We start from the raw sequence: 57,671 nt of genomic DNA, 5'->3' as shown, positions 1-57,671 counted from the left end.
GAGGTAGTCGGGGCATTCGCGTCCCTCGTGTTCAAGGAGCTGCTTCCTGATTTCTTCGCTGATGACGGACTGCAGGCGTGCCACCATGTCGGGGTACGGATGCGGGCCGACGGTGGAACCTATCACGTAGTAGGTGTCCGAGGGATGACAGCACCAGTCGCGGATGGCTTCGTTGGTGGCGTCCTTCAACGTCATATTGCCACTGGTGACGGGAACGACGGTGGCGCCGAGCATCTTCATCTTCTCCACATTGACGCGCTGGCGCTCTACGTCGGTCTTACCCATGTAGACGATGCATTCCATGTTCATCAAGGCGCAGACGGTGGCTGTGGCCACACCGTGCTGTCCGGCTCCGGTTTCGGCGATGATGCGGCGCTTGCCCATGCGGCGTGCCAGCAACACCTGCCCGATGCTGTTGTTGATTTTGTGGGCACCGGTGTGGTTCAGGTCTTCACGCTTGAGGTAAATCCGGCAACCGTACTTCTCGGACAAGCGGTGTGCCAAGTAGAGTGGGGAAGGGCGTCCCACGTAGTCGCGCAGCAACTGGTCGTATTCACGCTTGAAGTCCTCACTTTGCAGCACCTTGAGGTAGGTGTTCTGCAACTCTTCTACACATTTGTGGAGGATTTCGGGAACGTATGCCCCGCCGAACTCTCCGTAATAACCTTCTTTGTCAACTAAGAAATTCATCATGTTATTTACTATTTGACGATTTACTATTTACTATTTCAGAAATCAAAACGCATTATTGCTTAAACGAAAAAAGCCCCGTCGCTTGGTGCGACAGGGCTCTTTTTGTTTTTTACTATATATTACATATATACATACGAGCGCTGCTCCCTTACGACTGTCGGAGTTGTAACGGGTGCCACCACCAATATGTATTTACTAACATTGTTTTCATTGACTTTTTTTGTTTTATCGAGGGCAAAGACAGTGCAAACCGAATGTATAATAAAATGAACTTGTTCATTTTTTATGCTGAGGTGCAGCCTGTCTTCGTTTTCGCGACAAATATAAGCACTTTGTTTTAACTGCCAAAATAAATATGACTTTTTTTCTGGATAAGAACATTTTTCTTGAAATATTGTTCTTATAAGTGTAGTAAAAACGAATATTCATTCAAAAAAAGAAAGGAACAAACTATGAATAGAAAACATTTAGTTGCCATAGGCGTAGTTATTGCTGTACTGTTGTTATTATACTGGCTCTTTGTGGCCGAAGATATGAATGCCTGGCTGAATGTAAACTGATTTTTCGGGATTTTCGTGTGGAGTTATTCGGATAAAGATGTATCTTCGCAAAAAAACATAGACTCATGAAAGGATTAAGTTATTCATTTTTGCGTGCTATATGTGCGCTGGTTATCGGTTTGGTGCTGGTGATGTTTCCCGACCAGGCCGGTGATTACTTGGTGATTACGATAGGCGTCATCTTTCTGGTGCCTTCGCTTGTCAGCATCATAGGCTACTTTGCACAGAGCACGGAGATGCGCCGCCGCTTCCCTATCGAGGGGGTGGGCAGCCTGCTGTTTGGCTTGTGGCTGATTATCATGCCCGGTTTCTTTGCCGATTTGCTGACATTTGTATTGGGATTTATCCTGGTGATGGGAGGAGTGCAACAGATTGCCCCGCTTTCCGCTGCCCGTCGCTGGATGCCGGTGCCGTATGGCTTTTATGCGGTGCCTGTATTGATTCTGATTGCCGGACTGGTGGCGCTGTTTAATCCTACGGGAGTACGTTCCACGGCATTTATCATTATCGGTATCAGCAGTCTGGTCTATGCGGCTTCGGAACTGCTGAACTGGTTCAAGTTTACGCGTCGCCGTCCCAAAGCACCGGGTACAAAGGACTCCTCTTCAAGAGAAATCAATAACATTGAAGATGCTGAAATCGTAGAATAAAAAACAGACCATGCGTTGGTTGTAAACAGATGGTCTGTTTGCCCTGAACGCATGGTCTGTTTGCATTGAATAGATGGCCTGTTTCAATCAAGCGGACCATCTGTTCTTTTTATTCTTGCAGCCACTTGTTTATCAGTGAAATGGCTTCTTGCTTTTGAACGTCGGGCAGTGTGCCGATGCGTGCCCGATGGCTTCCGCCGGGCTCTACGAATACATGGATGTTCTTCTTCCCTTTCAGCCAGGTCACTCCGGCAGCCGTCCACGGGTCGTTCTGTCCGTAGATGAATATCATTTTCGGGTCATTCTCTTTCAGGAACTTCGTGATTTTCTTGCTTAGGGTCTTGTCGAAGGGCATGTCTTTCAGCTCTTCGGGGAGCATGAGGCGGTGCAGGTAATCCTTGCTCGATTGGATGGAAAGATACTTCTTGAAAGGCTTCGTATCGTAGCCGTAATAGCCCAGCTCGCGGGCGGCCTGCACGAAGAATGAGGCTGTGGGACTGTCGGCAATGAAGTAGTCGGGATTACTGATGTCGAGCAGATGGGCAAATATCTCATCGTCCGAGGCCGTGGTGGCAGGGATGCTGCTGACGGGAGTTCCCCACTGCCAAAGGGCAAAAGAATACTCCAGCACGCAATAGTCGTATATCTCTTCAACGGGCGCACGGAACTTGAGTCCTTTTTCATTGCAATATTTCTCAAAGCGGGGGAGCAGTGCGGCTTTCCGTTTCAACACTTCCAACTGGAAGTCCTCAATCCGTTTGCGGTCCTCCGGAGTAGACACTTTCCTGAGGAAAGGCTCGTGGCGTCCGTCTTCCGCCCCGTAGCAGAGCGGAGCTACATAAGGCACGGAAATATCCACGTCGTCCGGATAGAACGTGCGGTAGAGCAGGGTAGTCTGTCCGCCCTTGCTGATGCCGGTCGCAATCCATTTGCCGGGATAGATGCTTTTAAAGGCGTTGCGGACGGCGTGCAGGTCGTCGGCAGAATTCTCGGCGGTGAGGTATTGCCAGTCTTTAGGCTCAGGGGTGGATTCCAGGAAATAACGGTATTCCACAAAAATCATGTTGGCATCGAGCAACTCGGAAAGTTCCTCGCGATACTTGGGATTGAGGGCATAGGCGGCTCCATAGCCTTCGGTTACAATCACCGTGGGACGGTCGAAGCCGACGTGGGAGACAATCACACGCTGGCGGAAACTGCCCTTTTCGGGACGACGGTGGTCCAACGGCTGGGTAAAATAGGTTACATACTTCTCGGAGAACCGGGTGGACTCCAACGGACGGGTTTCCGTAATGGCGGAAATCCGACCCAGTTTTTGCTGCAGATCGGTTTGTGCCGGGGCAGCAGCCGAAACGAACAGCAAGGCAAACAGCAGGAACGCTGCATAGCAGTTACGTAAATTCTTCATGATGACAGGATTGTTTTATCTGACGGGCAAAGATAGGTTATTTCCCGCTTACCGCCAACAGTTGGCATGGACGAAAAAAGAGAGAGAACTGCCTCGCGGCACCTCTCCCCCCTGCAAACTTAAAACAACCAACAAAAGAATGAGATAGGGATTAAGGATTCATCCTTCATCCTTCATTTTTCATCTTATAAACAGTAACTCGCGATATTTGGGCAACGTCCACATCTGATTGTCGACGATGAGTTCCAGCTTGTCGATGTGGTAACGGATTTCCTCCATCATCGGTACGATGTTGTCGTGGTAGGCGATGGCTTTTTCACGTTCACTCTCAATTTTGTTGGCCACTTTGCGCGCCTCAATCATGGCATCCACATGCTCCTTGATGAAGGCGGTACGGTCGGCAATCTCTTCGATGAGTTCCAGATTCTTGGCAGACAGTTTTGCAGCCTTCTCTGCGGGGAACAGGTCTTTCATCTTGTAGACGTTGTCCACCAAATCGGTCTGATATTGGGTGGCTACGGGGATGATGTGGTTCATGGCCAAATCTCCGAGCACGCGGGCTTCAATCTGTATTTTCTTGGTATACATTTCCCATTTCACCTCGTTGCGGGCTTCCAGTTCCTTCTTCGTCATAACACCGATGGACTCGAACATCCGGATGCTCTCCGGTTTCAGGTAGTTGTCGAAAATGACGGGAACACTTGTCTCGCAGTCCAGACCGCGGCGGGCTGCTTCGGCTTTCCATTCGTCGCTGTAACCGTTGCCGTCAAAGTGGATGGGTTTGCAGACTTTGATGTACCGGCGGATGACTTCGAGGATGGCGGAGATTTTCGGCTCACCCTTTTCAATCAGTTCGTTCACATCTTTCTTGAATTCCACCAACTGCTCGGCAAGGGCGGAGTTCAGCGCAATCATGGCACTGGCGCAGTTGGCCTCGGAACCCACGGCGCGGAACTCGAAGCGGTTGCCGGTGAAGGCGAACGGGCTGGTGCGGTTGCGGTCGGTATTGTCTATCATCAGTTCCGGAATCTGCGGGATGTCCAGCTTCATGCCTTGCTTGCCGCTGAGGCTGACGAGGTCGTCCTTAGTGCTCTCTTCGATGTGTTCCAGCACCTGGCTCAACTGCTTGCCCAGGAAGGAAGAGATGATGGCCGGAGGCGCTTCGTTGGCACCCAGCCGGTGGGCGTTCGTCGCACTGGAGATGGAGGCTTTCAGCAATCCGTTGTGACGGTATACGGCCATCAGCGTATTCACTACGAAGGTGATGAAACGCAGGTTCTCTTCGGGCAGTTTGCCGGGTGCGTGGAGCAGGATACCGGTATCCGTACCCAGCGACCAGTTATTATGCTTGCCGCTACCGTTGACACCCTTGAAGGGCTTTTCGTGCAGCAGTACGCGGAAACCGTGGTTACGTGCCACTTTACGCATCAAGGCCATGATGAGCATGTTGTGGTCTACCGCCAGGTTGCATTCCTCGAAGACGGGAGCCAGCTCGAACTGGTTGGGAGCCACTTCGTTGTGACGGGTCTTGACGGGGATGCCGAGTTTCAGCGCTTCGATTTCCAGTTCCTTCATGAAAGCGGCCACACGGCTGGGGATGGCCCCGAAGTAATGGTCTTCCAACTGCTGGTTTTTGGCGCTGTCATGGCCCATCAGCGTGCGTCCGGTCATCAGCAGGTCGGGACGTGCGGCGTACAACCCTTCGTCAACCAGAAAATATTCCTGCTCCCAGCCCAGATAGGCAACCACTTTCTTTACTTCCGGATTGAAATAGTGGCATACGTCGACGGCAGCCTTGTCTACGGCACGCAGGGCTTTCAGCAACGGTGCCTTGTAGTCCAGAGACTCACCGGTATAGGCGATGAAAATAGTCGGGATGCAGAGCGTGTCGTCTACGATGAATGCCGGGGAGGAGGGGTCCCATGCCGAGTAGCCACGTGCCTCGAACGTATTGCGGATACCGCCGTTCGGGAAACTGGATGCGTCCGGTTCCTGCTGCACGAGCAGTTTGCCGGTGAATTCCTCCATTACCCCGCCTTTGCCGTCGTGTTCCACAAAAGCATCGTGCTTTTCGGCAGTACCTTCGGTCAGCGGATGAAACCAGTGCGTATAGTGGGTCGCCCCCATTTCAACCGCCCATTTCTTCATACCTGCGGCAACCTCGTCGGCTATGCTGCGGTCCAGCGGAGCTCCGTTGTCAATCACATCCGTCAGTTTGGCATACACCTTGCTCGGCAGATAGCGGAACATCTTCTCCTTGTTGAATACATACTTGGCAAAATACTCTGACGGACGTTCCGCCGGGACTGCCACTGCAACGGGTTTCTTCTTGAACGCCGTCTCTACTACTCTGAATCTCAATTTTGACATAATACCTTAGAGTTGTAATTGTTGGTTTAATAAAATATAAAATCATTATGCACCGTAGGCAGACTCGCCGTGTTCGTAAATGTCGAGTCCTTCTTCCTCCACACGTTTGGAAACGCGGAGGCCGTGGATTTTGTCGAGTCCTTTGAAGATGATGAATCCCATGCCTGCTGCCCATGCGCCTACTACGAGTGCACCGAATACCTGCGCTCCGAGAAAGCTCCAGCCTGCACCGTAAAACAGTCCCTCACTGGTGGAAAACAGTCCGGTGAGGATGGTTCCCGTGAAACCGCAGACGCCGTGTACGGAACTGGCCCCTACGGGGTCGTCAATTTTCAGTGTCCGGTCGATGAATTCCACCGAATAAATCATCAGGATGCCGCAGATGGTGCCGATGATTACCGCCCCGAAGGGAGAAACCATGTCACAACCGGCCGTGATGCCTACCAATCCGGCCAGAATGCCATTCAGTGTCAGAGACAAGGAGGGTTTGCCATATTTCATCCAGCTTACCGCCAATGCAAAGAAACCGCCTGCGCAGGCTGCCAGATTGGTGGTGAGGAATACATGCGAGATGGCCCTTGCATCGTCCGTAGTGGCTGCTGCCAACTGTGAACCGGGGTTGAAGCCGAACCATCCGAACCAAAGGATGAATACACCCAGTGCCGCAATCGTGAGGTTATGTCCCGGAATGGCTCTTGACTTGCCGTCTTTGCCGTATTTCCCGATGCGCGGGCCGAGGATGGCCGCACCTACCAGGGCAATCCAGCCGCCTACGGAGTGGACGATGGTGGAACCTGCGAAGTCATGGAAAGTTGTTCCGAATGTTTCCATCATGAAGGAACCTGCCTCACCGTTCATCAGCCAGCCGCCGCCCCAAGTCCAGTGACCGGAAACGGGATAAATCAGCACACTGATGAAGATGGTGTAAACCAGGTACATGGAGAATTTGGTACGTTCTGCCATAGCGCCGGACACGATGGTGGCAGCCGTTGCGCAGAATACAGTCTGGAATACCAGGAAACCTTCCGTGGGAAGCCCGCCTCCGTCGTAGAACGAGAGGTCGAAGAAATGGGGCATTCCTATGAATCCGCCTGCACCGAACATCAGTCCGAAACCGATGAACCAGTAGAGCAGGCTGCCAAACATGAAGTCAACGAAGTTCTTCATCAGGATATTGGCCGTATTTTTTACTCTGGTGAAACCGGCTTCGACCAGTGCAAAGCCCGGCTGCATGAAGAATACCAGCATGGCGGCAAGCAGCATCCATACGGTGTTCAGTCCGTTGGTCAGTTCACTTAAAATAAGTTTATCCATAATTTCTTGTTGCTTTTAGTTGTATTGTATTTTCTTGGTTGTGGTTTGTAGCTGCCCGTTATCTTTCTTGTTCGGCATTGTAGAGTGCGATGTCGCCTCTCTCTGCAGTACGTATGCGTATGGCATCCTCAATGGGGATGACGAAGATACGTCCGTCGCCGATTTCACCGGTTTGTGCAGATTTGATGATGGCTTGTACGGTCTTTTCCGCATTCTTGTCGCGCACCACGATGGAGATAAGGATGCGCTCGATGGAACTGGTGTCGTACATGACACCACGGTAGATACGGGCTTGCCTGGATTTCCCGATGCCCCGTACATCATAATAGGAGAACCATTCGATGTCCGCTTCGAGCAGCGCGTCCTTCACGTCCTCGAACTTGGTCTTTCGGATAATAGCTTCAATCTTTTTCATACCTTAAATAATTTACGATTAGACAATTTACGATTTACCGTTCGGTGTGTGTAAATCATAGGTTTTTCATCTTAGAAACTTAGTCCGACTACGAAATAGGCACCTTCAGACCTTGGATTCCAGGTTGCTTTGGCAAACAACGGGAGGGAGAAGGAATCGGTGATTTTGATGTCTTTTGATACTCCCAGGCTGACGTCGCATACGGCAAATCCGTTGGCTCCATAGAAGTCCGTGGCCCAAGGGGTAGCGCCTATCTCGGCCGTCCAGTCCAGACCGCCCAGTGTGAAGGGGGCTGCCACGGAGATGTAGGATGAATAAGCACGGTCACCGTCTTTGTCAACACCGTCGTCGCCTGCAAAGTTGGTATACCAGTTTATGGCTACGGGGCCGAAATCATAGCCGATTTGCGCTTCGAACAGATGTGAGTTGGCAGCATTGTGTGCACCGTACTGGAAGTATTTGGCTGTCACCCCATCTCCGGTCACATTGTACCAGTAGTCCGTCACCGATACGCTGAAGCCTCCGGTTGAATATCCCAGTATGAGGTCGAACTCTTTCGTGTCCGAACTCTCGATGCCTACGGAGCCCCAAGCTCCCAGAGAGAAACCTTTGTAGGCGATGGATGCGCTCGGCTGGAGGCTTACCCCTCCCAAATCCTGGCCACGCCACACGTAACCGCTTACGAGGTCGACGCTTACCGATGCTTCCACTTTATCCTGAGCCTTTGCTGTGAAAGGCATTGCCATTGATAATAGCGCCATTGCCATTATTACCCATTTTACACTTCTTGTTTTCATACCTTTTTACCTTTAAGTTTAGAAAAATTCCGGATGATCAGTCCGACTCGATTATAGCAAGTACCTCGCTAATTCAATTGTTTTTTTATTTCAGCCACTTCCGGATGCGCTTCATGGCTTCCACGCAGTCTTCGTGCTTGCCGAAGGCCGTTAGCCGGATATATCCTTCACCGCTGGGGCCGAAACCTACACCCGGTGTGCCCACTACATTGGCTTCGTACAGCATCTGTTCGAAGAACCGCCAGGAGCTTGTTCCGTCGGGTGTTTTCAGCCAGATGTAAGGAGCGTTCACACCACCGTAGACTTTCAGCCCGGCCGTTTCAAGGCCCTGCTTCATGGTCCGGGCATTGTCCATATAATAATCTATCGTTTCCTTTATCTGCCGCTGTCCCTCCGGTGTGTAGATGGCTTCCGCCGCCCGCTGGGTGATGTAGCTGGTACCGTTGAACTTGGTAGATTGGCGGCGGTTCCAGAGCTTGTTCAGCGGGATGCGTTCGCCTTCCAGCGTGGCGGCAGTGAGTTCTTTCGGCACAACGGTGTAGCCACAGCGTACTCCCGTGAATCCGGCAGTCTTCGAGAAGCTGCGGAACTCGATGGCGCATTTCTTCGCTCCCTTTATCTCATAGATGGAGTGGGGTACGTCATCTTCGCGGATGAAGGCTTCGTAGGCGGCATCGAACAGAATCAGCGTGTCGTTGGCGAGCGCATAGTCCACCCATTTCTTCAGCTCGGGCTTGGTCAGGGTGGTGCCCGTGGGGTTGTTGGGGTAGCAGAGGTAGACGATGTCGATGCGCTTGTCCGGAATCTCCGGGATGAAGTCGTTTTCGGCGGTACAAGGCATGTAGGTGACGTTGCTCCACTGGCCGTTTTCCTCTAGTACTCCGGCACGTCCGCACATCACGTTACTGTCTATATAGACCGGATAAATCGGGTCGGTCACTCCCACGCTGTTGTCGTGGCGGAGAATGTCGCCGATGTTTCCCGTGTCGCTCTTTGCTCCGTCGTTCACGAAGATTTCCGTAGGACCGAAATGGATGCCTCGCGGAAGGTAATCGTGCTTGATGATGGCTTCTATCAGGAAGTCGTATCCCTGCTCGGGACCATATCCACGGAATGTCCGTGCGTCAGCCATCTCCTCCACTGCCTTGTGCATCGCTTCGATGCAGACCGGTGGCAGTGGCCGGGTAACGTCTCCGATACCCAGACGGATGACCTCTTGCTTGGGATGTGTTATCCTGAAAGTATTTACCTTCTTGGCTATGTCTGAAAACAGATAACTACCCGGTAGCTTTAAAAAATGTTCGTTTACTAATGCCATAATCTTTTCTTGGTTGATAGTTGGTGATTAGTCAATTAATTCAATTTTGCCGTCGAATACTTTGGTGGCTTCTCCCGTCATCAGTACATGCCTGGTGGCGATGTCCCATCGGATGGTGAGTGAGCCTCCGTCCATGATGATGATGGATTCCCTTCCTGCGCGTCCGGTGAGGAAGGCTGCCACGGCGGTGGCACAAGCTCCGGTTCCGCAGGCTTGGGTGATGCCCGAGCCTCGTTCCCAGACACGCATCCTTATTTTTCCTTCTCCCAATATCTGGGCAAATTCCACATTGATGCGTCCGGGGAAGAGAGGGTGATTCTCCAGTTTGGGACCGATGACTGTAAGGTCGATGGCTTCAATATCATTGACAAAGATTACCAGATGTGGGTTTCCCATGGATACGGTGGTCCCTACATATCGTTCTCCGTCCACTTCGATGGGCTGTTCTTTCATCGGTTTGGCTCCTTTGCCGTCGTAGTCTGCCGGTTCGTCGGCAGGTATGCCCATGTCTACGGTTACAGAGTTGACCTTTCCGTCTGCCAAGTGCAGGTTTAGCATCCTTATACCTGACAGTGTATCGAGTGCGATTTCTGTTTTGGAGGTCAGTCCGTAGTCAAAAAGATATTTTCCGATGCAGCGGCTTGCATTGCCGCACATCCGGGCCTCCGAGCCGTCGGCATTGAATATCCGCATGCTGAAATCGGCCTTGTCCGAAGAACCGATAAGTACCAGACCGTCACTTCCAATTCCCGTATGCGGTGCACTCCATGCCCTCGCAAGTTCTTCCGGATGGCTGATAGGATATTGGGTCGTATCTACATAAATGTAGTCGTTTCCGGCACCGTGCATCTTGGTGAATTTTATAGCTCTTGTCATTTTGTCCTTTATCGGTTGGTTAATATATCCTTTTGTTTTATTTCGATGCAAATATACGACGTTTTGTTTTATAATTAACTGTAAAGCATATCTATTTTCTATTATTTTTTAGCGAAACTTTCATTCAATGAGAATATCTACTGTCAGGCTTTCAATTTAAAAGCATATGGCTTTGTTTTTATATAAATTGTAATCCATGTGAAAGTTTAGTTTGATTCAAAATAAGAAAAAAGATTTTTCATAGGACTAATTGCTATCTTTTTGAAAACAATAAACCGCTCCATTGCGGACATAATGAAGCGGTTTGTTTGGTTTTTGTTTCTAAATGTATAAGGAGCAGCTATTTTTTCTTTAAAATTTCTTCCAGCACTACCGGCTCATTGGTTGTGATGAAATCTACTCCTTGGCTGATGAGCCATTCCATGTCTTTGGCTTCGTTTACGGTCCAGGCGTTTACTTTCATGCCGAGGTCGTGGCATTCCTTTATCCATTCAGGATGTTTTTGGAAGACACTGAAGTGATAGTCGGGACCGGCACAACCCCATGCTTTCAACTCCTTGGGGGTAAGGTCACCGGTCAGGTAGTAGACGGGGGTGCCTTTGGGTGCCAGACGGATAAACTCCTTGGTGGCATGTTGGGAGAAGGTGATATATTCCGTACGGTCCTCCAGTCCTTTGTCCTTTATCATTTTTACGATACCCTCTACGGCTCGTGTTTCCTGTTCGGGAGTCTTGTGGGCTTTCAGCTCGAGGATAAGGCGGGTTTTCAGGCTTTTTGCCTTGTCCAGATACTGTTGCAGGGTAGGGAGTTGTTCGCCGTTGTCCAGTTGTACGGCGGTGCATACCTTGGCTGTGGCATCTTGCATAGTTACGCCTTTAAAGGTGGCGTCATGATTGACAACCAGCTGATTGTCTGTGGTGAGCCAAACGTCGAACTCGGAACCGTAGCAGTGGATAGAATCAGCCTTTACAAGTGCGGCAAGGGAGTTCTGAGCCGAACCGTCCGTAGTCCAGAAACCACGGTGGGCAATGACTTCCTGGGCCTGGATAGTGCCGCATGCAGCAAAGAGCAGGGCAGAAGCAAAAAATAGTTTTTTCAGATTCATAATGATTAGGGTGTTTTGTTTTGAACACAAAGATAAGTATTATATTTCTTTTATTAAATCTAACCCCTGAGTAATTTCAGTATGTACTTTCCGGGCATCACGATGCGGGCTTTCAGTTGGGGTGAGCTGTTCAACTCATATAGGATTTTCCAGATTTTCCCTCCCAGTTTTCCAAAATCTGTCAGTCTCAGGATGGCATTCAAATCGTGGATGTCGGTTACTTTCTGCCTTGCCAGCTCTTCCATCAGGCCTTGGTAATTATGCGTCTGTCTGTTGAGCGTGTACTCCGGTGGAGTCAGAAGAATCTCCTCCTTCCTTCTTCCCGTCTCCCCTTGGGGAGATAGAGAGGGGTTTTCTTTATTCTCTTTATTTAGTTTATTTGCTAAAGCGCTGCTTGTTTTGGCATCCCTGATTCTCTGCTGGTTAACCAGTCCACCGCGACGTCCGGCCTCCTTTTTAGCTTCTTGTTGGGCGTCCCATGGCTCCATGCGGCGGCTTAGTCCGGGGGATGAGAAGCTTGTCTCGTTCACCTCGAACAGCGCATAGTCATAGATGATTCGCTTCAGTGTGGCGGTTGTCACCCTTGCTTTTTGTGCCAGTATGGGAATCACTTTCAGGCTGGCTTTATATTCATTCTGCAATCTGAGGAATTCGAGCACTGTCCAGTAAATGCCATATCCTTTCATACCTTCTTCTTGTATCATAATCATTAATTTTAGGTTGCTGCCGGCATTGGCATCATGTAGTAAATAAGCCTCCATAGCTTTTGATATTGATGTTTTTTGTTAGTTTACTATCGGTCTCCACTCCATAAAATTCTCAATCAGAAAAGTCCGCCAGCCTTGTTGTTCCGCGTCCCAATAGGCTACGTGAGCTTTAATGCTTGTCATGTCATGTTTCTTTTTGAAGTCGCTTTCGTAGGAAACAAGGGTTCCTCTTCCCATGTAGAAGCTGCCGTCCTGCTTTCGGTAGGCTATCAATGCATATCCGTATCGCATGTATTCCAATAGGGAATTTATGCGTTGTGCCATCCATTGTACAGACTCCATGCTCAATGTCGTGTTTTCCGTAATCCGTTTTTCCCATAGCTTTTTTGTTTTTTCTGTTTTGGATACAAATTTCTCCTCAAATTCAGTTTTTTCTTTTCCCATTTTTTATGTTTTTAGGGTTAGTAAATGTATGATAATCAGCAATGAAAAAGGGCTACTCCTTTCAGTACGGATGGCTACGCCCTTGCCTTGTTGAGGCTACACCATCCGACGAGAAAGGTGTAGCCCTTCTGTCCGGTTGCTGACGGCGGCAAAATTACTGCCTTTCCGGGTGCTGAACTATCAGTGATTTATCCTTACATCATATCCGTATGGGTCAATCAGTGTGGTGTCTTCTCGTTTTATGATGGCCCATACCTTCTCCAATTCGGTAATTATCGTGCTGTAAGTCAAAGGCTTTTGCTCTCCTCTGGTTCTCTTTGTGAAGTTTTCGGATGCTACGAGCAGTTTGGCTATATCCGTTATTTTTCTAATTTTTGTGCCTTCAAAATAGCCTGATTTAAAGGCTCTTAAGTAACCTACATAAACATGGGTCTGGTCTCCGTAGTAAACCCGTTCTGACAATAGCTTTTCATCCACTATGGAACTGTGTTCTTTTACTTTTGTTGCTCTTAGTTTCTGTGTATCAGATTGATACGACATGCTTCTCTGTTCGTTACTGTTGAGATGCTTCTTTTTTTGAGTTCTTTCATTTGTGTAATTCTTTGTTCGTTTAACTGTTTTTTATTCTGGTTAAAAAATGCGAAAGTATAAAAAGTGAGGGAGAAATAAGGGAATTTTGGAGGGAAATGTGAAGGGCGAGTTGTAAATAGTTGATATATAAGATGATATGCTGTTTAAAAAACGTACGTTTAATGAACGCAAAGATAGAGACGTTTTTTGTAATGGCAAAATGTTTGATAGAAAAATGTTCCTAATAATAAATAATGATAAGTATATTGCATTGAATTTCAGTAGTATATGCAACATATGTAATCAGTTAAAATCTTCTTATTTTTAGCTTCTTGAATATGTCTTGTATAAGTCCGAAATAGGTGTTTTTTAAACGTACGATTAAAAAACGCTTTTTTGTTTCTAATACGTTCGTTTATAGTCTCTTACCAAAAGGTAATGAACAACCGCAGAGAATCTGTTGACAAGAAGGGCATAGTGCTTGTCAAACTTCCCATAAAATGCTCGCAAGTAATTGAACTACAGTTCTGTAATAGTAGTTCAAAGCCCCCAAGGAATACCTTTTTCTAAGTAAAATTAACAAGAATAGAAATGGATAAAGAGACCGAAGTTTGGTTTGCCATGCGTGCCACATACCGCAGGGAGCTTGAAGCTATGCATCTTCTCGAAAAGGCAAATCTTGGCTGTTTCATTCCCATGCAATATAAGATAAGTATCCGTAGGGGCAGGAAAGTCCGTGCTTTGGTTCCTGTCATCCGTAATCTGGTTTTTGTCCACGCACGTCCTTCCGAAGTGCAGCGATTTAAGTCTCAAATTACTTATTTGCAATATATCACCGATACCCGTAGCGGTCAGAAAATAGTCATTCCCGACCATGATATGCAACGTTTTATAGCCGTCGCCGGTACCTATAATGACCATCTTCTCTATTTCCAACCCGAAGAGCTGAATCTCTCCAAAGGTACGAAAGTCCGTATCACCGGTGGCGACTTCGAGGGTCAAGAAGGTGTTTTTCTAAAAGTAAAAGGTGCCCGTGATCGTCGTGTAGTGATTGCTATACAAGGTATCATTGCCGTTGCCATGGCGACTATCCATCCGGATCTCATCGAAGTAATCCGCTAGTCTTTAATTGTTAATTTATAATTTTTAATTAATCATGTCTCTTTTAGAAGAAGCACTCCTCCTTCAGCGTGCTGCGCACGATCTGATGTATTTGGGTATGGACGGGAGTCCTATCTATAGTGATGACTTGTCCCGTCGTAACAGCGAAGTCTATCGCTTGACCACAACTTTGTATAATTCCAGTATCTGGGGCACTACGGTGGAGGAGCAGGCAAATGTCTGTCTTGCTCTCTTGAAAGGGTATAGTGCCTCGTTCATTGACCATGGTGAAAAGCTACAACATGTGCAGGAGGTATTGAAGCGCTGTTGGGATATTCTGGATATTCTTCCTGCTTCATTACTAAAGCTTCGTCTGCTTACTGCTTGCTATGGTGAGGTGTTTGATGAGGCTTTGGTGGATGAAGCTCGTTCCATCATTGCTTCTTGGAGTGTTGCATCACTGACTGCCGAGCAGCAGGAAGCAGTTGATGAGTTTCAGAATGTGGTGGATAATCCTTATCCATGGGAGGAAATGGAATAAAAATGTATAAATAGGATTTCTCTTTGAAGAAAAAACGTATATTTGCATATAGCTTCTAAAAAAGAGAAATAAGATGGAACAGATGCGTAAACTGCCGATTGGTATACAGACTTTTGAAAAGCTGCGTGAAGAAAATTATCTTTATGTAGACAAAACAGCAATGGTCTATAAGATAGCATCCAATTCCACTCCCTATTTTTTGAGCCGTCCTCGCCGTTTCGGTAAGAGTTTGCTTATATCTACCTTCGAAGCTTACTTTCAAGGACGTAAAGATTTGTTTCACGGACTTGCCATCGAAAAACTGGAAACCCGGTGGGAGGAATATCCTGTATTGCATCTGGACTTGAATGCCCGTAAATATGAAACAGCCGGAGATTTGGTAGCCATGCTTAATCAATATCTGGAAAAGTGGGAATTGAAATATGGTGCGGAAAAGCAGGAGCGTAGTCCCGAAGAGCGCTTTGCCTATGTGATAGAGCAGGCGTATGCCCAGACGGGTAAGCAAGTGGTAGTGTTGATTGATGAATATGATAAGCCTTTGCTTCAAGCTCTTTCGGATGAAAAGCTAACGGAAGAATATCGTCGGATATTGAAAGCCTTTTATGGGGTACTGAAAAGTGCCGACCGTTATCTCCGCTTTGTTTTTTTGACGGGTGTGACGAAGTTTGCGCAGATTAGCGTGTTCAGTGATTTAAATCAGTTGCAGGACATCAGTACATGGCCCGACTATTCTTCTTTATGTGGTATTACTAAGGAAGAACTGCTCACAACGTTTACTCCGGAGATAGAACGTTTGGGTGTTTCCAATGGAATGGACTTTGATACAACTTTGGAGCAGATGACCAAGCTGTATGACGGTTATCATTTTTACCCCCATTGTGAAGGGGTTTTTAATCCTTTCAGTGTGTTGAATGCATGCAAGTCGAAGATTTTGGATAATTTCTGGTTTCAGACCGGTACTCCTACCTATTTGGTAAATTTATTGAAAGAGAGTGATTATGATTTGCGCCTTCTGATTGAGGGAGTTGAAGTGACGGCTTCCGCCTTTTTTGAGTATCGTGCGGAAGTAAAGAATCCGCTTCCCATGATTTATCAGAGTGGTTATCTGACCATCAAAGACTACGATAGGGATGTTTTATTGTACACTTTGGGTTTTCCCAATGATGAGGTACGCTATGGTTTCTTGAATTTCTTGGTTCCTTATTATACAGGAGTGACTGATGATGAAACCGGTTTCCACATAGCCAAGTTTATGCGTGAACTCCGTTCCGGTGATGTGGATGCATTCATGGAACGCCTGCAAGTATTCTTTGCAGGCATTCCCTACGAACTGAGCAACAATACCGAACGCCACTATCAGGCCATCTTTTATGTCGTCTTCACTTTGCTGGGTCAATTCGTACAGGCGGAAGTGCGCAGTGCGCGTGGTCGTGCCGATGCCGTGGTGCAGACAAAAGATGCCGTTTACGTCTTTGAGTTCAAGCTGAACGGCAGTGCCGAAGATGCCTTGAAGCAAATTGATGAGAGAGGTTATCTGATTCCTTATGTGCTGGATGGCAGGCGGCTGGTGAAAGTGGGGGTGAACTTCAGCAGGGAGACACGGAATGTGGAGAGGTATATTGTGGAATAACTCTTTAGCACTCATGCCTCGGCAAACTTCCTTTCCTATGAACGATAGGAATCCAAACTAATAATACTTAAAACTCAAGTCCTTTTTTGATATTCTTTATGTAAGCAGTCAAAAAATGGCTATTGATTGCTTTCCTTGCGGAAAAATGTTTTGAGATGGTTCATTATGCAGAACCGGGTAAAAAGCCCGGGTGGGGTTATTTCCCTTCTGAAAGCCATCCGGAGGTAGTAACCAATTTTGAAGGCACTAGAGCCACTCCTGAATTTCTGCAGGCTATTGCCTATGAAGTTTATGTGAAGAATGTGACTTTCGGTCTTCTTCGTCAATAGCTGACAGATATGGGCATGACCGTTTCTAAAAACACATTGTGCAACTGGCTTAAGAAAGGCAAGAAATACCTGGATGAATTGGTCTGTGTATTGAAGTCCATAGCTTTGGAAAAAGACTCGATTGTGAATTGCGATGAGACCTGGTGTAAAGTGCGTAAATATGATCACTATAAGAAGTGCTACATTTGGGTGCTGGTCAACAAGGCTCAGAAAACAGCCATTTTCTTCTATGAGAATGGCTCGCGCGGTCGTGATGTACTTACAGACTTTTTGGGTGATGCAGAATTGAAGAGTATTATGTCCGACGGATACAATGCTTATGTATTTATCGGCAATGAGTTGAAATCAGCCCGGTTTAAATATGGTAGTGATGCCGGTGCTGGGATGGCTGCAACTTATCACAGTATGATAGGAACGGTAAAGCTTCATGGCAGTTCTGTCTGGAACTTCATCGGAACTTTTTTCAAAAAAATCTTTAACGGATGCCGGGATTATGTTAACATGGTTCCTGACAAAATCACTTTGGCTACAAGCCAATGTTAATTTCAAAACTAATTAATTAACAAAACTCGATTTAGGGCACAGAAAAGTGCCCTTTCAAAAGGGGATGCCCTAAATTGAGTGCTTACAGCCGCTTGTTTAATCCAGAAATAAACAACAAGCAAGAAATAAATGAGAACATTAGGTTCTAACGCAATATATAATATACTTTACAAGAGTTTGAACGCATTGTTCCCTTTGGTCACTATGGCATATGTATCACGTGTGCTATTGCCAGTTGGGGTAGGCAAGGTCGCATCGGCACAAAATATAGTGTCATATTTTGTGATAATTGCCTCTTTGGGACTTCCCACATATGGAGTGAAAAAGATAGCAGAATGCTTTGATGAAAGGGAGAAGCGAAGCAAAACATTCTCAGAACTTGCAGTAATAAATGCGATCAGTACATTGATATGTATATGTGTATACTTGGGCATAGTTTTAGGAATTGACTATTTTGAAGACAAATTACTCATATCATTTATTGTTGGCATTCAATTATTTGCAAATATTTTCAATATTGACTGGTTCTATCAAGGTATAGAAGAATATCGTTATATAATGTTTCGCAGTTTTATTGTTAAGCTGCTTGCTTTAGCGTCAGTTTTTATATTTGTTCATAATGCAAACGATTTTCCTATATATGCTTTAATTGTTACCCTGAGTCTTGTTTCTAACTACATTTTTAATGTTGTTAATTTACATAAATATGTAGATTTCCAATATAATGGCCTTGATGTCAGCCGCCATTTAAAACCTGTATTTGTACTTTTAGCTACAACGATTGCTATTGAGATATACACGCTCGCAGATACTACAATGTTGAGTCTTTTTAAGGGTGATGAAATTGTTGGCTACTATACAAATTCTGCAAAGACCGTTGGAATAGCACGAGTCATGATAGCTGCAGCAAGTGCGGTTTTCTTACCTCGACTAAACTACTACTTAAGTCATGGAAGAGAGCTGGAATTTGAGTCGCTGGCTTTCAAGGGGCTGTCGATGCTACTTACTTTATCTTTGCCTGTAGCCGTAGGGCTTATGCTACTAGCAGAAGATTGTACTCTCATAATGTTTGGTAAGGAGTTTGAAGCAACAATATTATCTATGCAAATACTCACTGTTTCAGTTGTAACTATTGCTATTAGTAACTTCACAGGATATCAGATATTAGTCTCATTAGGAAAAGAAACAATAGTTTTATATTCTACAATTATCGGAGCAATAATCAATGTGGTGCTAAATGTTTTGTTAATTATGCCATATGGACATTATGGAGCGGCTATTGCATCTGTTGTTACAGAGTTTGTTATTGCAGCATATCAATTGTATTATGTTAACAAGTACATACCACTTTCTCTTAAATCAATTGTCAAGCAGACGTTTCTTCCGCTGGTAGCTATGGTTTCTGTAGTATATGTGACTAAGTTATTGTTTGATAATATCTATATACAAACTGTAATTGCTGTTCTATTAGGTAGTATTACATACTTATTTTTATGTATTGCTTCAGGAAACGAAACTATTACTTTGCTCAAAAATAAGTGCAAAAAATAATATATATTATGCCACATTACGATTACCTCATAGTGGGTTCTGGTCTTTACGGAACTACATTCGCATACAAAGCTAAACAAGCAGGGAAGAAAGTGCTTGTGATTGAAAAACGTCCTCATCTCGGTGGCAATGTATATTGTGAGTCCATTGAGGGCATAAACGTGCATAAGTATGGTGCGCATATCTTCCACACCAACAACAAGGAGGTGTGGGACTTCGTGAATTCTATCGTTGAGTTTAACCGCTACACTAACTGTCCTGTAGCTAACTACAAGGGTGAGTTGTACAACTTACCTTTCAATATGAATACTTTCAACCGTATGTGGCCTGAGGTACATACACCTATACAGGCAAAGAAAAAGATTGATGATCAGAGGTCAGAGGCCGTAGCTGCTCTTGGTGGTCGCGAACCTCAAAATCTTGCTGAGCAGGCTTTGTGCCTTGTAGGCAAGGATATTTTCTACAAACTCATCAAGGAATACACGGAGAAACAGTGGGGACGTAGCTGTAAGGATCTTCCCACATTTATCATCAAGCGTCTGCCTGTTCGTATGATTTTTGACAACAACTACTTCAATGATTGTTATCAAGGTATTCCTATCGGTGGCTACAATAAACTCATCGAAGGATTGCTTGAGGGTGTGGAATGCAAGACTGGGGTCAATTTCTTCAATTCAGAGTACAAGGATTGGAAGAACTATGCTAGCAAGCTTGTTTATACTGGTGCTTTAGATGAGTACTTCGACTATAAGTTAGGTAAGCTTGATTGGCGTACCGTCAACTTCAAGACTCGTGTAGAAAATACACCTAACTACCAAGGTAATGCCGTTGTGAACTATACCAGTCACGATGAACTTTATACTCGCGTCATTGAACACAAGCACTTTGAGATGTTTGGTCAGGAAGTTTATGATTGTCCAAAGACTGTTGTTAGCGAAGAGTATTCAACCGAATACGAGGAAGGTATGGAACCATACTATCCTGTAAACGATGACCGCAACAATGCCCTTGCTAAAGAGTATCGCAAGTTAGCTGAAAAAGAAGAAGGCGTTATCTTTGGCGGTCGCCTTGGCCAGTATAGATATTTTGATATGGCTCCTGTGATTGAGCAAGTGTTGAATATTGAAAATATTTGAGTATATGAAAAAAGTGTTGATATGGGATTTGAACTATGTATTAAAAAACTCTGGAGGTCCTGCTGGATATTTATACAATATTAGAGAATACCTTTTGAAGCATCCAACTAAAGATGCAGAAATACATTTTTTGAAGGATGATTTAGGCATTCCTAATGTTGATAGGTCTGTAAATACTAACCATAAGGACTTGATGAAGAAAATACATAAGTTGGATATTCTCTCACTTATGGGGTATTTTCGCACCTTCAGATGCTTAATGTATTGGAATAAGAAACTAAGTGCAAAATCTATATCTGGTATAAATCTGAATGATTTTGACGCTATTCATTTTCATAATTCTGGAGATTTGTATAGAGCTTCTGAACTTCTTAGGTCTTATGAAGGTAAGATTATACTGACTACGCATTCTCCGCAACCAAAGGCATGTGAGGATGTAGAGAATATTGTTTATAAGTGGTCTGTTTTGCGAAGATTAATAAAAAAACAAATTTTGAAGAAAGAATTACAAGGATGGGAAAAAGCGGATTATATAATGTTTCCTGTGCAAGGTGCACTCGAACCATATTATGTAGAAAAAGAGATAAAAGATTATAAGGATTGCAATACCGATAAATTCATTTATTGCGAGAGTTCGATACTTGACAAACCAATCTCAAAACCGCTAGATAGAGAAGAATTAGGTATAGATTCCTCTAAATATCTAATATGCTATTTGGGGCGTCATAATGAAATTAAGGGTTACGACCAACTGAAACTCTTTGCAGAGCATATCTTGTCAAAAGATAGTAGATTTGAGTTTGTTATAGCAGGAAACGAGGAACCATTAACCAGACTTGATCATCCAAACTGGAAAGAGTTAGGTTGGATTAACTATGGTAATCGTTTGGTATCTTCATCGGATATTTTTATTTTGCCCAATAAGGAAACGTATTTTGATCTTGTTACTTTAGAAGTCATGAGAGAGGGGATTCCTATTCTTATGTCTAGAACTGGTGGTAACAAATTCTTCGAAAGGTACGGAGAGGAGTATGGTATTTTCTTGTATAACTATGGAGACATAAAAGACCAAGAAGCACAATTCAACAAAATGATTTATGAGTTGGAAAATGGAATATTGAAAGTCAAAGCTAAGAAACTTCGAAACTTGTTCATAGAACATTTTACAATGGAGCATTATATAAGCAGATATATAGAAACCGTAAAGAATATTTGCTAATAATAGTAGCTGTTTTTAATTATGTTACTATTTTTTACATTAATAACAATAATAATAGACCTCTTTTATCTATTTGTATCACTAAAGGCAGTATTAAAAAATAGATATAGTATACTACACCTATGTAGTATACTGTTTTTTATTATTCAAGTATTGCCGCTGGTAGTAGATATGTTCAATGATGTAAATTCATTAGGTACCCATACTAAATATTTATATAATGCACTGACTGATGAAAACACTGCATATCTTTATAATTTGTTTGCTATTTTTGTAATGGTAGGATTGACGTCAACAGCACAAAAGTTTGCACATAAAAGAGTAAATATTATGTTTCAAAGGACAAAAGCTATAAATAGCTTTTACCGTTTATGTATTGTGTTGTTGATGTTCGCTCCAGTAGCTGCAGTTATTCTGGCGCCAACGCCCGAAATCTACACGAATTTTTCGTATTTTTACACTCATTCGTATAATCCACTGGCTGTAGAATATTTGTATCATAGATTGGTAATGCCGTATATTATCTATCTGTCTTTTCTATCGATACTGGTATATTATTATTTAATTAAAGGGAGCACAAGTAAAAATATTATAATGCTTCTTTCTAGTGTCATATGTATTTGGATAGATGGAAAAAGAGGTCTGCTGGCCTTTCTAATTGTAGGTATATTACTAGTAGATTTTATAAAAAATCAGACTCAATCTAATTGGAAGCTGGTAAAAAAAGGCGCGTTACTTTCTTGTGTGTTTATAGCCTACTTTGCTGTATATTCTATGTTCACAACTAAAAATACTGATGATAGTTTTTATGAAACATACGATGCATATTTTAGCCGTGAGTCTGAGGTGAAATTATCTATTTATAGCCGTCTTAATGGAGCGGATATGCTGCCTTACGATGGTGCTACTCTTTTATATGATATAACTTGTTACATTCCAAGATTTTTATGGGAAGATAAGCCATATGGTTTTTTTAATTATCTAACGGCCTATGCCTACAACGGACACGCAGAGACATTTATGGAGGGTTCCAACTTCCAAGTTAATATCTGGTCAGAATATATAGCAAATTTTGGACTACTAGGCTGTATACTCTCGCTATTGTTTATTATTGGAATTGTACGAGTGTCAGAGCGGTCTAATGTGGCAATGCTAAATATATCAGGAAGTGTTTTCGTGTTGATATATTTATTCTTTGGATTTGAATTAATAGTAATGGTTTTGTTTTATGCTTGGTTGTATTTCTTTGTTTTCAAAAGAAAATCAAGCCTACATCGAACTAGAACAACTTATTGAATATTCTTAAATAGCTTGTAATGGACGTAATATATATACAAGATCAGGAAATTGACCATTACAATGGCCAATTCTATCATTCCAAATCGGAGCACTTCTTCTCACGTTTTCTTGCGGGCTTAAATGAGAATGATACTTTGACAGTATATACAGGCATCATCAATCGTAACTGTGCTCAGGAGGTGGCTAAATACAAGGATGTAACTAACCCTCGTATCACTTACAAGCAGGTACCGGAGTTTCGTAATCCGAAGAACCTTCTTGCTATCAATCGCTTGATGAAACGGGTTCTCAAGGATGCAGATTTCTGCTATTTGCGTAGTGGCATTGCTGCCTCATTTGCCAGCACTATTTGTCTCAAGAAGCATATACCCTATATGGCAGTAGTGAATGAGGACATATTCCGTAATACGATTGCCCATTCTCGTCTATTGGTTCGTTTGTCAGCCTATCCTCTTTCTTATTACACCCATCGCATGGTTCGAGAAGCTAACTATGCTTGCTATGTTACACAGGATTATCTGCAGAGTAACTACCCATGCAAAGGCAAGAGCCTTGGTTGTTCGGATATTGAGTTCCTTGATATTAATGAGTTGTCATTGACAAAACGTTTGAATAAGATTCAGAAGCAAGAGGGAACGATTGTACTGGGAACTGTAGGATCAGTAGATACAGAGTTGAAAGGACAGGATACTATCATCAAGGCTTTGGCAAAACTAAAAGCCGAAGGTTTCACCAACTACATATTTCAAATGGTTGGAACAGGTAAACCTAATCGTCTACGCAATCTAGCTGCCGAGTTGGGGATTGCTAATCAGATTGAATTTCTAGGCGAGTTTAAGCATGATGATGTTCAAAAATGGTTCGAAACTATTGATATTTATGTACATCCCAGTCGTTCAGAAGGTCTCCCTCGTACCATCTTAGAAGCTATGACCAAGGCTGTTCCTTGTATTTGCTCTTCTGTTGGTGGTATACCAGAACTCATAGATGGTGATTCGCTTTTTACTTACGATGGTACAGAGATTGATACTTTAGTAAATATAATCAAAGGCTTTAGCAAAGATAAGATGGAGTTTGAGGTAAAGATTAACTTTGAGCGTTCAAAGAATTACGAACCGAAATTACTTGAGCAAAAGCGAACTGTTTTCTTTGCACAGGCTATCAATGAATTTCGTAAGAAATAAAAGATAAAATCGACATTATGAATTTATATTATTCTCGAATTTATCGTAAACTTGGATTCGCTAATAACGACAATATGGGGATCGCATATTGCAAGACTATCTAACTTTGATGGTATATTGACCAATAAAAGAAATCACGAGCTTTTGAGATTCTGTAAGCAGTCAAAAAATGGCTATTAATTGAAAGTGATAACTTCGCTGCCCACCCAATTTATAGAATTATGTATAGCAGTGAAGATCTGTAAAGTTTTTACTTTCATTTAGGGCACTGAAAAGTGCCCTTTCAAAGGGGGATGCCCTAAATTGAGTGCTTACTGAGATTCTCTCTAATACAGACAAGTTCTTGTTTGCGGACAAAAGTAAGGCTTGTCTTTTTGTTGAAACCTATAACTATGCTTCTCATAATGGGGAGTGTTCGTTGCAATTGACAGAAAGCCACAGAACTTCCGCATCATCATTGTTACTCCAACTCAATGGTATATCCATTCTTCTTTTAGCACAATGGTAGAGTCCTACAGTTCCTTTGCTCTCCGCAAATGGAGAAACTTATTGAGTGGTTCAGAAGTGTAGTCGAACTTATGGTAAATCTATCTATGTGTAGTATACTTATTCTCAAGCAGGAGAAATTGAGGTGATTGACTATAGATGCTCTTTATAATAATTTGAAAAATGTTAAATAATAATGGCAAAGACAGTTTATCTTGGTATGATAGGCGATATCATGCATCCGGGTTACATTAACATCATTAACAAAGCTACTGAGTATGGCGATGTGATAATCGGTTTGTTCACTGATAAGGCGATTGCTAACCACCGTAGACTTCCTTATCTCACTTGGGAGCAAAGAAAGAACGTTGTTGAGAGCATCAGGAACGTATCAAGGGTGGTCCCTCAGGATGATTGGAGCTATGTCTCTAATCTCCTTAAGTACAAGCCTGATTACATCATTCATGGTGATGATTGGCAGGTTGGTCCTGACAAGTATATCCGTGATGAGGTATTCAAAGTAATGGAAAAGTTGGGTGGTGAGGTTATCGAGATTCCTTACACCCAAAACATCTCTGCTTCTGGTATCAAACAAGAGATTGATGCTCTTGGTGTAACTCCTCAGATGCGTCTTTCTTCTCTCCGTCGCCTTATTGCAGCTAAACCGATTGTACGTATTCTTGAAAGTCACAATGGTCTTACTGGCCTCATAGCAGAACATACTAAGGTAGAGGTGAATGGTCAGGAGCGTGAATTCGATGGCATGTGGGCTTCCTCCCTTACCGACTCTACCTCTAAGGGTAAGCCTGATATTGAGGCTGTCGATTTGACTACCCGTCTCCATGACCTCAATGATACCCTTGAAGTAACCACAAAACCTGTTATCTTCGATGGCGATACTGGTGGCAAGATTGAACACTTCGGTTTTACCGTTCGCACCCTTGAGCGCTTGGGAATCTCTTGCGTTATAATTGAAGATAAGGTAGGCTTGAAACAGAATTCACTTTTTGGTACTGATGCTGTACAGACTCAGGATACAATCGAAGGTTTTCAGGCTAAAATCCGTGCGGGTAAGGAGGCGCAGATTACTCGTGACTTCATGATTGTCAGCCGTTGTGAGTCTCTCATTGCTGGTAAGACTGTAGATGATGCTTTGGAGCGTTGTCATGCTTACGTAGAGGCAGGTACTGACGGTATAATGATCCACTCCAAAGAGAAGTCTGGAGAGGACATCAAGGAGTTTTGCTTGCGCTTTCGCGAGAAGAATGCTCATACTCCTATCATCGTTGTGCCTACTACTTATAACCAGTTCACAGAAGAGGAACTTGCTGAATGGGGTATTAATGTAGTGATTTATGCTAATCACATGCTTCGTTCTGCTTATCCTGCAATGGTTAAATGTGCAGAAACCATCCTCTATACTAGCCGTTCGCTTGAAGCATCTGAGCAGTACTGTATGCCTATCAAACAGATTCTTAATCTTATTCCAGGCACAAAGAAGAAGTAAACATTAATTTCTTACCCCTTAAACTATTTTACAAATGGTAAGACCCGAATTTTTTGTAAATATACTCAAGGAACAAGGTATAGACTTTTATGCTGGTGTTCCTGATTCGTTGCTCAAGAACATTTGTGCATATATTACCGACCACCTTCCTGCTGAGCAGAATATTATTGCTGCTAACGAAGGAGGGGCCATGGGTATTGCTGTAGGTTATCATTTGGCAACAGGTAAGGTGCCTGTAGTTTATATGCAGAACTCTGGTGAAGGCAATATCATTAATCCGTTTGCCTCTCTTACCGACAAGGACGTTTATAACATTCCTGTGCTCCTCGTTATCGGTTGGAGAGGGCGCCCTGGAGTTCACGATGAACCTCAGCATGTGAAGCAAGGTAAGGTGACAATCGGTTTGCTTAATACCATGGGTATCAACTATGCTATTCTGCCAAAGGATGAAGAGGGAGCTGCAAAGCAGATAAAAATAGCTGTCGACTTCATGAAGGCAACCAACGAGTGCTATGCCCTTGTGATAGAGAAGGATACTTTCGATACCTATAAGCTTCAGAGCGTTGAGGTAAACGAACTGGCAATGTCTCGCGAAGAGACGATTCAGAAGGTGGCTTCAAACATTGAAGATAATGCTTGTATCGTATCAACTACTGGTATGATTTCTCGCGAGCTCTTTGAGGCACGTACTGCTTGGAGCCAAGGTCATGAACGTGATTTCCTTACTGTAGGGGCGATGGGCCATGCTTCCCAGATAGCTCTCGGCATAGCTCTCCAAAAGCCTGAGCGTCGAGTATATTGTTTTGATGGTGATGGAGCCAGCATCATGCACATGGGTAATATGGCTATTACAGCCAGCATGAAATGCAAGAATTATGTGCACATTGTGTTCAACAATGGCGCACACGATTCTGTTGGTGGTCAGCCTACTGTTGGTCTCAAGATTGATTTTTGTGCAATTGCTCAAGCTGTAGGCTACAAGGCTGCTTATAGTGTAGAAACTATGGAGGCACTTGAAGCAAAACTTGCAGAATTCAAGAACGCAGAAGGTCCTGTTTTCCTTCAGATTTGCGTAAAAAAGGGAAACCGCAAGGACCTTGGCCGTCCAACTACAACTCCTATTCAGAACAAAGAGGCTTTTATGGAATTTCTTAACAAGTAAAGTATGAAAGTAATTCTGTTTGCTGATATACACGCCAATCTTTCTGCTTTTGAGGCGGTTCTAGCTGATATTGAGAAACACTATCAGCCAGATGCCATGATTAGTCTAGGTGACTTTATCGACTATGGTATGCGTTCAAATGAAATTATTGAACGTATACAAACTGTTAATATTCCATTACTTGCCAATTTGAAGGGCAATCACGAGAAGGCTTTGATTGATGGGGAACTCTCATGTTTCTCTTCAGAAAGAGCTCGTGTGATGTCCAAATACACAAGAAACCATCTCACTCAGACATCTATTGATTATATAAGCAATGTGATGCAAGAGCCAATGCAAGAGTTGGAAATTGGTGGTAAGAAAGTACTTCTTTTACATGGAACTATTGATGATCCCTATTGGGGAAAACTGACTCCAGCAAAAGTGGAAGATGAAAAGTATCAGGATTTTGACTACGTATTGAGCGGTCACATTCATCAACCTTTTAAGATAGATGTATTCTTCAAAGTTGACAATCCAATCATGCGCAATCAGAAACGTACGACTTTTATCAACCCAGGTTCAGTTGGACAACCTCGCAATCAGAATCCATATGCACAATATGTGTATATCAATTTTAAAACGGGGGAAACCCATTTCAATGCAGTTCCTTACGATATTGAAGCTGAACAATCTCTTTTCCCCAAAGAGATAGATACTTTTTACAGCGAACGATTAAAATTTGGAATATAAATGAAGAACTTATATGTAATAAGTGGTGTTACTGGCATGACGGGTAGTGAACTGTCTCGTCAGTTTGTTTCTCAGGGTCATACGGTAATCGGTTTCGACAACTTCTTTGCAAGTTCTATTGATACCGTTAAAGACATTATTGACAATCCCTCGTTCATCTTCTATAATTACGACATTAACAAAGTCGCTCAGATGGATGAAGTATGCGATAAGGCGAAAGAACTCAAAATTGAGTGCGATGGTCGTCTGGTGTTTATCAATTGTGCTGCTGTTGTCCATACAAAGCATTTCTATGAGGTAGAGAGTACTTTTCAGACTAACGTCCTTGCTATGAAGGATTTCTTGGAGCGTGCCATTTCTATGAGGGCTGATACTTACATTAATTGTTCAACTTCGGAGGTTTACTCAATGCAGTCTTGGAATGAGAATGGCGGTGTGAAAGAATCTGATTATTTGGCAATGTCAACAGCGGAACATAGCCAACGTACAAGTTATGCTTGCGGCAAGTTGATGACTGAATTCTTTATGAAAGATGCTGTTGGCAAGGGACGAATTAAAGGTTGTTCTATTCGCTTTGCTAATGTATATAGCAGGCACGAGCGTTTTGCAGAGCACATTATCCCTCATATCATTGATAATCTGCTTGAAAGCCATACCGTAACCCTTCTTGAAAACTCGAAGGTGAACAAACGTACCTTCCTTCATAATATTGATAGCTGTCGTGCCGTTATGGAGCTCATCGCTTCTGAGGATGCTCTTGATGGTACTGTTTATAATGTGGCTACTGAAGAGGAAATTGCCATTATTGATCTAGTCAAGACGATTGCAATAAAAATGGGCATCAACGATGTGGATATCCGTTTCGAAGGTTACCGAAAGTCTGATCCTGAGCGTCGATTGCTCAATACGGACAAGATTCGTACCCGTACTAGCTGGAAACCTATCATCACTCTCGATGAAGGCCTCACGATGTGTGTAAATAGTATCAAGAAATGAAATATTTGATTATAACTGTTGCTGGAACGGCTACGCGTTTTAATCGCGACACTAAGGAAGAAACCCTCAAATGCTTGTATTATACCGATGAACCTCAATACGCTCTTCTTGCTCAATTGCTGAAGAATTGTGGTGAGTACGATAAATATATCCTTGTGGGGGGCTACCTTTATGAGAAGTTGGGAAGATTTGTAAAGAACGAACTCTCTGGTTATGGCAAAAAAATAGAACTTGTTTACAACGAGCATTTCAAAGACTATGGCTCCGGCTACAGTTTATACAAAGGTATAGAGGCAATAAAGGAGGCAGGTGATGTGACTTTCGTAGAAGGCGACTTGTTCTTTATGGCTACAGATTTCAGGCAAGTGTATAATTCGCCAAAGAGTGTGATTACCATTAACCGAGAACCAATCTACTCGAATAAGGCAGTTGCGTTATACATTAACGTTGATGGCAAACCAAGGTATTTATATGATACGAATCATCAGACATTGACTGTATCAGAGCCATTCAAGGCAATCTTCAACAGTGGTCAGATGTGGAAATTTTCTTCATCTGAGAGGCTTTTGAAGACTGTTGATTCGCTTACAAAAGAACAACTTCAAGGTACTAATCTTGAAATAATTCAGGCTTACTTTAGTGATATGAATAGTGAAGAGTATGATGTAGTGACTTTCACTGACTGGTTCAACTGCAATACTGTTGCAGATTATGATATTGTAAGAAAATTGATGTAAAAATGAATATGGCTATATTAGAAAGAGATTACAGAATAGATGGAATAAAGTGGTTGCTCATTGTATTGGTTACATTCGGTCATGTAATAGAACCTGCTTTAAGCAATCCTATTGCCAATAAGCTCTATTCTATAATCTACATTTTTCATATGCCATTATTCGTCTTTATCAGTGGTTATTATGCAAATGTTAAGGATAAAGAAAAACTGATTAGTAAAGGTTTTATGCTTTTGGAAACATTTTTGGTTGTGATGATTCCTCAATGTTTTTATTATGGAAGTATCATCCCTTTACTAAATCCGGAGAACTCAGGCTGGTATTTAATCAGCCTAATAACTTGGTATATTATAGTTTTTTTGTTGATTACCAATAAGCTAGTTGGCAAAATTGTTGTACGATATGATGGAGATGAGGGGGGGGAAGTTGTTGATATTCAGTTGCTTGTTGGCAGTATTTGCATACATGCTTCCGTTGAAACAATTTGGTAACCTGTTATCGTTCCAACGGTCGTGTATGTTTCTACCATTCTTTATGATGGGTTTCTTGAGAAGAGTAAAAGGTCTACCTATTATTCCTGATGTTTCAAAATGCATAAAGCTTGTTTTGGCTATAGCCTCTTTAGTATATTTTGCTTTTTGTCTCATCTATAGTGGCCGTATACTACATGTATTAGAGTTTAATAATGCCAATGTGTGGCACATGTCAAATTTGTACAATCAAAATATAGGAATGCTTCTTGTTTTGAAAGTATTGGTTTATATTGGATCAATTATTACTACATTCGCTGTTTTAATGTTTGTGAACCTCCCCAAGTCGATATGTGCTTATGGATCAAAGACTTTAGCATATTATGTAATACAAGGCATGTTTGCACACATATTATCAACCTATTTGCAAGTTAATTTTTACCAGGCCTTGTTTCTCTGTGTTTGCATATTAGTCCTTACAACAGTTCTATTACGATTTGTTGATTCTAAATTTATTACAAACCCGTTTTCTACTTTATTAAAATGGAAATACTGAACAGAAAACTTTCCCTTCTCAAAGGGAAGGTTGAAAATAGTCAGCCAATAACTATTATGATTATTGGTTTGGGTAGCGTTGGATGCTACTTGTTGGATTATCTTGTATCACTAGGTGATTCACAACTTCGTCTTGTTGTGGTAGGACGTAATGCAGAAAAGATGCAGATGGATATAAATATTATTCGTACTGCTTCAACCATTCGTCACCAGTGCCGTAGCGAGATTAAGGTGGTTGATAACTGCGACCTTAACGATGTGAACAGCATTGCAGCTGTACTTGAAGCAGAAAAGCCTGACTTCATAGTAAATAGTAGTCGAGTTTACTCTGGTTTGAAGTATGGTAGCATCTCATGGAGTAATCTTCGTGCATACGGCATTTGGACTCCGCTTTCTATTCGATATGCAAAGAATATAATGGAGGCATACGATAAGGCCAACTGTGAGGCAATCTCAATCAATACTTCATATTCCGATGCTGTTATTCCTTGGCTAAAGTCTGCGGGTAAGGCTTATTTTGACTTTGGTAGTGGTAATTTGAATCATCTTGTGCCTCGTATAAAATTCTATATTGCAGAGAAATATGGTATAAAGAATTTTAATGACATTGATGTAACTATTGCGGTATCACATTTTCATGATGTTGTCATTTCTAAGGAAGGTCATGCAGAAGGTCAGGACATCTTGCTTGATATAAAGTTTCAAGGCAAGGATATGGATTTTAATAAGGAAGAACTTCTTAAATCCTGTTCTATAGCAATGCCTGTAGATCAGAAGCGCAATATGATGAATGCTTCCAGTAATTTTGATATCATATTCTCTGTGCTTACTGCTCTTCGAGAGGAAAAACAAGTCAAAATACATACTCCTGGGGTAAATGGTGAAATTGGTGGTTATCCTATAATTATTGATGGAGTAACTGCTACTGCCAAGTTTGATGAGTCTGTATGGACTATAGACCAGATGCGTAAAGCTAACCGTGAGTCAATTTATTGTGATGGAGTAGAGAATATAACTGACGCTACTCTCGTCTATACTGATGAACTTGTAGCTAAGGTAAAGAAGTCGTTTAATGTTGATTTGCCTAAGTCGGTAAAGTTTGTGGATATTGAAAATGTAGCAGATTTAATTATCAATCAGATAATTAAACCTCAAGTGCTTATTTTTGTGCAATAATTTGTAAACTAATGGCAGATAATAGATTGTTGTTAATTTTCTGTATAATCTTTAACTTATAGTTTTATGATATACACAGCTATGTAAGCACTTTAAAAAGTTCAAAATGAAATGTTAGCCTTCGTTGTAAATTAAAATTAGCAAGATATGTATAGCAGCGAAGATTTAGCAAGTTTTTATTTTCAGTACCAGACCAAGGCTTTACCTCATGTCAAGTTCCTCCAGTCCTTTTGTATGAAGCATAAAGTTCCTATAATATTTTTCATAAGTGGTATAAGGATACGCGTAATAAAATAATTACAGTTCTATATCTCCGATTGTCAAATGAAAAATGTAATAAATATGGATATCACAACAAAGATAAAAAGAAGTAAATTACTTTATTACGTCTACTATTACGTAATGTCAGGTTTGGTAAATTTGTACAAGTTGTTCTTGAAGCCAGACGGTAAACTCATGCTTTTTGTATGTTATGGTGGACGTCATTATTCCGATAGTACGCGAGTGATTTATGAGGCCATGTTGAAGGATGAACGTTTCAAGGACTATATCATATATTGGGCTTTTAAGAATCCCGAGAAATATCCATTCATTCCAAATACGGTTAACGTCAACAGCCTTAAGTATTTCAATATAGCCTTGAGGGCTAGAGTTTGGGTGACGAACGTAATTGTGGAACGAGCACTCAATTTTAAAGGCATCAATACTTACTATATGCACACAACTCATGGAGTATTATGTAAGTTGGATGGTAAAGATGCTATTGATTCTGCTAATTTCAGGACTTTATCAACATTCAAGTGGGATTGCTGTTTTGCATCTTCTGATATTGAGAAGTATGTGTATGCTGGCATGTTCGGAATACCAATAGGCAAGATGCACGTAATCGGTATGCCTAAGAATGATATTTTGGTGCATTATACGGAAGACTACAGAAGTGAATTGCGCAAGAGAATTGGAATTCCAGAAGGAAAGAAGGCTATTTTGTATGCACCAACATTTAGAGAAGAGGCTAACTTTAAAGAGGTATTTGATGTGGATGTAAACCTTTGGAAACAGAATCTGGGCGATGATTATGTTTTGTTATATAGAGCTCATCCAGTCATCAGTTCGGATACAAAACAGAACAATGATTTCTTTATTGATGTAACAAATTATGAGGTCGTAGAAGACATTATGATTGCTTCTGACCTTCTTGTTTCTGATTATTCGGGCATTATTTTCGACTACTGCATTATGGATAAACCAATCTTCTTGTGGCCATACGATTATGATAAGTATAATGCCATCAGAGGTCTGTATTTTGACATTCGTAAGGAACTTTTGTATAAGGAAGATCAAGGTGAACTGACTAAGGTGATTAAGGAGGCAGATTTTAAAAAGGTAGTCGAGGAGTATGTTATTCCGTTCAAGAATAAGTATGAAACAGAATATGGAAATGCAACCAGCAAGGCTCTTGATTTGATTTATAACAACATTCAATAATAAATAAACTTTTTATAATAGATTGGATCTTCTTGTCTTCCTGTATATTGAGGACATCATTGTTATGTTTTCATGTTACTATATGTCTTCTTGTAAGGAAGAAAAAGAGTATGCATCGTAAGAAAGTTTTGCTGATTTTTTCTAAGACTCATATAGGCGTGACTGCTTAATAAATAGCGGGTACGCTATATAGGTTGCTTGTAATTATAAGGAAATATTGCGAGAATTGTAAAATATAGGGATTAAGATGAGGATATTATTGTTAGCTAATAATGTGGCAGGGGTGATTAGTTTTCGCTTTGAAGTAGTAAAAGCTATTATTGAACAGGGGCATTTCATAACTATTTCTGCGCCTTTTGATAAAAGAATGAATGAGTTGGAAGCTATAGGAGCAAAATGTGTGACGACTGAAATAGACCGTAGAAGTACTAATCCTGTAAAAGATTTTATGTTGATATGCCATTATGTAAATCTTATAAGGAAAGAAAAACCAGATGTGGTTTTGTCCTATACAATCAAGCCCAATGTTTATGGAGGGATGGTTTGCAGATTATATGGTATACCTCAAATTGTGAATATTACTGGACTTGGAACTGCTGTTGAAAAAACATCAAGAATTCAGAAGATTGTATTTTTGCTTTATAAGATTGGTTTGAGAAAATCAAGAAGAATCTTTTTCCAAAATGAGGAAAATAAAAGATTTTGTGAAATGCACAATCTGACTCCTGATTGTGGTTCTATAATCCCAGGATCGGGTGTAAATTTAATCCGTTTTCAATTGATGGATTATCCAAATGATGACACGGTGAAATTTATTTTTATTAGTCGTATAATGAAACAGAAAGGGATAGAACAATACCTTGATACTGCGATTGCTATTCGTGAAGAGTATCCTAATACGGAATTTCATATTTTGGGTTATTGTGAGGATGCATATCAGGAGAAATTGAAAAAGTTGAATAATAATAAGACAATAATTTATCATGGGATGACTTCTGATGTCCGTCCTTTTATTGCAAACGTGCATTGTATCGTTCATCCTACTTATTATCCTGAAGGTATGTCGAATGTTCTTTTGGAAAGTTGTGCGAGTGGAAGACCTGTCATCACGACCAATCGTAGTGGTTGCAAAGAAATTGTAGATGATGGAGTTAATGGGTTTATTGTTGAACAACAGAATTCCGAAGATCTTATAGGTAAAGTCCGTAAGTTTCTTGATTTGTCTTTTGAAGAGAAGAAAAACATGGGCATAGCAGCAAGAAAAAAAGTTGAAAAACAATTTGATAGAAATATTATAGTAAAGGCTTATTTAGAAGCTATAGATAGTATTGGTAGCTAGTTGTAATAGCTTATGTACAAAAAACTTTTTAAACGAGTTACAGACTTTTGTGTAATCTTTATCGCTTTAGGCGTATTGTTTGCTCCTTTACTTATCATTACACTTTGGTTGTACTTTGCCAACAAAGGTGCAGGCGTATTTTTCATGCAGGAACGTCCGGGAAAGAACGGAAAGATATTCAAAGTAATCAAGTTTAAGACTATGACGGATGAGCGGGATGTGGATGGAAATCTGCTTCCGGATGCTCAGCGTTTGACTAAAGTAGGACGCTTTGTACGTTCCACTTCGATAGATGAACTTCCCCAACTGATAAATGTATTGAAAGGGGATATGGCCCTGATAGGCCCTCGTCCTTTGCTTCCCCAATATCTGCCGTTATACAGCAAGGAACAGGCGCGTCGTCATGAAGTCCGTCCGGGGATTACGGGCTGGGCACAAGTGAACGGTCGCAATGCCATCAGTTGGACACGGAAGTTTGAACTAGATGTGTGGTACGTGGATCATTGCTCTTTTTTACTTGATTTGAAAATCATTTTTATGACAATAAAGAAGGTCTTTGTACGCGAAGGTATTAGTTCGGAAACTTCGGTTACGATGGAGGCTTTTACTGGAAATAATTAATATTGGAAAATGTATTTATATGGTGCCAGTGGTCATGCCAAAGTGATCATTGATATATTGCGTGCGAATAATGAACCGATTGAAGCATTGTTTGATGATAATGAAAAAATCCATACTCTTTTTGACTATCCCGTATTACGTTCGTCGGAAGTCTGTGGTCCGTTGATAATCAGTATCGGGAATAATGGTGTTCGTAGAAAGATAGCAGAAAAGCTACAAGTGGAATATGGCCGGGGTTTTCATCCTTCGGCAATTATTTCGGAAAAGGCTGTGATAAAAGAAGGTACTGTTGTAATGCAGGGAGCTATCGTTCAGTCAGATTGTCGTATTGGGAGTCATTGCATCATTAATACAGGTGCTTCGGTAGATCATGAATGTAGGCTTGGGAATTATGTACATATTTCTCCTCATTGTACACTTTGCGGTAATGTACAAGTGGGTGAGGGGGCATGGATTGGTGCCGGTAGTGTAGTCATTCCTGGAGTAAAGATTGGGAAATGGAGTATTGTAGGTGCTGGTTCAGTTGTCACAAAGGATATTCCGGATGGGGTTTTAGCGGTAGGAAACCGATGTAAAGTAATCAAGAATATAGTTTTGTAAATCATATATATATCTTATGGACAAGCAAATTTATCTCTGCCTCGCCCACATGAGCAAAGCCGGATTGGAACAGAAATATGTGAAGGAGGCATTTGATACCAATTGGGTAGTACCTTTGGGACCTAATGTAAATGCTTTTGAGGAGGATTTGAAACAGTTTACGGGCGGCACACATGAAGTGGTGGCACTGAGTGCGGGTACGGCAGCAGTACATTTGGCATTGATAGCTTGCGGTGTCGGTCCGGGAGATGAAGTGCTGGTGCAGAGCTTTACTTTCTGTGCCTCTTCGCATCCTATCACTTATCTGGGTGCCAAGCCTGTGTTTGTGGGTTCTGAGCCGGAAACTTGGAATATGGACCCTGTGCTGCTGGAGGAGGCGATAAAAGACCGTATCGCCAAGATAGGAAAGAAGCCAAAGGCGATTGTTCCGGTGGCTCTCTACGGTATGCCTTACGATTGCAAACGGATTATGGAAATTGCCGACCGTTACGATATTCCGGTAGTGGAGGATGCTGCCGAGGGCTTTGGCTCTAAGTTTGACGGACGGATATTGGGTACTTTCGGTAAGTTCGGTGTGTTGAGTTTCAACGGGAACAAGATGATTACGACTTCGGGTGGTGGCGCCTTGGTTTGTCAGAACGTGGAGGACAAGAATACCGTCATGTGGTATGCCACGCAGGCGCGTGATGCTTATCCTTACTATCAGCATACGGCCATTGGCTACAACTATCGTATGAGTAATATTTGTGCAGGTATCGGTCGCGGACAGATGACGGTGGTACAGGAACATATCGACCATCACAAGCATGTGCAGGCTCTTTATGAGGAACTGTTGAAAGAGGTGAGGGGCGTGCATATCCATCGGCAACCTGCCGATTCGCGTTATGACTCTAATTACTGGCTCTGTACGGCTACGCTGGATGCCAATGTGAGGGTACAAGGTCAGGAGAATGCCTATAAAGAGGTGATAAAAACAGCCGTAGGCGGTGCTGCCGGTGTGATAAAAGCTGTGGAGAGTGCCACGACAGACTGTCAGCCCAATGACAACGTGGAGGCATTGCGTGTGTTTATGGCGGCAAACCGGATTGAAACCCGTCCGGTGTGGAAGCCCATGCACAAGCAGCCTGTATATGCGGATGCTGTGGTTTACACCAACGGAGTGGAGGAGGAAATCTTTAAGGTAGGTTTTTGTTTGCCAGCAGGTCCGTGGGTGACAGATGAAGATGTGAAATACATCGTTGAAAAGATAAAGGAAGCCATTCTCTAAGTGTAGTTGCGCAAAGCGCATTAATCCATCAATCATAACCATGAACGTATTAGTAACTGGAGCTGCCGGTTTTATCGGCAGCAATCTCTGTATGCGCCTGCTGGAGGAACAGCTCGATACCCTTGTAGTGGGTTTGGACAATTTGAATACCTATTATGATGTGAACATCAAGCAATGGCGGTTGGAGCAATTGACGAAGTTTGGAAACAGATTTGTCTTTGTCAAAGGAAACATAGCCGACAAAGCACTTGTCGACAAGCTGTTTGATGAGTATCAGCCGCAAATTGTTGTGAATTTGGCAGCACAGGCGGGGGTGCGTTATAGCATCACGAATCCGGGTGCCTATATCGAAAGCAATCTGATTGGCTTTTATAATATATTGGAAGCCTGCCGCCATTCGTATGATGAGGGCAGGGAGGGGGTGAAACACTTGGTCTATGCTTCTTCGTCGAGCGTGTATGGCTCGAACAAAAAGGTGCCTTATTCTACCGATGACAAGGTGGATAATCCCGTGAGCCTCTATGCTGCTACAAAAAAAAGTAATGAACTGATGGCACATGCTTACTCTAAACTTTATGACATTCCGTCCACAGGTCTCCGTTTCTTTACGGTATATGGTCCTGCAGGTCGTCCGGATATGGCTTACTTTGGTTTTACCGATAAGTTGCTGAAAGGTGAGAAAATCAAGATATTTAATTATGGGAACTGTAAGCGCGACTTTACGTATGTGGATGACATCGTAGAAGGCGTGATGCGTGTGATGGCAAAAGCTCCTGAACGTAGGATGGGTGAAGATGGTCTGCCTATACCGCCTTATAAAGTTTATAATATAGGCAATAATCATCCTGAGAACTTACTGGATTTTGTCCAAATATTGCAGGAGGAACTGATAAGGGCAGGTGTATTGCCTGCCGACTATGACTTCGAGGCACATAAGGAATTAGTACCGATGCAACCGGGTGATGTGCCTGTGACTTATGCGGATACTACTGCTTTGGGACGGGATTTCGGTTTCAAACCGAATACTTCGCTTCGGGAAGGCCTCAGAAATTTTGCTGAATGGTATAAGGACTTTTATATGAAATAATCCATCATTGATTTATATAATCCAATTGAACTGACATGAAAGATTTTGAGAAACTGCGGATTGCTGTAGCCGGTACCGGATATGTAGGACTGTCTATTGCGACACTGCTGGCACAACATCATAAAGTGACTGCCGTGGATGTGGTACCTGAAAAAGTGGAACTGATTAATAATAAGAAGTCGCCTATTCAAGATGAATATATCGAGAAGTACCTTTCGGAAAAGGAACTCCATCTGACCGCCACGCTGGATGGCAGGTCTGCCTACAAAGAGGCCGACTTTGTGGTAATAGCGGCACCTACCAATTATGATCCTCAGAAAAACTTTTTCGATACGCACCATATAGAAGATGTGATAGATCTTGTCCTTGAGGTGAATCCGGATGCCGCGATGGTGATTAAATCAACCATTCCCGTAGGGTATTGCCGTTCGCTTTACGTGAAGTATGCCCCAATGTTCCAGTATAAGCCGGAATTGAAAGGAAAGAAATTTAACCTGCTTTTCTCTCCGGAATTTCTAAGGGAGAGCAAAGCACTTTATGATAACTTGTATCCTTCGCGTATTATCGTTGGCTATCCGAAGATGATTGATTTGGAAGGCCGGGTGTCAGCGGAAGAGAATGCGGCAGTTCGTGCCATCGGAAATCCTGAAGCAGAAGAACTTGCACGTATATTTGCCCGGCTGCTGCATGAGGGTGCATTGAAAGAGAACATCGACACGCTCTTCATGGGCATGAAAGAGGCAGAGGCAGTGAAGCTCTTTGCCAACACTTATCTGGCACTGCGTGTGTCGTATTTTAATGAACTGGATACATATGCCGAGATGAAGGGGTTGGATGCGCAAGCCATAATCAATGGTGTAGGTCTGGATCCCCGTATCGGTACACATTATAATAATCCCTCTTTCGGTTATGGTGGGTATTGTCTTCCCAAGGATACCAAACAGTTGCTTGCCAACTATAACGATGTGCCTCAGAATATGATGTCGGCAATTGTGGAGAGTAACCGTACGCGTAAGGACTTTATAGCCGATAGGGTGCTGCACATTGCCGGTGCATACGGAAGTAACAGTGTATATGATGCGGAGAAAGAAAAGGAGGTGACCATTGGTGTATTCCGGTTGACCATGAAGTCAAACTCGGATAATTTTCGCCAGAGTTCCATTCAAGGGGTGATGAAACGTATCAAGGCTAAAGGTGCCAAGCTGGTGATTTATGAACCTACATTGGAAGATGGCAGTACTTTCTTCGGTTCGCTTATTGTGAATGACTTGGAGGAGTTTAAACGTATCTCGCAGGCCATTATTGCCAACCGCTATGACGCATGTTTGGATGATGTGGCTGACAAAGTCTATACGAGGGATATTTTTAAACGTGATTAAATAAGGTATCTTATTTATATCTGTTTCATGAAGAGATTCTTTGTTCAGCATCAATTATCTTATAATTAACACTTTATCACTTTTCTCAGAAAAACTACTCCCAAGCACCTTTTTTCTTTGGCTACATAGTTTTTAATCCTCACCTTTGCATCGTTGATCAACGAAACGTGTGAATAGGAAAACGAATTTAAATCTCTAAAGAAAAAAGTATGAGTGTAATTTTTAGGACGGTGGAGAGACCGTCGGACCCCAGGGTTGAAAACTCTCCCAAGAAGTATTATCCGCAGTTGGTGACATTGGGGCAAAGCGTGGATTTGGCGTTTATTGCACAGAAGATGCAGGACCGCTCTTCTCTGTCTATCGGTGACATCAAGAGTACGATGCAGAACTTTGTGGAAAAGCTGAAAGAGCAGTTGCTGGAAGGAAAGACGGTTAATATAGCCGGGCTGGGTGTCTTTATACTGGCAGCCAAATCGAAAGGTGAGGAAAAGGCTGATGACGTGACAGCCAAGAGTGTGGAGAGCGTCCGTATCTGTTTTCAGGCGAATAGGGAACTGAAGATATCGAAGGCTGCTACCCGCGCTGGAGAAAGGCTGGATTTGGTGAGTTTGGATGATTATCTTAAGGGGAAGACTTCTACAGATGGCGGCTCCGGTTCGGAAGGAGGAGGCTCGGATTCGGATGGAGACCAAGGTGAGAATCCACTGGGATAACGGTAGCTATGAATTATTAATCAGATAATGGATAATCTTTATGAAGAAAACGTGGAATGTGATTTTGAAACTTATTATTGCCGTAGCGAGTGCTGTGGCAGGTGTGATTGGCGGACAGACAATGATGTTTTAGTCCGATAGGATTTGATAAATAAAAAATGAGAAGAGCTGCTGGCAGGAAATCTGTCGGCAGCTCTTTTTTTAATCCTTGTATGCTTCTTCGTGTACCCCCGCTACTGCTCGTCCGCTGGGGTCGTTCTTTCCTTGGAAAGAGACGTCCCATGCCAGCGCTTCGGCGGTGGAGCATGCCACACTGGGTACGCTGGGAACGCTCCGGGCTGCGCTTTCACTGGGGAAATGCTCTTCGAAGATGGTGCGATAATAGTACTCTTCCTTGTTTTGCGGGGTATGTACTGGGAAGCGTTCGGCGGCATGTGCCATCTGTTCGTCGCTGACGGCAGCGGCAGTGACGGCTTTCAGCGTATCAATCCAACTGTAGCCCACACCGTCGGAGAACTGTTCTTTCTGCCGCCAGGCAACGCTCTGAGGGAGCATGTCGGCAAAGGCTTCGCGGACTACTTTCTTTTCTATCTCCTTGCCGGGGCACATCTTGACTGCCGGATTGATGCGCATGGCAACATCCAGGAATTCTTTGTCGAGGAAGGGGACACGTCCTTCCACTCCCCAGGCTGCAAGGCTTTTGTTGGCACGGAGGCAGTCGTACAGATGCAGTTTGGAGAGCTTGCGCACGGTTTCTTCGTGAAAGGCTTGCGGTGTGGGCGCCTTGTGGAAGTAAAGGTAACCGCCGAACACCTCGTCTGCACCTTCGCCGCTGAGTACCATCTTGATGCCCATGCTTTTGATGACACGTGCCAGCAGATACATGGGGGTGGAGGCGCGGACAGTGGTTATGTCGTAAGTCTCAATGAAATAGATGACGTCGCGGACAGCATCGAGGCCTTCCTGAATGGTATAGTTTATCTCGTGATGCACGGTACCGATATGACGGGCCACTTCGCGGGCTTTAATCAAGTCGGGAGCACCCTTCAAGCCGACGGCGAAGGAATGGAGCTGCGGCCACCAGGCATCTGCCTTGTTGTCTGTCTCGATGCGTTTGGCGGCATATTTCTTGGCGATGGCAGAGATGACGGAAGAATCGAGTCCGCCACTGAGCAGGACACCGTAGGGGACGTCGGACATCAACTGGCGCTGTACGGCGGCTTCGAGGGCGTCGTGCACAGCCGTGACTTGTGTGCCGTAGGCTGTCCGGCCTATCGAAGCCGGCGCGGCGTTGCGTTCGGCGGCAGGGGTATAGTTGTCCTTCACAGCGGCATAGTCCATCCAGTCGCGGGTGTACCAGCGGTGCATCTTGCCCTCGCTCCCACGGTAGTAGTGGCCGGGAAGGAAAGGCTCGTACTCATCGCAGAAACCCTCAAGGGCTTTCAGCTCACTGCCGAAGTAGATGTGTCCGTCTTTGTCGCGTCCTATATAAAGGGGGATTACGCCGATGGGGTCGCGGGCGATGAGGTAATCGTCCGTTTCTTCATCATAGAGGGCGAAGGCGAAGATGCCGTTCAGCTCTTCGAGGAAGCGGATGCCTTTGTCTTTGTAAAGGGCAAGGATGACTTCGCAGTCGGAACCTGTCTGGAAGGCGTATTTTCCGGCATAGCGGGCACGGATGTCGCGATGGTTGTAAATCTCGCCATTGACGGCAAGCACCTGTTTGCGGTCGGGTGAATATAAGGGTTGTCCGCCGGATTCCGGGTCGACAATGGAGAGGCGTTCGTGGGCGAGGATGGCGGAGCCGCCTACGTAGATACCACTCCAGTCCGGTCCGCGATGACGGATTTTCTGCGCCATCCGTAGCGCTTTGTTTCTCAATTCAGGAGTTTGAGACTGTATGTTGAAGATTCCTGCTATTCCACACATGAGAATTAAAAATTAAAGGTTAAAAATTAAAGAAAGGGAAATCATTTCTTGTTTTCTTTTAGAGGTTCGAGGTAACGATCTATTTCTGTTGCCACTCGTCGTCCGTCGGCCAAGGCACGTACTACGAGGCTGGCGCCGTGGGCGGCATCGCCTGCCACGAATACGTTCTCTGCAAACTTCGGTTGCTCGGGCTTGAGGAAACCCATGGCAAGAAGCACCATATCGGCTTCGATGACCTCTTTCTTACCCGTAGATTTCATGGTAGGGCGGTTACCGTCTGTTGCCGGAAGCCACTCCACTTCTTCCACTTCCACACCGCATACCTTGCCATTCTTCCCGATGAACCGGGTAGAGGCGAGGGACCATCGACGGGTACAGCCTTCTTCGTGGCTGCTGGTGGTTTTCAGTACGACGGGCCATTGCGGCCAGGGAGTATCCGGGTTGTGTCCTATGGGCGGTTGGGGCATAATTTCAATCTGGGTTACGCTGACGGCTCCCTGGCGAATGCTGGTGCCTATACAGTCAGACCCGGTATCGCCGCCGCCGATGACGAGTACCCGTTTGCCGCGGGCGTTGACGAGCTGGTCTTTCGGGAAGGTATCTCCATCCAGAATATGGTTCTGCTGTGCCAGCATGTCGAGGGCAAAGTAGATGCCTTTCAGCTCCCTGCCCGGAATGGAGAGGTCGCGGGCGGTGGGCGTACCGGTACAAATGGCGTAGGCATCAAATCCGGCAGGCAGTTTCTGCACATCGACATGGACTCCCATCTTGAACAAGATTCCTTCGGCCTCGAGGATTTTCATGCGGCGGTCGATGACGGCTTTGTCCAGTTTGAAGTTGGGGATGCCGTAACGCAGCAGTCCTCCCGGCATCGGTTTGCTGTCGAATAGGGTAACTTCGTAACCTTTGGCGTTCAGCCGTACGGCAACGCTCAATCCGGCAGGGCCGGCGCCGATGACGGCTACTTTCTTTCCGTTGCGTTCGGGCTGGAGGGGGGTGATGTAGCCCTCGCGAAAAGCAGCCTCGGCAATGGCGGCTTCGTTCTCGCGGATAGTGACCGGTTCGTTGCACGAGAGTTTCAGTACGCACGACTTCTCGCAAAGGGCAGGGCAGATGCGTCCCGTAAATTCCGGAAAATCATTCGTACTGTTCAGTATTTGATAGGCTTCGCGCCATTTGCCCCGGTAGAGCGCGTCTTGGAATTCCGGGTCTTTATTGCCCAGCGGACATGCCCAGTGGCAGAAGGGTACGCCGCAGTCCATACAGCGCGAGGCCTGGAGCTTGCGGTCGTGGCTGTTCAGTGTCTGTTCCACTTGGCTGAAGTCTGTGATACGTTCGTGTATCGGACGGTAACCCGCCTCTTGGCGGGGGATATTGAGGAATGCTTTTGGATCTCCCATGATGAACAAATTAAAAAGTTAAAGAATTAAAGAATGAAAGGGGAATTTCCTCAGTCTTTCATTCTTTCATTATTAATTCGCGATTCAATAATCGCGTTGCATTTCTGCAATCTTCTGTTGCAATTTCTGCATCTGCTCCTCTTGCAGCACTTTTTTGTATTCGATAGGGACTACCTGGATGAACTGGTCGGCATAGCGTGGCCAGTCATCGAGCATGGTGCGTGCCAGTTTGGAACCGGTGTACAGGTAGTGCTGGCAGATGAGCTCGTGCAGTTCCTTGCGGTAGGAGGCCTCTTCGATGAGGCTCAGTTCCACCATTTCCATGTTGCAGAAATAGTCGAAGTTGCCGTCCCGGTTCCATACGTAGGCCACACCGCCGGACATGCCTGCGGCAAAGTTGCGTCCCGTCTGTCCGAGTACTACCACGCGCCCGCCGGTCATATACTCGCAGCAGTGGTCACCTACACCCTCCACTACGGCTGTGGCACCGGAGTTGCGGACGGCAAAGCGCTCGCCTGCACGGCCGTTGATGTAAACTTCACCGCTTGTGGCGCCATAAAGCAGGGTGTTGCCTGCAATCGTGTTTTTCTCCGCCTCGAAGTTGCTCCGTACCGGGGGCAGGACGGCGATGCGTCCGCCACTCAGACCTTTGCCCAGATAATCGTTGGCCTCGCCTTCCAGCTTGAAGTTGACACCCGGGACAAGGAATGCCCCGAAACTCTGCCCGGCGGAGCCTTTGAACTTCACGTTCAGCGTATGTTCGGGCAGCCCTTTTTCTCCGTATTTTGCGGCAATGACACCAGAGAGCATGGCGCCGCAGGCACGGTCGGTATTGGCGATGGTGTACTCCAGCGAGATTTCCTTCTGGTTCTCTACGGCTTCGGCGGCGGCATGTAGCATCTCTACATCTTTCACATGGTCGATGCCATGCTGTTGGTCGGTGACGTGGCGGATGGCGGCTTCGTTGTCTACGCGTGCCAGTAGTTTGTCGAAGCTTATCAACTGATGTTTCTTGATTCCGTCATCCGGCTTGCGGACGATAAGGTCTGTGCGTCCAATGATGTCATCCAGGCGTTCCACACCGATTTCCGCCAGGTATTCGCGTACTTCCTGCGCCAGGAACGTGAAGAAGTTCACCAGATACTCGCTGCGTCCGCGGAAGCGTTTGCGCAGTTCTTCGTTCTGTGTCGCCACCCCTACGGGGCAGGTGTTCTGGTGACATTTGCGCATCATTACGCAACCCAGTACAATCAGGGCACTGGTGGCGAAACCGAATTCTTCGGCTCCGAGCATTGCCATCAGTATGATGTCGCGGCCTGTTTTGAGCTGTCCGTCCACTTGCAGCATCACTTGTCCGCGCAGGCCGTTCAGCACCAGTGTCTGCTGCGTTTCGCTCAAGCCGAGTTCGGGCGAGATGCCGGCATAGCGGATGGATGATGCAGGAGAGGCTCCCGTACCGCCCTCTGCACCCGAGATGACTATCAAATCGGCCTTTGCCTTTGCCACACCGGCGGCAATGGTGCCCACACCGCTTTCTGCCACCAGCTTCACGCTGATTTTTGCCCGTGGGTTCACGTTCTTCAGGTCGAAGATGAGCTGTGCCAGGTCTTCGATGGAGTAAATGTCGTGGTGGGGCGGGGGGGAAATCAGCGAGATGCCCGGAATGGAGTGGCGTGTCTTGGCAATCACTTCATCCACTTTGAAGCCCGGCAGCTGCCCACCTTCGCCCGGCTTGGCGCCTTGGGCAATCTTTATCTGTATTTCGTCCGCATTCACCAGATATTCTGCGGTGACACCGAAACGTCCTGAGGCCACCTGCTTGATGGCGCTGCGCAGATTGGTGCCGTCTTCGCGCGGCATGAAGCGTGCCCGGTCTTCGCCTCCTTCGCCCGTATTGCTCCGGCCATGCAGCTTGTTCATGGCAATAGCCATGGCTTCGTGGGCTTCGCGGCTGATGGAGCCGTAGGACATGGCGCCGGTGACAAAGCGCTGTACGATGTTCTCTACCGGTTCCACCCGGTCTATGCTGATAGGAGCGCGGCGGAAGTCGAGGAAATCGCGCAGGAAGATGGGAGATTCCTTGCTGTCTACCATGGCAGTGAACTCCTTGAATTTCTTATAGCTTCCCAGGCGTGTGGCAAGTTGCAGTGTGCTGATGGTTTCCGGGTTCCAGGCGTGCTTCTCACCATCCTTGCGGAAGGCATACAGTCCGCGGTTCGGCAATAACTCCGCTTCCCCCTTCTTTTTAAGAACCTCCATCCCTTCCTTGTGGAAGGCGATGGCGTCGCGTGCCACTTCATCCAGGCGTATGCCTCCGATGCGTGAACTCAGTCCGCCAAAGTAGGCATTGCTCAACTCCTCGCTCAGTCCTACGGTCTCGAAAATTTTCGCGCCCCGGTAAGAACGGATGGTGCTGATGCCCATCTTGCTCATAATCTTGAACAAGCCTTTGCAGACGGACTTGATATATTTCTTTTCGGCAGTGGCGTAGTCGAGCTGTATTTCCTTTTCGTTCACCAGTTTGTCGATGACGGCAAAAGCCATATACGGATTCAGTGCGCTGGCTCCGAAGCCCAGCAGCAGTGCGGCGTGCATCACTTCGCGGATTTCGCCGCTTTCTACAATCAGTGCCGTCTGCACCCGTTTGCCCACGGAGATAAGATGGTGGTGTACCGCCGACACGGCAAGCAGTGACGGAATGGCGGCATGGGTGGCGTCTACGTCGCGGTCGGAAAGCACGATGTAGTTCACTCCTTCGTTGACGGATTCTTCCGCCTGCTTGCAGAGGGTTGCCAATGCTTCCTGCAATCCCTGGCACCCTTTTGCCACTTCGAAGAGCAGGGGCAGTTTCACGGTCTTGAAGCCTTTGTACCGGATGTTGCAGAGAATATCCAGCTGGGCGTTGTTCAGGATGGGATGGTTCAACCTCACCATCTTGCAATGGTTTTCGCTGGGTGTCAGTATGTTCATGCCTACGGCTCCGATGTACTCGGTCAGCGACATTACCAGTTCTTCGCGTATCGGGTCGATAGGAGGGTTGGTGACTTGGGCAAACTGCTGGCGGAAATAGTTGTACAGTAGTTGCGGCTTGTCCGAGAGTACTGCCAGCGGGGTGTCATTGCCCATGGAGTTGATGGGTTCGGCACCGATGGTACACATCGGGACAATCAGCCGTTCCACGTCTTCTTTGGAGTAGCCGAAGATGCGCAGCATGCTGTCGTAGTTCTCCACGCTATGGGAGACTTTGCGACCGCTTTTCAGTTCGTCCAGCTCGATGCGGTTGCCGGCCAGCCAAGTGCGGTATGGTTTGGCTTCGGCAAGTTGTTTCTTCAGTTCGCCGTCATAATATATTTCGCCTTTCTCGGTGTCTATAAGCAGTATCTTGCCCGGTTGCAGGCGTCCTTTTTCCTTGATGTCTCCCGGCTCGAAATCCATCACGCCGACTTCGCTGGCCACTACCATCATGCCGCCCTGCGTAATCAGGTAGCGTGCAGGGCGCAGTCCGTTTCTGTCGAGCATGCCGCCTGCATAGCGCCCGTCGCTGAAAAGCAGTGCCGCCGGTCCGTCCCACGGCTCCATCAGGATGGAGTGGTATTCATAGAAAGCTTTTAAATCTTCGCTGATGGGATTCTTTTCGTTGAAAGATTCCGGCACGAGCATGGCCATGGCGTGCGGCAGGCTCAGGCCTGACATGATGAGAAACTCGAGCACATTGTCCAGCGAGGCACTGTCGCTCATGCCCGGTTGCACGATGGGGCGTATCTCCCGGATGTCTCCCAAGGCGGGAGAGGAGAGTACACTCTCACGGGCTTCCATCCAGCCGCGGTTGCCGCGGATGGTATTGATTTCGCCGTTGTGTGCCAGCAGGCGGAAAGGCTGTGCCAGTCCCCAGGTGGGGAAAGTGTTGGTGCTGAAACGGGAGTGCACCAATGCCAGTCCGCTGGTGAAGTAGCTGTTGGTGAGGTCGGGGAAGTAGTTGCGCAACTGCAAGGAAGAGAGCATGCCCTTGTAGACGATGTTCTTCGTAGAGAGCGAGACGATGTAGAAATCCTCGCGGGTGGGGATGTCCGACTTGCGTATTCTGTTCTCTATCCTTTTCCTTATTATATAGAGTTTGCGGTCGGCGGTTTCGCTTTCCGTAAATCCGGTGATGAAAATTTGCTTGATGTCCGGTTCGTTGGCAAGAGCCGCTTCTCCCAATATTTCGGGGCAAGTGGGCACGTTGCGCAGATGCATCAGGGTCAATCCCTCCTTTTCAATCTCTTCGATAATGACGCTCAAGATGACAGCCTGGTCTTTTCCGTCTTTGGGAAGGAAAAGCAGGCCGGTGCCGTATTTTCCCTTCTCGGGAACGGGAATGCCCTGCAACAGAATGAATTCGTGCGGTATCTGCAGCATGATGCCGGCGCCGTCTCCGGTTTTGTTGTCCGCCCCTTCCGCTCCACGGTGGCGCATGTTTTCCAGTACCTTCAATGCTGATTCTACCAGTTCATGTGATTTTCCTCCCTGGATATTGACCAGCATGCCTACTCCGCAGGCATCGTGCTCATGGGATGCCTCATACAAGCCCAACTGTTTGGGCTGTCGCTGGTAATCCTCTGCTTTTGTTTTGTTGTTAAAAAGTTCTTGTTTCATGATTATAAGCTTTCTTTATTGCTGTATAATATTGTTTGTGGTTTCAAAATGTTCGGCAAATATATGGTATTAATTGCAAAATGCTAATATGTATTCCTGCCTTCTTTCTTGCAAAATTCCTGCGATAGAAGATGAAGTTATGAATTGATAGAAAACACCCTCTGTTTTCTTTTAATCCTAAATCAAAATCAGACGGTTTGATTTGGATTTGTAAATTAAGCCTTTTGCTTTTAAAATAACACTTTCTTTAACTTTTTGATGTAAAAACAACTTTTTTCTATTCTTTTGATAAATAAATAGTGGAAAGATTAACTTTATGTTCTTAAGAATATGTATATTTGCAGCGCAAAATCAAATACTGATACATTATGTGTGGAATAGTAGGCTATATAGGTCAAAGGAAAGCCTACCCCATTCTTATCAAGGGTCTGAAGCGGTTGGAGTACCGTGGATATGATAGTGCAGGGGTAGCATTAATCAGTGATAACCGACAGTTGAACGTGTACAAAGCGAAAGGTAAGGTTTCGGAACTTGAAACTTTCGTTGCTCAAAAAGATATTTCCGGTAACATTGGTATTGCACATACACGTTGGGCTACTCATGGAGAACCTTGTTCCGTCAATGCCCATCCCCATTATTCCTCTTCCGAACGCCTCGCCCTCATCCATAACGGCATTATTGAAAACTACGCCGTCCTTAAAGAAAAACTTCAAGCCAAAGGTTATGTATTTAAAAGCAGCACTGATACCGAGGTGCTGGTACAGCTCATCGAATACATTCAGGTGACAAACCATATTGACCTGCTGACGGCAGTGCAACTTGCCTTGCAGGAAGTGATTGGGGCGTATGCCATTGCGGTGCTCGACAAGGACAATCCGGATGGGATAATCGCTGCACGCAAGAGCAGTCCGCTGGTGGTGGGCATCGGTGAAGGTGAGTTTTTCCTGGCTTCGGATGCCACGCCGATTGTGGAATATACGGATAAGGTGGTGTATCTGGAAGACGAAGAGATTGCCCTCATCCGCCGGGGAGAGAAGCTGAAGGTTGTTAACCTGAAGAATGTGGAATGTCCGCACGAGGTAAAGACGGTAGCGCTCAATCTCGGCCAGCTGGAGAAGGGAGGCTATCCGCACTTCATGCTGAAGGAAATCTTCGAACAGCCCGGCTGCATTCGCGACTGCATGCGCGGGCGTATCAATGTGGAGGGTACGAACGTGGTTCTTTCTGCAGTGATTGATTATAAGGAACGTCTGCTGGCGGCCAAACGCTTCGTCATCGTGGCATGCGGTACGTCATGGCATGCCGCCCTCATCGGCAAGCATTTGATTGAAAGCTTCTGCCGTATTCCGGTGGAGGTGGAGTATGCCAGTGAGTTCCGTTACCGCGACCCGGTGATTGACAGCAACGATGTGGTGATTGCCATCTCGCAAAGCGGTGAAACGGCCGATACGCTGGCTGCCGTGGAGCTTGCCAGAAATCGTGGGGCATTTATATATGGCATCTGCAATGCCGTCGGTTCCAGCATTCCCCGTGCCACGCACACGGGTTCCTATATCCACGTGGGACCGGAAATAGGGGTGGCATCCACCAAAGCCTTCACCGGGCAGGTAACGGTGCTTACCATGCTGGCCCTGACACTTGCCAAAGAGAAAAAGACGATGGACGAAGGGCAATACCTGGCAATTGTCAAGGAATTGGGACATATCCCCGACAAGATGAAGGAGGTCTTGAAACTGAACGACCGTATAGCGGAACTTTCCAAGATATTCACCTATGCACACAACTTTATCTATCTGGGACGCGGATACAGTTATCCCGTAGCCCTGGAAGGTGCTTTGAAGTTGAAGGAGATTTCGTATATCCATGCCGAGGGCTATCCTGCCGCCGAAATGAAGCACGGCCCCATTGCCCTGGTGGATGCCGAGATGCCGGTGGTGGTTATTGCCACCCGGAATGGGCTTTACGAAAAGGTGCTGAGCAATATCCAGGAAATAAAGGCGCGTAAAGGCAGGGTTATCGCCATTGTGACAAAGGGAGATACGGTCATCAGTAAAATAGCCGACACTTGCATCGAGCTTCCCGAAACAATGGAGTGCCTTGATCCGTTAATAACTACGGTACCTCTGCAATTACTTGCCTATCACATTGCCGTGTGCAAGGGAATGGATGTGGACCGGCCGAGGAATCTTGCGAAATCGGTGACTGTAGAATGAGGACATGTACAATTTACCATTTACAATGTACAATGTACAATGGGGCTGCGCTTGGGAGAGGTAAATGTAAATGGTAATTGTATGCTATAATAAGGAAAAGAAAATTGTACACTTAAAATTGTACATTGTAAATGGTAAATTGTAAATAAATAGATGGAACAACTGAAGCATGAATGCGGCGTCGCCATGATACGCCTGCTGAAACCGCTGGAGTACTATGAAGAGAAGTACGGAACATGGATGTACGGACTCAACAAGCTCTATCTCCTGATGGAGAAACAACACAACCGTGGGCAGGAAGGTGCCGGACTGGCCTGCGTGAAACTGGAAGCCAGTCCCGGCGAGGAATATATGTTCCGTGAGCGTGCTCTCGGCTCGGGCGCCATTACCGAAATTTTCGGTACGGTGCAGGGCCACTTCAAGGACTTGACCAAGGAACAGCTGCACGATGCGGACTATGCCAAGCGTGTGCTGCCCTTTGCAGGGGAGGTCTATATGGGACACCTGCGTTACTCCACTACCGGAAAGTCCGGCATCTCGTACGTGCACCCGTTCCTCCGGAGAAACAACTGGCGTGCCAAGAATCTTGCCCTCTGCGGCAACTTCAACATGACGAATGTGGATGAAATCTTCGCACGCATTACCGCCATCGGCCAGCATCCGCGCAAATATGCCGATACCTACATCATGCTGGAGCAGTTGGGACATCGCCTCGACCGCGAAGTGGAGCGCCTCTTCAACCTTGCCGAAGCGGAAGGGCTGGCAGGCATGGACATCACCCGTTATATAGAAAACCACATCGACCTTGCCAACGTGCTGCGCACTTCGAGCAAGGAGTGGGACGGGGGATACGTGATGTGCGGACTTACCGGCAGCGGAGAGACTTTCGCCGTACGCGACCCATGGGGCATCCGTACAGCCTTCTGGTATCAGGACGACGAGATAGCGGTGCTTGCCAGCGAACGTCCCGTGATACAGACAGCCCTTAATGTTCCTGTCGAATCCATCAAGGAGCTGCAACCCGGACAAGCCATGTTTATCAACAAGGCCGGCAAGGTGCGCACCGTGCAAATCAACAAGCCGCGCGAGGTGAAACCTTGTTCCTTCGAGCGCATCTACTTCAGCCGGGGCAGTGATGTGGACATTTACCGGGAACGTAAACTGCTGGGTGAGAAACTTGTACCCAACATATTGAAAGCCATCGACAACGATGTGGACCATACCGTCTTCTCCTTCATCCCCAATACGGCGGAAGTCGCCTTCTACGGTATGTTGCAGGGATTGGACGACTACCTCAACGAGGAGAAGGTGCAGCAGATTGCCGCCTTGGGGCATAGTCCCAGCCACGACGAACTGGAGCATATCTTGTCGCGGCGCATACGGAGCGAGAAAGTGGCAATCAAGGACATCAAGCTGCGTACCTTTATTGCCGAAGGAAACAGCCGGAACGACCTTGCCGCCCATGTGTACGACATCACTTATGGAAGCCTTGTCCCGGGAGTGGATAATCTGGTCATCATCGACGACTCGATAGTGCGTGGAACCACCCTGAAGCAGAGCATCATCGGCATCCTTGACCGTCTGGAGCCAAAGAAGATAGTCATTGTAAGCTCTTCACCGCAGGTACGCTATCCCGACTACTATGGCATCGATATGGCTAAGATGAGCGAATTCATCGCCTTCAAGGCTGCTGTGGAACTGCTGAAGGAGCGTGAGATGCGCGATGTGATTGCCGCCGCCTACCGCAAGTCCAAGGAGCAGGTAGGCCTGCCCAAAGAGCAGATGGTGAATTACGTGAAGGAGATTTATGCTCCTTTCACTGATGAGGAAATCTCTGCCAAGATGGTGGAGCTTCTTACTCCGAAAGGGACGAAAGCCAAAGTGCAGATTGTCTACCAGCCTCTCGAGGGGCTGCATGAGGCCTGCCCCAAGCATCCGGGTGACTGGTACTTCAGCGGCGATTATCCTACGCCGGGCGGTGTGAAGCTGCTGAACAAGGCATTTATTGATTATATAGAACAAGTTTATCAATTTTAATTGAATCAATGAGAAATGTAACTCTAATCCTCGACGACGGGAGCCGCTTCCACGGCAAGTCGTTCGGTTTTGAAAAACCGGTAGCGGGAGAGGTGGTCTTCAACACAGCCATGACGGGTTATCCCGAAAGCCTGACCGACCCTTCGTATGCCGGACAGCTGATGACGCTCACCTATCCGTTGGTGGGCAATTACGGTGTGCCGCCTTTTACTCTCGAACCGAATGGGCTTGCCACTTTTATGGAGAGCGAGCATATCCATGCCGAAGCCATTATTGTAAGCGATTATAGCGAAAATTATAGCCATTGGAATGCGGTGGAAAGTCTCGGTGACTGGCTGAAACGCGAACAGATTCCGGGCATCACGGGCATCGATACCCGCGAACTGACAAAGGTGCTTCGCGAGCATGGGGTGATGATGGGACGTATCGCCTTTGATGATGAATCGGATGAAATGCCTGAGGCCTCTTATGCCGATGTGAATTATGTGGATAAAGTTAGCTGCAAGGAGGTTATCCGTTACAACGAAGGAACCGGTAAGAAGAAAGTGCTCCTTGTGGATTGCGGCGTCAAGCATAACATCATCCGCTGCCTGCTGAAACGTGACGTGGAAGTGATTCGCGTTCCCTGGGACTATGATTATACTGGGATGGAGTTCGACGGGTTGTTCATCTCCAACGGCCCTGGCGACCCCGATACCTGCGATGCTGCCGTGCAGCATATCCGCAAGGCAATGCAGAACGAGAAACTGCCCATCTTCGGCATCTGTATGGGAAACCAGTTGCTTTCCAAAGCTGGGGGCGCCAAGATATACAAATTGAAATACGGTCACCGCAGCCATAACCAACCGGTGCGTATGGTGGGTACGGAACGTTGCTTCATCACCTCACAGAATCATGGGTATGCCGTAGACAACAACACGCTGACAGAAGACTGGGAACCGCTTTTCATCAATATGAACGATGGTTCTAATGAAGGAATCCGCCACAAACGCAATCCCTGGTTCTCCGCACAGTTTCATCCCGAAGCTGCCAGCGGGCCGACGGATACGGAGTTTCTTTTTGATGACTTTGTGAAGTTGCTTTAGTAAGAGAATTTTATCAAGAATGATTGCGTTCATAATCTCTTGATAATCAGTATGTAAAAGACGGTATAATGAGTCCCATACTGAATGTCATTCAGTCCCAGAGTGAATACCTTTCAGTCCTATACTGAATGCCATTCAATTAGTGACTGATTGTGTAAGGTAAGAGAAAGATAAGGTTTTATTACTACTATTACATTTTTAATAAACAGATATGCAAATGAAAGAAAACAATATAAAGAAAGTCCTGCTGCTCGGTTCCGGTGCACTGAAAATCGGTGAGGCAGGAGAATTTGACTACTCCGGTTCGCAGGCGCTCAAGGCATTGAAGGAGGAAGGCATCTACACGGTTCTCATCAATCCGAACATTGCCACGGTACAGACCTCGGAAGGAGTTGCCGACCAGATTTACTTCCTGCCCGTCACTCCTTACTTCGTGGAGAAGGTGATAGAGAAGGAGCGCCCGGACGGCATCATGCTTGCTTTTGGTGGGCAGACGGCACTGAACTGCGGTGTTTCCCTCTATAAAGACAAGATTTTCGAGAAGTACGGCGTGACGGTTCTCGGCACTCCCGTGCAGGCCATCATTGACACGGAGGACCGTGAAATCTTTGTGCAGAAACTGAATGAGATTGATGTGAAGACCATCAAGAGCGAAGCTGTGGAGAATGCAGCGGATGCCCGTCGCGCAGCCCGGGAACTGGGATACCCGGTCATTGTCCGTGCCGCATACGCGCTTGGCGGACTGGGTTCGGGTTTTTGCGACAATGAAGAAGAGCTGAATGTGCTGGTGGAGAAAGCCTTCTCCTTCTCCCCACAGGTGTTGGTGGAAAAATCGCTGAAGGGATGGAAGGAAGTGGAATACGAGGTGGTGCGCGACCGCTTCGACAACTGCATCACGGTCTGCAACATGGAGAACTTCGACCCCCTGGGCATCCATACGGGTGAGTCCATCGTTATTGCCCCGTCACAGACGTTGAGCAATACGGACTATCATAAATTGCGTGAACTCGCTATCCGCATTATCCGTCACATCGGCATTGTGGGAGAGTGTAACGTGCAGTATGCCTACGACCCGATGAGCGAGGACTACCGGGTAATCGAGGTAAATGCACGCTTGAGCCGTTCGTCTGCACTTGCCTCTAAAGCAACGGGTTATCCGTTGGCGTTTGTAGCGGCAAAACTCGGCTTGGGCTATGGCTTGTTCGACTTGAACAACTCTGTGACAAAGACTACAAGCGCTTTCTTCGAACCCGCCCTGGACTATGTGGTCTGCAAGATACCGCGTTGGGATTTGGGCAAGTTCCACGGGGTGGACAAAGAGCTGGGTTCGAGCATGAAGTCGGTAGGCGAGGTGATGGCTATCGGCCGTACTTTCGAGGAAGCCATCCAGAAGGGGCTTCGCATGATAGGCCAGGGCATGCACGGCTTCGTAGAGAACAAGGAACTGGTGATTGCCGATTTGGACAAGGCTCTGCGCGAACCTACCGACAAACGTATCTTTGTCATCTCCAAAGCCTTCCGTGCCGGGTATACGGTGGACCAGGTGCACGAATTGACCAAGATAGACCGTTGGTTCCTGGAGAAGTTGATGAACATCATGGATACCAGCAGGGAACTGCACTCTTTTATGGCTGATGGAGAGTTGCCAATGATTCCCGTGGACTTGTTGCGTAAAGCCAAAGTACAAGGCTTCTCTGATTTCCAGATAGCCCGTGCCCTCGGCTTGGAACAAGCAATGGACGGCGAAGAAGCCATCCTTGCCGTCCGCAATTTCCGCAAGAGTGCAGGCATTCTGCCCGTAGTGAAGCAGATAGATACCCTTGCCGCCGAATATCCCGCACAGACCAACTATCTCTACCTAACGTATAGCGGCACGGCAAATGATGTCCGTTACCTCGGCGACCACAAGTCCATCGTCGTATTGGGCTCCGGCGCCTACCGCATCGGTTCTTCCGTAGAGTTCGACTGGTGCGGCGTGCAGGCCCTGAACACCATCCGCCAGGAAGGCTACCGCAGTGTCATGATAAACTACAACCCCGAAACCGTGTCTACGGACTATGACATGTGCGACCGTCTTTACTTCGACGAGCTCACCTTCGAGCGCGTGATGGATATTCTCGAACTGGAGAATCCCCACGGGGTGATTGTCTCTACCGGTGGTCAGATACCGAATAACCTTGCCCTGCGCCTCGATGCGCAGAAGGTACCTATTCTCGGCACAAGCGCCAGGAGCATCGACAATGCCGAAGACCGTGACAAGTTCTCCGCCATGCTCGACCGCATTGGTGTAGACCAACCCGAATGGCGGGCGCTGACCTCCCTGGAGGACATCAACGCCTTTGTGGATAAGGTGGGCTTCCCGGTATTGGTCCGTCCTTCCTACGTATTGTCCGGCGCTGCGATGAACGTCTGTTCCAACCGGGAGGAGCTGGAACGCTTCCTGAAGCTGGCGGCGAATGTCAGCAAGAAACATCCCGTAGTGGTGAGCCAGTTCATTGAGCATGCCAAGGAGGTGGAGATGGATGCTGTGGCGCAAGATGGAGAGATTATCGCGTACGCCATCAGTGAGCATATCGAGTTTGCCGGAGTGCATTCCGGTGACGCCACTATCCAGTTCCCGCCACAAAAGTTGTATGTGGAGACGGTGCGCCGCATCAAGCGCATCAGCCGCGAGATTGCCCGTGAGCTGAACATCTCCGGTCCGTTCAATATCCAGTATCTGGCACGCGAGAACGACATCAAGGTGATTGAGTGCAACCTCCGTGCCAGCCGTTCGTTCCCGTTTGTCAGCAAGGTGCTGAAGATAAACCTTATTGAACTTGCCACGAAGGTGATGCTCGGCATTCCGGTACAGAAGCCGGACAAGAATCTGTTCGATTTGGATTACGTAGGCATCAAGGCGAGCCAGTTCTCCTTCAACCGTCTGCAGAAGGCCGACCCGGTACTGGGTGTGGATATGGCAAGCACGGGCGAGGTGGGTTGCATCGGCAGCGATACTTCCTGCGCCATTCTCAAGGCGATGCTCTCCGTGGGATATCGTATTCCAGAGAAAAATATCCTGCTTTCTACCGGTACTCCGAAGCAGAAAGTGGACATGCTTTCTGCCGCGCGTATGCTTCAGAAGAAGGGGTATAAGATATTTGCCACGGGTGGTTCCAGCAACTTCCTTACGGAGAACGGTGTGGAGAATACGCGCGTCTACTGGCCCAGCGAACCCGAACGCCAGCCGCAGGCACTCGACATGCTGCACCGCAAGGAGATAGACATGGTGGTCAATATTCCGAAGAACCTCACCGCAGGCGAGTTGGATAACGGCTACAAGATACGCCGTGCCGCCATCGACCTCAATATTCCGTTGATAACGAATGCCCGTCTGGCAAGTGCGTTCATCAATGCATTCTGCACGATGATGCCGGATGATTTGGCTATCAAGTCGTGGGCGGAGTACAAATGATGATTTAATTTGCTATCTTTGCTGAAAACTAAGTTCGATGGAAACAATTTTGACCCAATACTATCAATCTCCTTATGGCGAGTTGCTCCTCGGCTCTTTCGGCGATAAACTCTGCCTATGCGACTGGATGCTGAACGAGAAACGTAGAGTACCCGTTGATAAGCGTATACGGCAGGCGCTGCATGCCGATTATGAGGAAGGCACTTCGGAAGTGATTGCAAGGGCAATCATTCAGTTGGATGAGTATTTTGCCTGTAAGCGGACCATATTCGATGTTCCACTGCTTGCAGTCGGAACAGAATTCCAGCGGACGGTGTGGCAGGAGTTGCAGAACATCCCTTACGGAAAAACAGTGTCCTACGGCGAGCTTTCACGAAAGCTGGGCAATCCGAAAGCCGTACGTGCGGTGGCGGCTGCCAATGGGGCAAATGCCCTCTCCATACTCATCCCCTGCCATCGTGTGGTGGGCAGCAACCATACGCTGATAGGCTATGCCGGTGGACTGGCAGCCAAACAAGGGATGCTGGCATTGGAAGCGGACTCTTGCGACGGACCGTCAGGCTCCCGTATAGGACAGCTGTTTTGAGGTCAGGTTTGTTTCTGGTATTCCGCCGGTGTCATCCCCGTCATACGTTTGAAGAACTTCGAGAAGAACGACGGATTGGGAAAGTTCAGTTCGTCTGATATTTGAAACACCAGTAGATTACTGTGTTTCAGCAATACTTTGGCTTCGAGGATAACTGCTTGATTAATCCATTGCATCACGGTTTGTCCGCTTGTTTCACGTATCACCGAGCTCAGATAGTGCGGTGTCAGGCATAGTTTGTCGGCATAGAAGTTGACGCTGCG

46 protein-coding genes and 1 pseudogene (2 of these 47 only partly in view) are annotated in these 57,671 nt (G+C 45.8%); 31 read left to right on the top strand and 16 right to left on the bottom strand.

The features are described 5' to 3' along the window. Positions 1-690, bottom strand: partial view of a tryptophan synthase subunit beta gene (gene trpB, locus DW096_RS03280; RefSeq protein ID WP_171029006.1) — the 5' portion only. The gene continues 489 nt to the left of window position 1, outside the view; only the first 690 of its 1,179 coding nucleotides appear in the window; it begins with the start codon at positions 688-690; the stop codon falls past the left edge of the window. A gap of 628 nt (positions 691-1,318) precedes the next feature. Between trpB and DW096_RS03270 the strand changes: the two genes are divergently transcribed. Then, positions 1,319-1,903 (top strand): HdeD family acid-resistance protein, encoded by a 585-nt coding sequence (locus tag DW096_RS03270; RefSeq protein WP_120028677.1) that lies wholly within the window; start codon positions 1,319-1,321, stop codon positions 1,901-1,903. A gap of 109 nt (positions 1,904-2,012) precedes the next feature. Here the strand turns inward: DW096_RS03270 and DW096_RS03265 are convergent, their stop codons facing one another. The 11 genes from DW096_RS03265 to DW096_RS03215 all read right to left on the bottom strand — a co-directional run bounded on the left by DW096_RS03265 (position 2,013) and on the right by DW096_RS03215 (position 13,197). Continuing rightward, the gene (locus DW096_RS03265) at positions 2,013-3,311 is read right to left on the bottom strand and encodes a S28 family serine protease (RefSeq protein ID WP_120028676.1); all 1,299 of its coding nucleotides are present in this window, start codon (positions 3,309-3,311) and stop codon (positions 2,013-2,015) included. Positions 3,312-3,491: 180 nt separating this feature from the next. Next, entirely contained in the window at positions 3,492-5,681 is a 2,190-nt protein-coding gene (locus tag DW096_RS03260) for a glutamine synthetase III (protein ID WP_120028675.1), read from the bottom strand. A 45-nt stretch (positions 5,682-5,726) separates the two neighbouring features. Further along, the gene (locus DW096_RS03255) at positions 5,727-6,995 is read right to left on the bottom strand and encodes an ammonium transporter (protein WP_005837308.1); all 1,269 of its coding nucleotides are present in this window, start codon (positions 6,993-6,995) and stop codon (positions 5,727-5,729) included. Positions 6,996-7,053: 58 nt separating this feature from the next. Beyond that, entirely contained in the window at positions 7,054-7,410 is a 357-nt protein-coding gene (locus tag DW096_RS03250; protein WP_005827548.1) for a P-II family nitrogen regulator, read from the bottom strand. A 71-nt stretch (positions 7,411-7,481) separates the two neighbouring features. Continuing rightward, positions 7,482-8,207 (bottom strand): hypothetical protein, encoded by a 726-nt coding sequence (locus DW096_RS03245; protein WP_120028674.1) that lies wholly within the window; start codon positions 8,205-8,207, stop codon positions 7,482-7,484. 85 nt (positions 8,208-8,292) lie between these two features. Next, positions 8,293-9,525, bottom strand: coding sequence for an LL-diaminopimelate aminotransferase (locus DW096_RS03240; RefSeq protein WP_005837305.1), 1,233 nt, complete (start codon positions 9,523-9,525; stop codon positions 8,293-8,295). A 27-nt stretch (positions 9,526-9,552) separates the two neighbouring features. Then, positions 9,553-10,401 (bottom strand): diaminopimelate epimerase, encoded by an 849-nt coding sequence (gene dapF / locus DW096_RS03235; RefSeq protein WP_005827555.1) that lies wholly within the window; start codon positions 10,399-10,401, stop codon positions 9,553-9,555. Positions 10,402-10,741: 340 nt separating this feature from the next. Further along, positions 10,742-11,506, bottom strand: coding sequence for a glycerophosphodiester phosphodiesterase family protein (locus tag DW096_RS03230; RefSeq protein WP_005837303.1), 765 nt, complete (start codon positions 11,504-11,506; stop codon positions 10,742-10,744). Positions 11,507-11,565: 59 nt separating this feature from the next. After that, the gene (locus tag DW096_RS03225; protein ID WP_005827562.1) at positions 11,566-12,267 is read right to left on the bottom strand and encodes a Lin1244/Lin1753 domain-containing protein; all 702 of its coding nucleotides are present in this window, start codon (positions 12,265-12,267) and stop codon (positions 11,566-11,568) included. 24 nt (positions 12,268-12,291) lie between these two features. Further along, positions 12,292-12,657 (bottom strand): SH3 beta-barrel fold-containing protein, encoded by a 366-nt coding sequence (locus DW096_RS03220; RefSeq protein WP_009038322.1) that lies wholly within the window; start codon positions 12,655-12,657, stop codon positions 12,292-12,294. A gap of 180 nt (positions 12,658-12,837) precedes the next feature. Next, positions 12,838-13,197 (bottom strand): hypothetical protein, encoded by a 360-nt coding sequence (locus DW096_RS03215; RefSeq protein WP_098032238.1) that lies wholly within the window; start codon positions 13,195-13,197, stop codon positions 12,838-12,840. Positions 13,198-13,812: 615 nt separating this feature from the next. Between DW096_RS03215 and DW096_RS03210 the strand changes: the two genes are divergently transcribed. The 25 genes and pseudogenes from DW096_RS03210 to DW096_RS19260 all read left to right on the top strand — a co-directional run bounded on the left by DW096_RS03210 (position 13,813) and on the right by DW096_RS19260 (position 40,202). After that, positions 13,813-14,349, top strand: coding sequence for a UpxY family transcription antiterminator (locus DW096_RS03210; protein ID WP_057254150.1), 537 nt, complete (start codon positions 13,813-13,815; stop codon positions 14,347-14,349). 34 nt (positions 14,350-14,383) lie between these two features. Beyond that, on the top strand, positions 14,384-14,869 hold the full coding sequence (locus DW096_RS03205; protein WP_057254148.1) for a UpxZ family transcription anti-terminator antagonist: 486 nt from the start codon (positions 14,384-14,386) through the stop codon (positions 14,867-14,869). A gap of 73 nt (positions 14,870-14,942) precedes the next feature. Beyond that, positions 14,943-16,499, top strand: a complete 1,557-nt coding sequence (locus DW096_RS03200; RefSeq protein ID WP_120028673.1) for an ATP-binding protein — start codon at positions 14,943-14,945, stop codon at positions 16,497-16,499. A 131-nt stretch (positions 16,500-16,630) separates the two neighbouring features. After that, a pseudogene (locus DW096_RS03195) lies at positions 16,631-17,371 on the top strand (transposase); the annotation flags it as partial. Positions 17,372-17,500: 129 nt separating this feature from the next. After that, positions 17,501-18,922, top strand: a complete 1,422-nt coding sequence (locus tag DW096_RS03190) for a flippase (RefSeq protein WP_117881034.1) — start codon at positions 17,501-17,503, stop codon at positions 18,920-18,922. Positions 18,923-18,930: 8 nt separating this feature from the next. After that, the gene (gene glf, locus DW096_RS03185; protein ID WP_117881031.1) at positions 18,931-20,058 is read left to right on the top strand and encodes a UDP-galactopyranose mutase; all 1,128 of its coding nucleotides are present in this window, start codon (positions 18,931-18,933) and stop codon (positions 20,056-20,058) included. A gap of 4 nt (positions 20,059-20,062) precedes the next feature. Further along, positions 20,063-21,277, top strand: coding sequence for a glycosyltransferase family 4 protein (locus tag DW096_RS03180; protein ID WP_117881028.1), 1,215 nt, complete (start codon positions 20,063-20,065; stop codon positions 21,275-21,277). Between the two features lie 21 nt (positions 21,278-21,298). Further along, positions 21,299-22,573: a hypothetical protein gene (locus tag DW096_RS03175; RefSeq protein WP_117881025.1), complete on the top strand. Its 1,275-nt coding sequence runs from the start codon at positions 21,299-21,301 to the stop codon at positions 22,571-22,573. 20 nt (positions 22,574-22,593) lie between these two features. Further along, positions 22,594-23,760 (top strand): glycosyltransferase, encoded by a 1,167-nt coding sequence (locus tag DW096_RS03170; protein WP_120028672.1) that lies wholly within the window; start codon positions 22,594-22,596, stop codon positions 23,758-23,760. Positions 23,761-24,442: 682 nt separating this feature from the next. Beyond that, positions 24,443-25,753: a phosphoenolpyruvate mutase gene (gene aepX, locus DW096_RS03165; protein ID WP_005829461.1), complete on the top strand. Its 1,311-nt coding sequence runs from the start codon at positions 24,443-24,445 to the stop codon at positions 25,751-25,753. A 34-nt stretch (positions 25,754-25,787) separates the two neighbouring features. Beyond that, positions 25,788-26,915, top strand: a complete 1,128-nt coding sequence (aepY, locus tag DW096_RS19370; protein WP_005829459.1) for a phosphonopyruvate decarboxylase — start codon at positions 25,788-25,790, stop codon at positions 26,913-26,915. A gap of 3 nt (positions 26,916-26,918) precedes the next feature. Then, on the top strand, positions 26,919-27,647 hold the full coding sequence (locus tag DW096_RS19365) for a metallophosphoesterase (RefSeq protein ID WP_005829457.1): 729 nt from the start codon (positions 26,919-26,921) through the stop codon (positions 27,645-27,647). Continuing rightward, positions 27,648-28,643: an NAD(P)-dependent oxidoreductase gene (locus DW096_RS03155; protein ID WP_005829455.1), complete on the top strand. Its 996-nt coding sequence runs from the start codon at positions 27,648-27,650 to the stop codon at positions 28,641-28,643. Further along, positions 28,640-29,380 (top strand): DUF6564 domain-containing protein, encoded by a 741-nt coding sequence (locus DW096_RS03150; protein WP_005836616.1) that lies wholly within the window; start codon positions 28,640-28,642, stop codon positions 29,378-29,380. The genes DW096_RS03155 and DW096_RS03150 overlap by 4 nt, the downstream gene beginning before the upstream one ends. 8 nt (positions 29,381-29,388) lie before the next feature. After that, on the top strand, positions 29,389-29,868 hold the full coding sequence (locus DW096_RS19525; protein WP_229068124.1) for an acyltransferase family protein: 480 nt from the start codon (positions 29,389-29,391) through the stop codon (positions 29,866-29,868). A 522-nt stretch (positions 29,869-30,390) separates the two neighbouring features. Next, a complete protein-coding gene (locus tag DW096_RS03140) occupies positions 30,391-31,578 on the top strand; it encodes a hypothetical protein (protein ID WP_005829450.1) in 1,188 nt (395 codons plus the stop codon). Positions 31,579-31,920: 342 nt separating this feature from the next. After that, positions 31,921-33,063 carry a CDP-glycerol glycerophosphotransferase family protein gene (locus DW096_RS19520; RefSeq protein ID WP_158589291.1) on the top strand — a complete coding sequence of 381 codons (1,143 nt, stop codon included), beginning with the start codon at positions 31,921-31,923 and terminating at the stop codon, positions 33,061-33,063. Between the two features lie 247 nt (positions 33,064-33,310). Then, a complete protein-coding gene (locus tag DW096_RS03130) occupies positions 33,311-34,402 on the top strand; it encodes a glycosyltransferase family 4 protein (RefSeq protein WP_120028671.1) in 1,092 nt (363 codons plus the stop codon). Positions 34,403-34,414: 12 nt separating this feature from the next. Further along, positions 34,415-35,023: a sugar transferase gene (locus DW096_RS03125; RefSeq protein WP_117589590.1), complete on the top strand. Its 609-nt coding sequence runs from the start codon at positions 34,415-34,417 to the stop codon at positions 35,021-35,023. A gap of 9 nt (positions 35,024-35,032) precedes the next feature. After that, positions 35,033-35,623, top strand: a complete 591-nt coding sequence (locus DW096_RS03120; RefSeq protein ID WP_120028670.1) for an acetyltransferase — start codon at positions 35,033-35,035, stop codon at positions 35,621-35,623. A gap of 16 nt (positions 35,624-35,639) precedes the next feature. Next, positions 35,640-36,890: a DegT/DnrJ/EryC1/StrS aminotransferase family protein gene (locus DW096_RS03115; RefSeq protein WP_120028669.1), complete on the top strand. Its 1,251-nt coding sequence runs from the start codon at positions 35,640-35,642 to the stop codon at positions 36,888-36,890. A 40-nt stretch (positions 36,891-36,930) separates the two neighbouring features. After that, a complete protein-coding gene (locus tag DW096_RS03110; RefSeq protein WP_008664416.1) occupies positions 36,931-37,977 on the top strand; it encodes an NAD-dependent epimerase/dehydratase family protein in 1,047 nt (348 codons plus the stop codon). A 35-nt stretch (positions 37,978-38,012) separates the two neighbouring features. After that, positions 38,013-39,356 carry a nucleotide sugar dehydrogenase gene (locus tag DW096_RS03105; RefSeq protein ID WP_117881000.1) on the top strand — a complete coding sequence of 448 codons (1,344 nt, stop codon included), beginning with the start codon at positions 38,013-38,015 and terminating at the stop codon, positions 39,354-39,356. A gap of 209 nt (positions 39,357-39,565) precedes the next feature. After that, positions 39,566-40,069 (top strand): HU family DNA-binding protein, encoded by a 504-nt coding sequence (locus tag DW096_RS03100; protein WP_005827604.1) that lies wholly within the window; start codon positions 39,566-39,568, stop codon positions 40,067-40,069. A 40-nt stretch (positions 40,070-40,109) separates the two neighbouring features. Continuing rightward, entirely contained in the window at positions 40,110-40,202 is a 93-nt protein-coding gene (locus tag DW096_RS19260) for a smalltalk protein (RefSeq protein ID WP_005837261.1), read from the top strand. Between the two features lie 68 nt (positions 40,203-40,270). Here DW096_RS19260 and asnB read toward each other — a convergent pair whose 3' ends face one another. The 3 genes from asnB to gltB form a co-directional block, all read right to left on the bottom strand. After that, on the bottom strand, positions 40,271-41,998 hold the full coding sequence (asnB, locus tag DW096_RS03095) for an asparagine synthase B (protein WP_120028668.1): 1,728 nt from the start codon (positions 41,996-41,998) through the stop codon (positions 40,271-40,273). Positions 41,999-42,039: 41 nt separating this feature from the next. Beyond that, entirely contained in the window at positions 42,040-43,398 is a 1,359-nt protein-coding gene (locus DW096_RS03090) for a glutamate synthase subunit beta (protein WP_035449289.1), read from the bottom strand. Positions 43,399-43,482: 84 nt separating this feature from the next. Then, the gene (gene gltB, locus DW096_RS03085; protein WP_369904459.1) at positions 43,483-48,036 is read right to left on the bottom strand and encodes a glutamate synthase large subunit; all 4,554 of its coding nucleotides are present in this window, start codon (positions 48,034-48,036) and stop codon (positions 43,483-43,485) included. Positions 48,037-48,401: 365 nt separating this feature from the next. Here gltB and glmS point away from each other — a divergent pair, with 365 nt between their 5' ends. The 5 genes from glmS (at position 48,402) to DW096_RS03060 (ending at position 57,408) form a co-directional block, all read left to right on the top strand. Then, entirely contained in the window at positions 48,402-50,246 is a 1,845-nt protein-coding gene (gene glmS, locus DW096_RS03080) for a glutamine--fructose-6-phosphate transaminase (isomerizing) (RefSeq protein ID WP_057253065.1), read from the top strand. A gap of 153 nt (positions 50,247-50,399) precedes the next feature. Continuing rightward, positions 50,400-52,283 (top strand): amidophosphoribosyltransferase, encoded by a 1,884-nt coding sequence (locus DW096_RS03075; protein ID WP_005837255.1) that lies wholly within the window; start codon positions 50,400-50,402, stop codon positions 52,281-52,283. 8 nt (positions 52,284-52,291) lie between these two features. Beyond that, a complete protein-coding gene (gene carA / locus DW096_RS03070) occupies positions 52,292-53,368 on the top strand; it encodes a glutamine-hydrolyzing carbamoyl-phosphate synthase small subunit (RefSeq protein WP_008664430.1) in 1,077 nt (358 codons plus the stop codon). Between the two features lie 217 nt (positions 53,369-53,585). After that, on the top strand, positions 53,586-56,822 hold the full coding sequence (gene carB / locus DW096_RS03065) for a carbamoyl-phosphate synthase (glutamine-hydrolyzing) large subunit (RefSeq protein WP_035448620.1): 3,237 nt from the start codon (positions 53,586-53,588) through the stop codon (positions 56,820-56,822). Between the two features lie 37 nt (positions 56,823-56,859). After that, entirely contained in the window at positions 56,860-57,408 is a 549-nt protein-coding gene (locus DW096_RS03060) for a methylated-DNA--[protein]-cysteine S-methyltransferase (RefSeq protein WP_005837253.1), read from the top strand. Positions 57,409-57,410: 2 nt separating this feature from the next. Here the strand turns inward: DW096_RS03060 and DW096_RS03055 are convergent, their stop codons facing one another. Further along, a protein-coding gene (locus tag DW096_RS03055) for an AraC family transcriptional regulator (protein WP_034529753.1) crosses the window boundary here: on the bottom strand, positions 57,411-57,671 show its final stretch. The gene runs 633 nt beyond the window's last position; only the last 261 of its 894 coding nucleotides appear in the window; the start codon falls outside the window, past its right edge; the stop codon is at positions 57,411-57,413.

This window comes from Bacteroides sp. AM07-18, assembly GCF_003602695.1.
Lineage (GTDB): Bacteria > Bacteroidota > Bacteroidia > Bacteroidales > Bacteroidaceae > Bacteroides > Bacteroides uniformis.
Note: the sequence above shows the minus strand (reverse complement) of the source record. Positions and strands in the feature narration are given on the sequence as shown.

Coding starts and splice junctions, on each gene's coding strand:
- DW096_RS03180 (WP_117881028.1), top strand. CDS start 20,063: ATGAAAAAAGTGTTGATATGGGATTTGAACTATGTATTAAAAAACTCT.
- DW096_RS03240 (WP_005837305.1), bottom strand. CDS start 9,525: ATGGCATTAGTAAACGAACATTTTTTAAAGCTACCGGGTAGTTATCTG.
- carB (WP_035448620.1), top strand. CDS start 53,586: ATGAAAGAAAACAATATAAAGAAAGTCCTGCTGCTCGGTTCCGGTGCA.
- DW096_RS03175 (WP_117881025.1), top strand. CDS start 21,299: ATGTTACTATTTTTTACATTAATAACAATAATAATAGACCTCTTTTAT.
- DW096_RS03170 (WP_120028672.1), top strand. CDS start 22,594: ATGGACGTAATATATATACAAGATCAGGAAATTGACCATTACAATGGC.
- DW096_RS03130 (WP_120028671.1), top strand. CDS start 33,311: ATGAGGATATTATTGTTAGCTAATAATGTGGCAGGGGTGATTAGTTTT.
- dapF (WP_005827555.1), bottom strand. CDS start 10,401: ATGACAAGAGCTATAAAATTCACCAAGATGCACGGTGCCGGAAACGAC.
- DW096_RS03075 (WP_005837255.1), top strand. CDS start 50,400: ATGGAACAACTGAAGCATGAATGCGGCGTCGCCATGATACGCCTGCTG.
- DW096_RS03105 (WP_117881000.1), top strand. CDS start 38,013: ATGAAAGATTTTGAGAAACTGCGGATTGCTGTAGCCGGTACCGGATAT.
- glmS (WP_057253065.1), top strand. CDS start 48,402: ATGTGTGGAATAGTAGGCTATATAGGTCAAAGGAAAGCCTACCCCATT.
- DW096_RS03060 (WP_005837253.1), top strand. CDS start 56,860: ATGGAAACAATTTTGACCCAATACTATCAATCTCCTTATGGCGAGTTG.
- DW096_RS03150 (WP_005836616.1), top strand. CDS start 28,640: ATGAAATATTTGATTATAACTGTTGCTGGAACGGCTACGCGTTTTAAT.
- DW096_RS03270 (WP_120028677.1), top strand. CDS start 1,319: ATGAAAGGATTAAGTTATTCATTTTTGCGTGCTATATGTGCGCTGGTT.
- DW096_RS03260 (WP_120028675.1), bottom strand. CDS start 5,681: ATGTCAAAATTGAGATTCAGAGTAGTAGAGACGGCGTTCAAGAAGAAA.
- DW096_RS03245 (WP_120028674.1), bottom strand. CDS start 8,207: ATGAAAACAAGAAGTGTAAAATGGGTAATAATGGCAATGGCGCTATTA.
- DW096_RS19520 (WP_158589291.1), top strand. CDS start 31,921: ATGGATATCACAACAAAGATAAAAAGAAGTAAATTACTTTATTACGTC.
- DW096_RS03215 (WP_098032238.1), bottom strand. CDS start 13,197: ATGTCGTATCAATCTGATACACAGAAACTAAGAGCAACAAAAGTAAAA.
- DW096_RS03110 (WP_008664416.1), top strand. CDS start 36,931: ATGAACGTATTAGTAACTGGAGCTGCCGGTTTTATCGGCAGCAATCTC.
- glf (WP_117881031.1), top strand. CDS start 18,931: ATGCCACATTACGATTACCTCATAGTGGGTTCTGGTCTTTACGGAACT.
- DW096_RS03125 (WP_117589590.1), top strand. CDS start 34,415: ATGTACAAAAAACTTTTTAAACGAGTTACAGACTTTTGTGTAATCTTT.
- DW096_RS03205 (WP_057254148.1), top strand. CDS start 14,384: ATGTCTCTTTTAGAAGAAGCACTCCTCCTTCAGCGTGCTGCGCACGAT.
- carA (WP_008664430.1), top strand. CDS start 52,292: ATGAGAAATGTAACTCTAATCCTCGACGACGGGAGCCGCTTCCACGGC.
- DW096_RS03255 (WP_005837308.1), bottom strand. CDS start 6,995: ATGGATAAACTTATTTTAAGTGAACTGACCAACGGACTGAACACCGTA.
- DW096_RS03090 (WP_035449289.1), bottom strand. CDS start 43,398: ATGGGAGATCCAAAAGCATTCCTCAATATCCCCCGCCAAGAGGCGGGT.
- DW096_RS03100 (WP_005827604.1), top strand. CDS start 39,566: ATGAGTGTAATTTTTAGGACGGTGGAGAGACCGTCGGACCCCAGGGTT.
- DW096_RS03225 (WP_005827562.1), bottom strand. CDS start 12,267: ATGGAGGCTTATTTACTACATGATGCCAATGCCGGCAGCAACCTAAAA.
- DW096_RS19365 (WP_005829457.1), top strand. CDS start 26,919: ATGAAAGTAATTCTGTTTGCTGATATACACGCCAATCTTTCTGCTTTT.
- DW096_RS03250 (WP_005827548.1), bottom strand. CDS start 7,410: ATGAAAAAGATTGAAGCTATTATCCGAAAGACCAAGTTCGAGGACGTG.
- DW096_RS03115 (WP_120028669.1), top strand. CDS start 35,640: ATGGACAAGCAAATTTATCTCTGCCTCGCCCACATGAGCAAAGCCGGA.
- DW096_RS03140 (WP_005829450.1), top strand. CDS start 30,391: ATGGAAATACTGAACAGAAAACTTTCCCTTCTCAAAGGGAAGGTTGAA.
- DW096_RS03190 (WP_117881034.1), top strand. CDS start 17,501: ATGAGAACATTAGGTTCTAACGCAATATATAATATACTTTACAAGAGT.
- aepY (WP_005829459.1), top strand. CDS start 25,788: ATGGTAAGACCCGAATTTTTTGTAAATATACTCAAGGAACAAGGTATA.
- DW096_RS03220 (WP_009038322.1), bottom strand. CDS start 12,657: ATGGGAAAAGAAAAAACTGAATTTGAGGAGAAATTTGTATCCAAAACA.
- DW096_RS19260 (WP_005837261.1), top strand. CDS start 40,110: ATGAAGAAAACGTGGAATGTGATTTTGAAACTTATTATTGCCGTAGCG.
- DW096_RS03200 (WP_120028673.1), top strand. CDS start 14,943: ATGGAACAGATGCGTAAACTGCCGATTGGTATACAGACTTTTGAAAAG.
- aepX (WP_005829461.1), top strand. CDS start 24,443: ATGGCAAAGACAGTTTATCTTGGTATGATAGGCGATATCATGCATCCG.
- DW096_RS03230 (WP_005837303.1), bottom strand. CDS start 11,506: ATGAATCTGAAAAAACTATTTTTTGCTTCTGCCCTGCTCTTTGCTGCA.
- DW096_RS03120 (WP_120028670.1), top strand. CDS start 35,033: ATGTATTTATATGGTGCCAGTGGTCATGCCAAAGTGATCATTGATATA.
- asnB (WP_120028668.1), bottom strand. CDS start 41,998: ATGTGTGGAATAGCAGGAATCTTCAACATACAGTCTCAAACTCCTGAA.
- DW096_RS03265 (WP_120028676.1), bottom strand. CDS start 3,311: ATGAAGAATTTACGTAACTGCTATGCAGCGTTCCTGCTGTTTGCCTTG.
- DW096_RS19525 (WP_229068124.1), top strand. CDS start 29,389: ATGGCTATATTAGAAAGAGATTACAGAATAGATGGAATAAAGTGGTTG.
- DW096_RS03155 (WP_005829455.1), top strand. CDS start 27,648: ATGAAGAACTTATATGTAATAAGTGGTGTTACTGGCATGACGGGTAGT.